This is a genomic window from Chromobacterium phragmitis, from assembly GCF_003325475.1.
Taxonomy (GTDB): domain Bacteria; phylum Pseudomonadota; class Gammaproteobacteria; order Burkholderiales; family Chromobacteriaceae; genus Chromobacterium; species Chromobacterium phragmitis.
Window position 1 is genome coordinate 2,304,825 of sequence record NZ_CP029495.1, and the last position, 56,418, is coordinate 2,361,242.

The window sequence follows — 56,418 nt, forward strand, 5'->3', positions numbered from 1 at the left end:
GTTCAAGTTGGGCGATGAATTCCCTGAGATCGGCATATTTCATGACTTTTTCATGATCTGACGCAAAGTGTGAGAAGAAGGGCTTGGATAATCTGCCTGCGGACGTCGCACGCTACTGCCGGCGCGACGGGCTGTCAACGCCGGCATGGCCAGGGCGGTATTTTTCGTTTCATTGGAGAACAGAACATGAAGAAGCTTGCGCTTGCCGCGATGATAGGCATGCTTTCCGCCGGCGCTTTCGCCGCCCAAGGCGATATTCTGGCACGTTTCCGCGTGATCGACGTGGATCCCTCGTCCAGCTGGAACAATTCCGCGGTGGCCGGCTTGAATGTTGAGGGCAAGTCTGCGGTTGCGCCTGAGCTCGATTTTACTTACATGATCACCAACAACATCGGCGCCGAGCTGATCCTGGGCACCTCCCGCCACAAGGTCACCACCAATGCCTTCGGCGACGTGGGCAAGGTTTCCGTGCTGCCGCCGACCGTGACATTGCAATACCATTTCATGCCGGAAGCCACCTTCCGCCCGTATGTGGGCGCCGGCGTCAACTATACCCGTTTTTACAGCAATGGCCTGCAACTGCCGACCGGCGCCAAGCTGGATGTGAAGAACAACAGCTTCGGGCCGGCGCTGCAGATCGGTGCAGACTACGCGATCAACAAGAGCTGGTTCGTCAACGTCGACGTGAAAAAGCTGTGGGTGGAAACCGACGTCAGCACCGGCGGCGCCAAGCTGGGCACGCTGAAGCTGGATCCGTGGGTGTTCGGCATCGGCGTCGGCACCAAGTTCTGATTTCGCCGCATTCGATGTTGAAGGGCGCCTTTCGGCGCCCTTTTTGCATTGTTTGGAAATGTAAACAATTGATGATATTGACATTGCGGGGGAAGTCGCCAATGCTGGCCGATGCCGCGAACGGATTCGGGAGGCGAGATGAGGCGTAGCGCCTGGAGGCGCGTGCCGCCTGTCTTTCTCGCGACGCGAAAAACATGGTTTGGCGACATGTGACGCTTGTTTTAGACAAGTTTGTTGTCAAAATGCATCATTTTCATGTGAACAATCCTGATTTTCCCCCGTTTTTTTGTAGCGGCGGGCCGCAAGTTTTTTTCAGTGAAAAGAGCAACTTATCCCGGCGCATTTTCTTCAGGCGCGCGCAGGGCGGGATGATGCGCTGAGGTCTTGAATTTACAAGGGATTTTCGCGGCCCCGAAAATTGTTTTTTTGTTAAAATGGCGCCCTTTTTCGTGGCGGGGAAGATCATGGCTCTCCTGGAAATCAAAAATGTGGTCAAACGCTTCGGCGACTACACGGCTGTCAACGACGTCAGCCTGTCGGTCGAGGCGGGCGAGTTCTTCACCCTGCTGGGACCCTCCGGCTGCGGCAAGACCACCTTGCTGCGCATGCTGGCCGGTTTCGAACAGCCGGACGCGGGCCGGATTCTGCTGGATGGCCAGGACATGTCGCAGGTGGCGCCGGAAAAGCGCCCGGTGCACACCGTGTTCCAGAGCTACGCGCTGTTCCCGCACATGACCGTGCGCGAAAACATCGCCTTCCCGCTGAAAATGGCCAAGTGGGACAAGCGCAAGATCTCCGCCCAGGTGGATGAATTGCTGGAAGACGTGCGCCTGACCCAGTTCGGCGACCGCTACCCGCACGAGATGTCCGGCGGCCAGCGCCAGCGCGTGGCCATCGCCCGCGCGCTGGTGGACCGTCCGCGCCTGTTGCTGCTGGACGAGCCGTTGTCCGCGCTCGACGCCAAGCTGCGCGAGGAAATGCAGATCGAGCTGATCAATCTGCAGAAAGAGGTGGGCATCACCTTCGTCTACGTCACCCACGACCAGGGCGAGGCGCTGGCGCTGTCGCACCGCATCGCGGTGATGAGCCACGGCAAGGTGGAGCAGCTGGATGCGCCGGAGAAGCTGTACAGCTATCCGAAAAACCGTTTCGTCGCCGACTTCCTCGGCCAGTGCAATGTGCTGGAAGGCGTGGTCAAGGCTTTGCACGGCGACGCCATGACTGTGGCGCTGAAGGGCTGCGGCGACGTCAAGTGCCAGGCGGTGCCGGGTGTGAAGGAAGGCCAGCAGGGCTGGCTGGCGCTGCGGCCGGAGAAGGTGAAGCTGGACAAGGAATTGCCGGACTTGCCGGACGAGGCCTATTTCAAAGGTCGCGTCCACGACTGCCTGTATCTGGGCGACGTCACCCTCTACGTGGTGGAGGTGGCCGACGGCGTGTTGGTGGAGGCGATGCAGCCCAACAATATCCCGGGCGTCGCCAAGTTCTTCGACGACGGCGACGTGGTCGAGATCGCCTGGCGTTTCGACGCCGGCAGCTTCCTGACGGAGTAAGCGATGGCGATGCGTGATCGTTTCGGCAAGTGGGCGCTGTCCTGGCCTCCCTTGCTGTATTTGGTGTTGTTCTTCCTGATTCCGTCTCTGATCATGCTGGTGGCCGCGTTCCGCCAGCCCGGCGACTACGGCGGCCTGGCCCCGATGTACTACATCGAGGAAGGCAAGATGGTCTGGGATTTGACCCTCGACAACTTCCACCGGCTGGTGGAAGAGCCGTTGTACATCGAGCTGTTCATCAAGTCGGCCGGCTACGCGTTGACCACCACTGTGGTGTGTCTGCTGATGGCGTACCCGCTGGCCTGGCTGATCGCCCGCTCCGGCAAGAAGTACCGCGACTTGCTGTTGCTGCTGGTGATCCTGCCGTTCTGGTCCAATTTCCTGATCCGCATCTACGCGTGGATGATCATCCTGGGCCCGCAATCGGCGTTCACCAAGGCGCTGAACCTGGTGCTGACTTCGCTGGGCTTCGAACCGGTGCGTTTGCTGTTCACCACCTTCGCGGTGATCGTCGGCCTGGTGTACGTTCATTTGCCGTTCATGGTGTTGCCGCTGTACGCCAATCTGGAAAAGCATGACATGGCCCTGCTCGACGCCGCGCAGGATCTGGGCGCCAACGCCTGGCAGCGCTTCTGGCGCGTGACCTGGCCGCTGAGCCTGCCCGGGGTGTTCGCCGGCTCGGCCTTGGTGTTCATTCCGGCGCTGGGCATGTTCGCCATCCCGGACATTTTGGGCGGCACCGAATCCATCATGATAGGCAACCTGATCAAGCAGCAAATCCTGGATACCCGCGACTGGCCGTTCGGCTCCGTGTTGTCCATCATGCTGACCGGCGGGGTGCTGATGATCGCCGTGCTGGGGGCCGTGGTGGCCAGAAAGGGGAAAGCGCGTGGCTAAGAAACCATCGAAGTGGCTGTGGGCTTCGGCCGGTCTGACCTATCTGTTCCTCTACCTGCCGCTGGTCATCGTGGTGCTGTACTCGTTCAACGATTCGCGCCTGAATGCGGAATGGGTGGGTTTCACGCTGAAGTGGTACCAGAAGCTGTTCCACAACGAGAAGATGCTGACCGCGGCCGGCAATTCGCTGTTGATCGGCATCATCGCCAGCTTCTTCGCCACCATCCTGGGCACGCTGGCCGGCATCGCGATGCATAAGTACAAGCTCAGGCTGCTGCCTTTCCTGGTGCTGACGCCGATCGCCATCCCCGAACTGCTGATGGGGGTGTCGCTGGTGATCTTCTTCGTCATCGTCAACCAGTTGATCGGCATTCTGGAGCTGGGCTTCGTCACCATCCTGCTGTCGCACATCGCCTTCTGCATCGGCTTCGTCGCCATCGTGGTGCGGGCGCGGATGCAGGGCATGGACGACAGCCTGGTGGAAGCGGCGCGGGATCTGGGCGCCACGCCGTTCCAGGCTTTCCGCCTGATCACGCTGCCGGTGATCAAGCCCGGCATCATCGCCGGTGCGCTGATGGCGTTCACCTTGTCGATCGACGACTTCGTGATCACCTTCTTCACCGCCGGCGCCGGCGCCAGCATGCTGCCGCTGGAGATCTATTCGATGATCAAGATCGCGGTGACGCCGGAAGTGAACGCGGTGTCTTCTTTATTGATGCTGCTGACGCTAGCGCTGATCGTGATCGCCACCAAGGTTTCGCCGAGCGCGCTGCGCGCCAACAGTTGAAACGGGCGGGTTTGCCCGCCAGGCCGAAAGGCCGACCCGGCGGCAAGGCGTTTTGCGTTGCAGCATAATACCTTGCCGTCGCCGCCTCACCCGGGCGACGCGAGGGGGTGTCTCCCGGTTAACTCGTAGTACCACCAAGCTGTGCAATACAAAGGAAACGAAATGAAGAAGATCCTCGCGCTGCTGGCGCTGGCGGCCTCCACCCAGGCGTTCGCCGCCGAAGAGCTGCATCTGTACAACTGGAACAACTACCTGTCCGAGAGCGCGGCCAAGAGTTTCGAGGCCTATTGCAAGTGCAAGCTGGTGCAGGATTATTACGGCGACAACGAAGAGCTGCTGGCCAAGCTGGCCGCCGGCGCCAAGGGCTACGACATCGTGGTGCCGACCGGCTTCGCCGTCGACGCGCTGATCAAGCAAGGCAAAGCCCAGCCGCTGGACAAGGCGCAGCTGCCTAACTTCAAGAACCTGAATCCGGGCTATTTGAACAGCTTCTTCGACAAGGGCAACAAGTATTCCGCGCCGTACGCGTTCACCACCACGCTGATCGGCTACAACGAGACCAAGCTGAAGCAGCTGGGGCTGGAAGGCAAGGTCAATACTTGGGCGCTGATCTTCGATCCGGCGCTGCTGTCCAAGATCAAGGGCAAGGTCACTGTGCTGGATTCCCAGCGCGAGTTGATCGCCGCCGCGCTGATGTATCTGGGCAAGCCGGCCAACTCCACCAATCCGGCCGACTGGAAAGCCGCGCGCGATGTGATTCTGAAGGCCAAGCCGTACTGGGCCGCCTTCAACAACCAGTCCTATATCAAGGAACTGACCGTCGGCAACATCTATGTCGCCTTCGGCTACTCCAACGATATGTTCCAGGCGCAGCAGGACGCCAAGAAGGCCAAGCGCGCTTTCGCGCTGAACTTCAGCCTGCAGAAAGAAGGCAACACGCTGTCGCTGGACAATTTCGTGGTGCTGAAGGACGCGCCGCGCAAGGACCTAGCCTACAAGTTCATTAACTTCATGCTGGACGGCAAGAACGCCGCCGGCCTGACCAACGAGATGGGCAACGGCAACCCCAATGCCGCCGCGGGCAAGTTCGTCAAGACCGAACTGACCAAGATTCCGGCGATCTTCCCGACGACTACCGACTTGCCGCGTCTCCAGCAACTGCACGATCTGAACGCCAAGGACCGTCGCGAGCTGAACAAGGTGTGGTCCGAGATCAAGTTGAAGTAAGCGGATTCGCGTTATCCAGAAAAAGGCCGGGAAGCTACCCGGCCTTTTTCTATATATGTGCGCTGGCCTAATCCAGATGCAGGCGCAGCAACTGGCTGATCTTCTCGACGCGGTGGTCGACGTGCGCCGGTTTGCGCGGCTCGCGGCTGACCCAGATCGTGGTCATGCCCAGTTCCTTGGCGGTCAGCAGATTGGGCAGGGAGTCTTCCACCATGATGCAGCGCTCAGGCCGCAGGCCTTCTTTGGCCAGCACGGTATGGAAGGCATCCAGATGGGGCTTGGGCACATAGTTGAGCTGCTCCACGCCATATACCGACTCGAAATGATGCTGTATCCGCATTCGCTGCAAAATGCCCTCGACGTAATGCCGAGGTCCGTTGGATAAGATGATCTTGCGGCCGGGGAGCGCGCTCAGGCTTTCCGCCAATCTGTCTTCGAACTGCAGCCACTGTTCCAGCACTTCCACCGGATGGGTTTCGATCAGGAACTGCTGCGGGTCGATGCCGTGATGGGTGGACAGGCCATGCATGGTGGCGCCGTATTGCGCCCAGTAACGCGAGCGCAGCACGCAGGCTTCTGCCTCCTCCACGCCGAGATGCCGCATCATGTATTCGGTCATCAACTTGTTGATATGGTCGAAGATGCCGCCGCTGGCGTGGTGGAGCGTGTCGTCGAGGTCGAAGATCCAGGTCTTGTGGTTCACGTGTGATGCTGCAAAAGAAGAGGGAGCGCCGATTATCCATGCGCGAAGTCGCGCAGGCTAGAGCTAACGGCCAGTCTGTCCGAGCAGGCCGCTTCTATTGTTATCAACCGGTTACCCTATTATGACCAGATTTTTTCAATTATTTTGCAGATAGGTGTTGACGGGTTCGGGGGGCGGGCGTATAGTTCGCCTCCTCAGCTGACGCAGCGAACGAAACAGCGGAAACGAAACGGTTCTCCGGTGTGACGAAAGCAGCGAAGGCACTGCTCTTTAACAGAACGAATAACCGATAGGTGTAAGTGCTTGGCGAAAGCCGACACTTGCACTGCAAGAGACAAGAGATACTTGTTTATTTCTTTGAACTTGCGTGCCAGAAAATTTGCTTGAGATTGAACTGAAGAGTTTGATCCTGGCTCAGATTGAACGCTGGCGGCATGCTTTACACATGCAAGTCGAACGGCAGCACGGGAGCTTGCTCCTGGTGGCGAGTGGCGAACGGGTGAGTAATGCATCGGAATGTACCGTGTAATGGGGGATAGCTCGGCGAAAGCCGGATTAATACCGCATACGCCCTGAGGGGGAAAGCGGGGGATCGAAAGACCTCGCGTTATACGAGCAGCCGATGTCTGATTAGCTAGTTGGTGGGGTAAGAGCCCACCAAGGCGACGATCAGTAGCGGGTCTGAGAGGATGATCCGCCACACTGGGACTGAGACACGGCCCAGACTCCTACGGGAGGCAGCAGTGGGGAATTTTGGACAATGGGCGCAAGCCTGATCCAGCCATGCCGCGTGTCTGAAGAAGGCCTTCGGGTTGTAAAGGACTTTTGTCAGGGAGGAAATCCCGCTGGTTAATACCTGGCGGGGATGACAGTACCTGAAGAATAAGCACCGGCTAACTACGTGCCAGCAGCCGCGGTAATACGTAGGGTGCAAGCGTTAATCGGAATTACTGGGCGTAAAGCGTGCGCAGGCGGTTGTGCAAGTCTGATGTGAAAGCCCCGGGCTCAACCTGGGAACGGCATTGGAGACTGCACGACTAGAGTGCGTCAGAGGGGGGTAGAATTCCACGTGTAGCAGTGAAATGCGTAGAGATGTGGAGGAATACCGATGGCGAAGGCAGCCCCCTGGGATGACACTGACGCTCATGCACGAAAGCGTGGGGAGCAAACAGGATTAGATACCCTGGTAGTCCACGCCCTAAACGATGTCAACTAGCTGTTGGGGGTTTGAATCCTTGGTAGCGTAGCTAACGCGTGAAGTTGACCGCCTGGGGAGTACGGCCGCAAGGTTAAAACTCAAAGGAATTGACGGGGACCCGCACAAGCGGTGGATGATGTGGATTAATTCGATGCAACGCGAAAAACCTTACCTGCTCTTGACATGTACGGAACTTGGTAGAGATATCTTGGTGCCCGAAAGGGAGCCGTAACACAGGTGCTGCATGGCTGTCGTCAGCTCGTGTCGTGAGATGTTGGGTTAAGTCCCGCAACGAGCGCAACCCTTGTCATTAGTTGCCATCATTAAGTTGGGCACTCTAATGAGACTGCCGGTGACAAACCGGAGGAAGGTGGGGATGACGTCAAGTCCTCATGGCCCTTATGAGCAGGGCTTCACACGTCATACAATGGTCGGTACAGAGGGTTGCCAAGCCGCGAGGTGGAGCTAATCTCAGAAAACCGATCGTAGTCCGGATCGCACTCTGCAACTCGAGTGCGTGAAGTCGGAATCGCTAGTAATCGCAGATCAGCATGCTGCGGTGAATACGTTCCCGGGTCTTGTACACACCGCCCGTCACACCATGGGAGTGAGTTTCACCAGAAGTGGGTAGGCTAACCGTAAGGAGGCCGCTTACCACGGTGGGATTCATGACTGGGGTGAAGTCGTAACAAGGTAGCCGTAGGGGAACCTGCGGCTGGATCACCTCCTTTCTAGAGAATGGCGATTGCCAAGTACTTACAGCCTATCGGTTATTCAAGTTAAGGGCATTTTCGATGAAAATCGGCGCAGCTCTGCGTTGAAAGCTTCCTCGTGTACTCGATGTACACGTCGTCAGCTTTCGCCTGGATCTGCTGGATTTTGATCGAAAAGGATGTGGTATCAAACGACTACTGGGTTTGTAGCTCAGCTGGTTAGAGCACTGTGTTGATAACGCAGGGGTCGTAGGTTCGAGTCCTACCAGACCCACCAGTATTTTTTGGGTCAGGCAAGGCGCGAAGGAGCGGCATGTGCTTATGCACATGAGCGACTGAGCAACGCAGCATCACCCAAAAAGAGGGGGATTAGCTCAGTTGGGAGAGCACCTGCTTTGCAAGCAGGGGGTCGTCGGTTCGATCCCGTCATCCTCCACCATCGCAAACAAAATCGAATTCGGAAGAGTTGGATTCTGTTTGCGTTGTATAAACGCCCGATCTTTAACAAACTGAAGAAGCCGAATATATAAAGACGGCGAGACAAACGACATGGAGTTAATTCTGCATGTTGAATGAATCGTCATCTTGGGTATTTGATTGTATCTAAGGCTGCGTCGCCATATCAAAAGGGGCGGTGCAGTCGTCGCACAAACACTCTCTGTTGTTGCGGTAATTTAGGTTACTGAAATGATAGGGTCAAGCGACTAAGTGCATCTGGTGGATGCCTTGGCGATCATAGGCGATGAAGGACGTGTAAGCCTGCGAAAAGCGCGGGGGAGCTGGCAATAGAGCTTTGATCCCGCGATGTCCGAATGGGGAAACCCCTCCGCAAGGAGATCCCTGACTGAATCCATAGGTCAGAGGAGGCGAACTCAGCGAACTGAAACATCTAAGTAGCTGAAGGAAAAGAAATCAACCGAGATTCCGTAAGTAGTGGCGAGCGAACGCGGAACAGCCTGACTGTGTTATGAGTTGCGTTAGTGGAAGGTTCATGGAAAGGACCGCCATAGTGGGTGATAGCCCCGTACACGAAAACGCATCGCAAGAACTAGGCAGTCGACAAGTAGGGCGGGACACGAGAAATCCTGTCTGAAGATGGGGGGACCATCCTCCAAGGCTAAATACTCATGATCGACCGATAGTGAACCAGTACCGTGAGGGAAAGGCGAAAAGAACCCCGGGAGGGGAGTGAAATAGAACCTGAAACCGGATGCATACAAACAGTGGGAGCGGACTTGTTCCGTGACTGCGTACCTTTTGTATAATGGGTCAGCGACTTACGTTCAGTAGCAAGCTTAACCGAATAGGGGAGGCGTAGGGAAACCGAGTCCGAATAGGGCGTCTTAGTTGCTGGGCGTAGACCCGAAACCGAGTGATCTATCCATGGCCAGGATGAAGGTGCGGTAACACGCACTGGAGGTCCGAACCCACTAGTGTTGCAAAACTAGGGGATGAGCTGTGGATAGGGGTGAAAGGCTAAACAAACTCGGAGATAGCTGGTTCTCCCCGAAAACTATTTAGGTAGTGCGTCAAGTATCACTTCCGGGGGTAAAGCACTGTTATGGCTAGGGGGTCATTGCGATTTACCAAACCATGGCAAACTCTGAATACCGGAAAGTGCGAGCTTGGCAGACAGACAGTGGGTGCTAACGTCCATTGTCAAGAGGGAAACAACCCAGACCGCCAGCTAAGGTCCCAAATGATCAGTTAAGTGGTAAACGAAGTGGGAAGGCCTAGACAGCCAGGATGTTGGCTTAGAAGCAGCCATCATTTAAAGAAAGCGTAATAGCTCACTGGTCGAGTCGTCCTGCGCGGAAGATGTAACGGGGCTCAAACTGATAACCGAAGCTGCGGATGCACAGTTTACTGTGCGTGGTAGGGGAGCGTTCTGTAGGTCTGTGAAGGTGTCTCGTAAGGGATGCTGGAGATATCAGAAGTGCGAATGCTGACATGAGTAGCGATAAAGCGGGTGAAAAGCCCGCTCGCCGAAAGCCCAAGGTTTCCTACGCAACGTTCATCGGCGTAGGGTGAGTCGGCCCCTAAGGCGAGGCTGAAAAGCGTAGTCGATGGGAAACGGGTTAAAATTCCCGTACTTTTGTGTAGTGCGATGTGGGGACGGAGAAGGTTAGGTCATCAGACTGTTGGAATAGTCTGTTTAAGCCGGTAGGCGTGAAGGGTAGGCAAATCCGCTCTTCTTTAACGCCGAGAAGTGATGACGAGGGTCTACGGACCTGAAGTGACTGATACCACGCTTCCAGGAAAAGCCACTAAGCTTCAGCTACACAAGAACCGTACCGCAAACCGACACAGGTGGGCAGGATGAGAATTCTAAGGCGCTTGAGAGAACTCAGGAGAAGGAACTCGGCAAATTGATACCGTAACTTCGGGAGAAGGTATGCCTGTTGAGGTGTAGTCCCTTGCGGATGAAGCTTTGACAGGTCGCAGAGAATCGGTGGCTGCGACTGTTTAACAAAAACACAGCACTGTGCCAACACGAAAGTGGACGTATACGGTGTGACGCCTGCCCGGTGCCGGAAGGTTAAGTGATGGGGTGCAAGCTCTTGATCGAAGCCCCGGTAAACGGCGGCCGTAACTATAACGGTCCTAAGGTAGCGAAATTCCTTGTCGGGTAAGTTCCGACCCGCACGAATGGCGTAACGATGGCCACACTGTCTCCTCCTGAGACTCAGCGAAGTTGAAGTGTTTGTGAAGATGCAATCTCCCCGCTGCTAGACGGAAAGACCCCGTGAACCTTTACTGTAGCTTTGCATTGGACTTTGAACAGACTTGTGTAGGATAGGTGGGAGGCTTTGAAGCCAGGACGCTAGTTCTGGTGGAGCCGTCCTTGAAATACCACCCTGGTGTGTTTGAGGTTCTAACCTTGGTCCGTGATCCGGATTGGGGACAGTGCATGGTAGGCAGTTTGACTGGGGCGGTCTCCTCCCAAAGTGTAACGGAGGAGTTCGAAGGTTACCTAGGTACGGTCGGAAATCGTGCTGATAGTGCAATGGCAAAAGGTAGCTTAACTGCGAGACCGACAAGTCGAGCAGGTGCGAAAGCAGGACATAGTGATCCGGTGGTTCTGAATGGAAGGGCCATCGCTCAACGGATAAAAGGTACTCCGGGGATAACAGGCTGATACCGCCCAAGAGTTCACATCGACGGCGGTGTTTGGCACCTCGATGTCGGCTCATCACATCCTGGGGCTGTAGCCGGTCCCAAGGGTATGGCTGTTCGCCATTTAAAGTGGTACGTGAGCTGGGTTCAAAACGTCGTGAGACAGTTTGGTCCCTATCTGCAGTGGGCGTTGGAAGTTTGACGGGGGCTGCTCCTAGTACGAGAGGACCGGAGTGGACGAACCTCTGGTGTACCGGTTGTGACGCCAGTCGCATTGCCGGGTAGCTAAGTTCGGAAGAGATAACCGCTGAAAGCATCTAAGCGGGAAACTTGCCTGAAGATGAGACTTCCCTGGAGGCTTGACCTCCCTGAAGAGTCGTTCGAGACCAGGACGTTGATAGGTCGGGTGTGGAAGCGCTGTGAGGCGTGAAGCTAACCGATACTAATTGCTCGTGAGGCTTGATCCTATCATTTGAGTGACTTAGAGAACTAAGTGACGAAGATAGAGTGTGTGCGACACGATCAGATACCGAATATTCAGGATCAGAGACAAGCTCTGATTCAGGCTTCTTTCAGTTTGTGCCAGTTTATGTCTGGTGGCCATAGCGAGATGGTCCCACGCCTTCCCATCCCGAACAGGACCGTGAAACATCTTAGCGCCGATGATAGTGTGGCATTCGCCATGTGAAAGTAGGACACCGCCAGACGCCTCATACACAAGCCCAGCTCTATCGAGCTGGGCTTTGTGCTTTGCGGCCCCGGCTCATTGAGCCGGGGCCGCTTCGTTCTCGTTCGGGGAGTGAACGTTTCATCCCCTCGACGGCGTGCGGCGCGGTCAAGGGCGCGATAGATCAGATCGAAATGGGAAATCTGACCGGCCTGTTGGCGCGGATACGGTCGGCGGTAGGTCTGACTCGCTACGAAGGCGAGCGCCGCAGCAAGAATCCGGACTGTGTCGACGCAGTGGCGCGCAGCAATGTGCTGGCCAAGCTGGAGGGGGAAGGGCGCATCAAGATTGTGGGCACTATGTACCACTTGAACGGCGGCCGGCTGGAGTTCCTGACTGCGTAACGCGGGTCTACCCGCCGCCGCGCGATTAGCGCGGCGGCGTTTCCATCGCTTGCAGCAGCGATGCGATTTCTTCTTCATTCCACACCTGGATGCCATGCTGTCGCAGCAGACTGGCGGCGACGCCGTCGCCTTCGCGCAAGGTGGAGGTGAAGTTTCCGTCGTAAATGCGGCGATTGCCGCAGGACGGGCTGTTGGCTTTCAGCAGAGCATGCTCGCAGCCATGGCGCTGCGCGGTTTGCCGCATGATTTGCGCGCCGGCGGCAAAGGCGGCGCTGACATCCTCTCCTGCTTCGGTTTTCACCATGGCCTCGCCCCGCAGCACGCTGCCGCCATCGCCGCCCGCAATCTCGGCGGGCGCGCGCGGCGTGGGCAGGCCGCCCAGGCATTCCGGGCAGGCTGGCAACAGTTCGAAGCGCTCGCGTAGCGCTTGCCAGTGGGGGCTGTCGACCGGTTTGGCGCGGCCATCGTAACGGACCGGTTGCCCAAGCAGGCAGGCGCTGACCAGCAGAGTCGGTTTCTTCATTTCAGCCTCGTTTCCAGCAGACCGGCCAATTGTCTCACGGCTGGGGCGATGGCGTGGTCGGCGATGCCGGCATAGCCCAATACCAGGCCGTTGCCGGATGGTTGCCCGAGATAGTGCCTGGCCAGTGGGCGCAGCCATAGCTGCCGCTCGGCGGCGGCGGCCTGCAATGCCCATTCGTCGAAGCCTTCGGGCAGCGTCGCCAGCAGGTGCATGCCGGCGTCTCCGCCGCGCAGCGGCAGCGAGTCGCCTAGAGTCTGCGCGCAGGCATGCCGCAGCAGTTGTTGGCGGCGGCGGTACAATGTCCGCATCTGGCGGATGTGGCGAGCGAAGTGGCCTTGCTCGATGAAGTCGGCGACGGCGGCTTGCACGGCGTAGTGGCCTTCGCCCTGCAGCCTGGCTTGGCAGCGCCGGTAGGGATCGACCAGCTCCGGCGGTAATACCAGATACGCCAGCTTCAGCGCGGGATACATCACTTTGCTGAAGGTTCCGACATAGATCACGCGCCGTTCCTGATCCAGGCTTTGCAGGGCGGCGAGCGGGGCCGACGCGTAGCAGAACTCGCCGTCGTAATCGTCTTCAATGATCCAGCTGTCGTGGCGGCGGGCGTGTTCCAGCAACGCTAGCCGGCGCGGCAGGCTCATGACTGCGCCGGTTGGGTACTGGTGGGCCGGCGTGACGTAGATGAGGCGGGGCGGATCGGCTTCGGCATCGACTCTGAGTCCGTCCTGATCGACGGCGATGCCGACGCAACGCAGGCCGGAGGCTTGCATCGCCGCTTGCGCGCCGACATAGCCGGGCTCCTCCAGCCAGGCGACGTCGCCTGGCTCGGCCAGCAATTGCGCCAGCAATGAGAGGGCCTGTTGCGCGCCGGAGGCGATCACGATCTGTTCCGGCTCGCATTGCACGGATCGACTGAGCCGCAGGTATTGGCTTAATGTCCAGCGCAATTCGGGCAGCCCGCCCTGTTGCTGGTAGCGCAGCCACTCCAGCGGCGGATGCCGCTGCCGCTTGGCCAGGCAGTGTTGCCATTGCCGATATGGAAATTGTTCTAGTTCGGGCAGGCCGGGGACGAAGGCGCCTAGCTTGCCGGCCGGCAGGCGGCTGGCTTGGGCCAAAGCCTGTCCCCGCCGCGACAGCCCGCGCGGGAGAGCGCTGACGGGTTCGCTTGGGCTGGCTTGCCGGGAGAAGGCGTCGCTGACATAGGTGCCGGAGCCATGGCGGCTTTCGACATAGCCTTCCGCCGTCAACTGATCATAGGCGGCAAGCACCGTGTTGCGGCCCAGGCGAAGCGTTAGGGCCAGCGCGCGGCTAGCGGGCAAGGGGGTGCCGCCGTTCAGGCGGCGCTGGCTGATCAACTCCCGCAACTGGCGATAGAGCTGGCGTGACAGCGGCTCGCCTGGCGCTCGGCGCAGCCGGGCGGAGAGGTAGTCCGCAATCCAGTCGTGGCTCAAAGTGGTTCCATTCGAATTGCCGAAGTGGCGCTATTTTCATGATGACTTTGTGCCTAGCATAGCAGTATTCGAGTAGAGCAAAGGAGGATGGGAATGATCAGCCAACAGGAATTTTACGAGGCCAAGCTAGCCTATGAGATCGATGCGGCCGATGTCGCGAAGGCTTTGGCTGACGGCGGACGGTCCTTGCTGCTGGTCGATACCCGCAGCGAGGAGGCGTTCGATCATGAAACCATTCCCGGCGCGCTGAATCGGCCGCACCGGTTGATGACGGAGGAGAGTTGCGCCGATCTGCCGCGCGATGCGATTCTGGTGGCATTTTGCGACGGCATCGGCTGCAACGGCTCGACCAAGGGCGCGTTGAAGCTGGCGCGGCTGGGTTTCCAGGTAAAAGAACTGCAGGGCGGCCTGGATTGGTGGAAGCGGGATGGCTATGCGACTACCCGCACGGGCGGCTGCGGCAAGGAGGCGTGCGATGCGTGCTGATTGGTCGGAACTCGCGCAGGCGGCCGAACGCAACGAGAACGGCCAGATGGTGGGCGTCCGGGTGGAGTGGGCGGGCGCATGCCAGCCGCCCCGGGTCGAGCTGGAGGGGCGCTATTGCCGAGTGGAGCCGCTCAACGACGCGAAGCACGCCGCGCAATTGTTCGACGCTTTGCACCGGATGCCCGGCGGAGCCAACTGGACGTATCTCGGCCATGGTCCTTTCTCGGTGCTGGAGGACTGGGGGCGCTGGGTAGAGGAGAGCGCGGCGCTCGACGATCCGCAGTTCTACGCCATAGTGGATCGAACTGACGGCGAAGCGATCGGCCTGTGCAGCTATCTGCGCATCGCGCCGGCGGATGGCAGCATTGAAGTGGGGTTTCTCAACTTCTCGCCGCGGCTGCAGCGCAGCCGCTTGGCGACCGAGGCGATGTATCTGATGATGCGCCACGCCTTCGCGCTGGGCTATCGCCGCTACGAGTGGAAATGTGACGCGCAGAACGAACCCTCGGTGCGGGCCGCGCAGCGGTTGGGCTTCACTTTTGAGGGCTTGTTCCGCCAGGCGCGGGTCAACAAGGGACGCAACCGGGACACCGCCTGGTTTTCCATTCTGGACCATGAGTGGCCGGCGCGGCGACGCGCGCTGGAGGCGTGGTTGGATGCGGATAATTTCGATAGCGACGGACGGCAGCGGACTTCTTTGTCGCAGATTGTTGCGGCGCGGCCGTAAATTGCGCGGCAGGCTTCAAGGCGGGCGGCTGCGGCGCTACAATGGATGCTTGTAAACGTAGATAGTGCCGCCTGATGAAATCCCTGCCGCGCAATGCCCGTATTCGGGGCGAACCCTTTCTGCCCAATCGCTTCATCTTCGGCGACGCTGTCGACGAGCAGGGGCTGGAGGGCACCGAGTATCTGGTGCATACCGAATCTCCCGCCTTTGTCTGCCGCCTGGTGGGCAATGACGATACCGACTTCCCGGGCCGCGAACGCGACGGCTTGGCGAGCGCGGTCTTGTTCGATGACGAGGAGAATCTCACGGTCTATGTCTGCAATCTGCGGCTCAGGCTGTTCGATTTCAATTTTTACGATGAGATCGAGCCCAGCGTCGGAGAGTTGCAGGAAATCTGCGACGAGGCGATGCGCGTCTATCAGCAGTTGCACAAGGCTTACGCTGATCGAGACGCGGCGGGGCCGGAGCCGCGCGAAATGCGCACCGGGCCGACCAAGCCATTGCCGCCGGCCGAGCGCCAGCTGGCCGTAGGCCGTCTGGCGGAGCAGGCCCGGCAGGCGGTGGGCAAGCCGATGGAGGCCGCGCAGCTGGCGGCGGCGGTGCAGATGGCGCTGTTGGCGGGCGATCAGGCGGTATTCACCGAGGCGCAGCTGTCGTTGGGCGGCGAGACGGCGGCGCGCCAGTTGCTGGTGAACAGCGCGCGGGACGCGGTGGCCTTCCCAGAAGTGATGCGCAAGGACGGCCATGTGGTGTCCTTCGAGCTGTGGGCGCTGCCGTTCGCTTTTTCTCGTAGCCAGGGGGGCGTCTGGTGGCACTTCCCGCGGTTGGAGTCGCTGGAAGTGGCGCTGGCCGACGCGCTGGAGGTGCCGGAGAAATCCATTCTGTGGATATCTCCGACGCTGTTCACCGTGGACATGCTGAACGAGCGCGCCTGCCAGGATCTGGTGCAGTTGGCGCCGGTGATGGATGCCGGCTGCGATTTCGCGCCGTTGGATCCGGACTCCTCGCGCGCCACCTACGAGGCCGCGCGCAAGACCAGCGAACCTCAGTTGGTGATGAGCTGGATTCCTTTCCTGGTGGAGCGGGGAGCTTTGCCGCCGGACCGGGCGCGCCGGCTGGCGCGGCGCGCGCTGGATGCGGCGATGCCGCTGGTGCAGCAGGCGATCGCCGCCGAAATGGAGTATGGCGAGGCGGAGTTGTTCGCGCCGCTGCCGTGGTGGGAGGCTTTGTCCAGCGGCATGCGCGCCTGGAACCGCAAGCGCTTGGGGGTATCGGTGGCCTTGTTGGCCACTAGCCAGGGCGGCATTGAGAAACTGGAGGCGGTGGCCGAGTATCAGCCGGAAATCCAGGGCTACGAGGTGGGCTTGAGGCTGAAGGGCGGCGAGGAGATCGCAGCCAGAGTGCCGTGGCTGGTGGTGCCGGACGTGGCGCCGGACCGCGACGCGAGCTGGCGGGATCTCTCGGACTGCTTGCGCGAGGCCGGCATTCCGCTGTCGCAGAGCGTGGCGCGGCTGCATTGAGCGCTGAATGAACATAGAGAAAGGGGCCATTGGCCCCTTTTTTTATCGCTGGCTATTTTTGCCAGTAGGTTTTGACGTTGACGAATTCATACAGACCGAACTCGGATAATTCCCGTCCATAGCCGGATGCCTTGACCCCGCCGAAGGGCAAGCGCAGGTCGGAACTGGTATGCCGATTGATGAATACGCTGCCGGCCTCGATTTGGCGCGCCAATTCCCAGGCGCGCGCGTTGTCGGCGCTGTAAATGCTGGCGCCGAGGCCGAACGGCGTATCGTTGGCCAGCCGTATCGCGTCGGCCTCGTCCGCGGCGCGCAGAATGCTGGCTACTGGGCCGAAGACTTCTTCATGGTAGACGCGGCAGGCTGGCGTGACGCGGTCCAGCACGGTGGCCGGGTAATAGAAGCCCGGCGTATGCGGCATCTGGCCGCCAAGCCTCAATTCCGCCCCATGGTGGCAGGCATCGAGCACTTGCGCGTGCAATGCTTCGCGTAGATCGGCGCGGGTCAGCGGCGACAGGGTGGTGGCTGGATCGCGAGGGTCGCCGGCGCGAAGCTTGGAGGCCTCCGCGCAGAAGGCGTCGACGAAGGCGTCGGCAATCTGGGGAACCACGATCATCCGCTTGGCGGCGTTGCAGCTTTGGCCGGCATCGCGAAAACGCGAGTTGGCGGCGTCCCGCGCGGCAGCCTCGATGTCGGCATCCGCCAGCACGATGAAGGGATTGCTGCCGCCCAGCTCCAGCACGGTCTTCTTCAGGTGCCGGCCTGCCAGCGAGGCGATCGCGCGGCCGGTCTGGGTGGAGCCGGTGAAGGCGACGGCGTCGCAACGGCGCACCGCGTCGTCCACCAGCTCGGTTTCTATCCAGGCCATGTCCAGCACATGGAGTCCAGCCTGGCGGACGATTTCCAGCAGCAGTTGACTGCATTGCGGCACCGATGGCGCGGGTTTTACCAGGCAGGCGTTGCCGGACATCAGAGCGGGAACGGCGAAGCGAATCACTTGCCAGATCGGGTAGTTCCACGGCATGACCGCCAATACCAGCCCCAGTGGCTCGAAAGCTACGCCGCTGCGGCTGGCCTGGGTGGGAATGCTGAGCGGCTGCAGCAATTCAGGCGCCAGCTCCGCGTAGTAGCGTATCAATTGCGCGGATTTATCTATTTCGGCCAAACACTCGGGTGTGCGCTTGCCGACCTCCAAGGTCACTAGGTCCGCCAGTGCTTCGCGCTGTTGCGTCAGTTGATCGGCTAGACGCAGCAAGCCTGCGGCGCGCTGTTCAACTTCCAGTGAGGCCCAGGCCCGCTGGGCTTGCCGCAGATGATCCAGGCTTTGATTCAGGGCGTCGATGGTCCAAGAGGCTCGTGTGTAGCAGACCTCGCCGGACGCCGGGTTGCAGCTGGTGAAGGCGATCATGGCTGGATGAAGAGGTAAAACCATAAATGTAACAAAGAATCGCCCAGAATATGGCGAGTCCAGGACTTTGGTACTGTTGTTTTTTTACCCTGCATTTCAGGGGCTAGATTCGGCGATGTACTGGCAGATTTGCCAGATTCCATCGCTTCACAACGTTTTTCTGTTTCAACTTTCTGTACGAACTCACAATAGGAAGTTGAAATGAAAGTTTTTTTCCCGTTTTCGCAGGGCGGTCTGGAGCTGGCATGGGTGGACGATGATCGAATGAGGGAGGGGTTGTGGGCGTTTCGGCACAAGATATTCCGCGAGCAGCTGTGCTGGGTGCCGTTGTGTGAAGATGGTTTTGACCGCGATGAATACGATGGCTTTTCCGATAACTTGGTCTTGCTTCGGGATGGCCGGGTGGTGGGGGCGATCAGGCTGACTATCGGAGAGCATCCCTTCATGCTGGAGTCTGAGTTTGCGCGCTTGCTGGCTTCTGGAGAGCGCATCTGCAAGGGAAAGGAATACTCCGAGATCACGCGCTTGGCGGTGGATCGGGAGGTGTTGGGCGCGCGGGACTCAATCAAGGCTGCACGCTTGCTGTATTTGGGCGCCTGGGTGTGGTCTCAAATGCGCAACGTGCGCTGGATGTACTTTGTCGTCGAGCCGGTATTTTATCGTCGTCTGGTCATGATGGGCTTTCCCATCGTGCCGGTGGGCGTTCCGAGGCCGCTGGATGGAGGAGTGATGTCTATGACCGGCCTGCTGGACTGGCAGCAGGCTCGGATGGAGCTTATTCGTTCACTAGCTCACGGGGTGTCAGCGCCAAGTGCATGCCAAGCACTATGGCATGAGTACGATTATTCGCATTGAGTTTGCGAATCACATTGGCGACGTGGAATTTTACCGTTCGCTCGCTGATGTTGAGGATGGTGGCGATTTCCCAGTTGGTTTTGCCTCGGCTCATCCAGTGGAAAATATCGTATTCGCGCTGAGATAGCGGCATGTTGCTGGGAGAGGCGGGAGGGAGGTTGGCGATGCGTACCGCTGCCTGGTGCAGATGCGGCGTCAGGCAGTTGAGCATGGCCACTAGAGCCGCGTTGCGGCTTGGCTCTTTCCCGCCGATGGAAAGAAGACTACCCACGTTGTTGCGGTCGGATGCGGCGCTGAATGTGATTCCGTTACCCATGCCGTTGCTGCTGGCCTCGGCGATGAAGCGCTTTTCCTCTGCTCCTTTGGCGCGGCTGAAGCGTTCTTCCCAGATCACGGGCCCCTGCCCCAGGTGAATGCGCATGATGGGGTCGTGCTGGGCGAAATTTTCCTGAGAATATTGATCCAGCCAGTCGGACGGGTAGCTGACATTAAGCACTTTTTCCATGCGCTGGATCTGGTTCTGATTGTTCAGACGACCCAGCACCAGAATGATGCGGTCAGATGGCGCCTGGCTGAGGATGGTATCCAGAAAGGCCTTCAGCTCATTCTCGGTTTCGATGTGACCGGCCATGTGAATCCATTCCAGCAATGTCCATTGCTGCGACGCGGTGAGTCCGGCCGGGAGCGGTCTTGCATTGATGGGCTTCGAAGTCACCATGAGCGGGTCTTCCTTGTTCTTGGTTCGATGTGCCGCAGATAGTACCTCACATGCTTGTTGCATGTAAGACCCTGCGGATTTGAATTCATATGAATTGTTGCTTTTTCGTCATTGAGTATACCAAATTTACAAGGGCAGGAATCCTAGGAAAATTACTGATAATTCATCATCTTGTTTGTCATAATGACATTCTTTACAAATGGAAACATGCTGAGAGGGATAAAGTGTTTGACTTTTTTGTAATTTTAAAAATAGAGCAATTATACGATGCGCATGTTAAGGGGGGCGTGGCTTGGATTGATGATTAGCATATCCTGATTTTTGTTTTTCTTTGTTTGCCGGAACCGTTTTTCGCTGGCAGTGTGGCAACTTTGCTTCAGGCCAATGTCATATATTGTAAGTGGGAGCTAATAAATTCTGGCAAGTAAACGCTTAAAAGCGCATAATTGGAACGCATAAAATAATGGATAAGCCAAGCCGGCACGCGGATGAAGACTGGCTGGCGAACATTGGGGATGTAGGATTGGCAGTCGGTGCGGCCATAGTGGTGATGGTACATGAGATTAAACTATATTCTTTAATATCGTGCAGAGTTGATGTAAGCTGTTTTAAATAAAACAGTCTCAATTCTGTGAACGATCCTGCTTGGAACGCGCTCAAACCATTTGTGCAGACAAGCGCTGGATCGCTTCAGGAATCGCCCCGCTTATGGACACCTTGAAAGCATTAATGGTCTTTATGACCACCGCTGAGAACGGCAGTTTTTCAGATGCCGCCCGCAAACTCGGCGTATCGCCCGCTGCGATCAGTCAGAGCATCGCCAGACTGGAGCAGGAACTGGAAGTGCGCCTGTTCAACCGCACTACTCGGCAGTTGACGCTGACCGAGGATGGCCGGCGTTTCTATGCGCAATGCCGCGGACCGGTCAATAATCTGGACTCCGCCATCAATCAACTGAAAGCAAGCCGCGACGAGCCGGCTGGCCATTTGCGCGTCAGCATGCCAAATTCCTTTGGGCGCCGATTCATCTTGCCCATCATGGGCGAGTTCTGCGAGCGCTATCCCAAGGTGAGGGTATTTTTCGGCCTCGATGACCATTTCAGCGATCTGATCGAGGACGGCTACGATGTCGGCGTGCGCACCGGCATGATGCCGGACAGCCGCATGGTCGCGCGAAACTTGTCGCAGATGCCGCTGTACGTGGTGGCTTCACCCGAGTATTGGGACAAGAACGGCCGTCCTTCCTCGCCGGAGGAGCTGGGCAGCCACGACTGCATCAATTTCCAGTTCCCGACTTCGGGCCGGCTGTTCAAATGGGAGTTCGACCGCAAGGGCGAGCGCATTCCGCTGGAGGTGAATGGCACCTACACGCTGAACGACATGGAGGCGGTGGCCGAGCTGGCGCGTCTCGGCATGGGCGTCGCCCAGTTGCCCGGCCACGAGGTGGTGCATCTGATCCGCAGCGGCGAGCTGGAGCCGGTGCTGACCGATATGGTGTCGCTGGAGCGCTCCATTTACATCTGCTTCCCCCATCGCGACCATATCGCGCCGCGCACGCGCGTGTTCGTCGATTTCGTGGTGGAAAAGCTGGCGGATCATCCGGACATCATGGCGGATCTGCCGGGTCTCGACCTGTCGGCCAAACGCAGCGCGTTCCAGCAAAGCGTGGGCGCGCTCTAAGCTGCGGCTGTCCGCATGACATGAGAAGTGAAAGCCGGCGCTTAGACGCCGGTTTTTTCATGCCTGAGGCGGCTCGCTCGGGCCTTCTCCGATCACCCGGTCGCGGCCGGCTTGTTTGGCGGCGTACAGATGCATGTCGGCGCGATGGACCAGGCTGTCTGGCGTATCGTCGTCGGCCAGGGTGGCGACGCCTATGCTGGCGGTGACAGACTGAACCGGGGAGAAATCGGTCTCGCGCAACAATTTGGCGATGTTCTCGGCCAGGACCCGCGCGCCTTCCTGTTCGGTTTCCGGGCAAATGATGATGAATTCTTCCCCGCCCCAGCGCGCGACGGTGTCGAGTTGGCGCGAGCGCTGGCGCAAGGCCAGGCCGAAGCGTTGCAGCACCATGTCGCCGACAAGATGGCCATGGCTGTCGTTGATGTGCTTGAAATGATCGAGATCCAGCAGCAAGACCGAATAGCGGCGGCCGGAACGGCCGCTGCGCTCGCTTTCTCGCAGCAGCGCCTGGTTGGCGTGGCGGCGGTTGGCCAGGCCGGTGATGTCGTCGCGTTCTGCCTGGCGGCGCAACGCCTTGAGCAAGTGCCGGGCCTCGCGCAGGCGGCGGATGGCGAACCAGGTCATGGACAGCGCCAGCGTGAAGCTGACCAACAGAACTTCATCCAGCTGCGAGCTCGGGTGCTGATGCAGCCAGAGGTCCAATTTCTCGAACAGATCCAGCCGGCTGAACAATAGATAGCAAATCAGATTGAGCAGCAGGATCAGGATCAGTTCTTTGCGTATGCGGCGAGCGCTGAACGGCCAGGGATTCATGATGCCCCTGCGAGGAAGGCGGACTACCTTCTTGCTAGCCCATCGCGCAGGCAGGGGCAAGCGGCGGGCTTCAGGCCGCCATCATCCGCGCCAGCGGGGTCTGGCTCCAATCCACGCTGTCCAGCAGGTTTTTGATGATCAGCCCCAACTCGGTATCGCCCTCTATGCTCAACTTGCGTTGGAAGAACAGGGTGTCCGGGTCCTCCTCGCGCAGCATCATGCGGGCGAAGTCGCAGCAGTTGGCCGCGAGCCGCAGATCGGGCTCGCCGCGGCTGGCGGCGAAGGTGTCGCCCTGCGCGGCGACGCGCAGCCGCAAGCCGGCGTCCTTGACATGGACTTCGAAGCGCTTGCCTTCCAGCAGCGCCATGTCCACCGGCAGCACGCCGCGCTTCTTCAGCAGATTGAGCATGGAGGCCAGCAGCCAGCTGGGCGGCGCGGCGGGCAAGCGGGACAGCAGGCTGGCGCCTGCCGGGGGAAGGATCAGTTCAGGAATGCGCATGTCGGGTCTCCAGGGCTTGAATGCCGGCTTGGCCGCGCCAGTAGCCGTCGACGAGTTCGCCGGGCGCATGCGGGCGCAGCTCGGCGAGCTGCGCGCCGGCGTCGCCCTGGCCATCCAGCTGTTGGCGGAAGGCGCGCACCACGGCGGCGGTGCCGTGAGCTTGCGGGCTGATCCGGACGCGGCCAGCCCCGGCTTCGCGCAGTTCGGCCAGATGCGGCAGCAGCGCGTGGCAGCCGTCGGACATGGTCTGGATGCCGTTGATGGCCAGAAAGTGCTGGCCTTCGCGGGTATCCAGCCGCAGTCCGTCCGGATGCTCCAGGCAGCGGAACTGGCAGTCGTCCTTGTTCAGGTTGTAATGGCGGGCGGTGAAGCAGCGCGAGGACAGCGCCAGCGGCAGCCGGCCCCAGGCGAACACCTCGGTATCGATTTCCAATTGCTGGCGGCCCGCCTCGGCCAGCAGCGCGGCCAGCGTGCCGCGGCCCATTTCCACCGGCGGCAGCCAGCGGTAGGCGCCAAGCCGGCGCATCAGCGCCAGGGTGTCGGCGTTGTAGACGTTGAGATGGGCGCCGGCGACGAAGGGCAGCTTCTTTTCGCTGGCCAGCCTCACCGCGCCGAGGTCGTTGGCCTCGATGGCCAGCTGGCCGTTGTCGACCATCTTGCGCAGCCGCTTGAGATCGGACTCGCTCTCGATCAGCGCCTGGCAGGACAGCACCACTTCGCGGCCTGTCGCGGCGAGGTCCGCGGCCAGCGCGATCCAGTCCTGGCCGCGCAGTTGCTGGCGGCGGCCGCAGACCACTTCGCCTAGGTACAGGGTATCCAGCGGCCATTCGGCGGCTTCGGCGTAAAAGCGGAGAATGTCGTCGCGGCTCCAGAAGAACAACACCGGGCCGAGCGACAGCTTCAGGGGAATGGGGGTCATGCGGATATCCATGCGGGCGGGTTCATTTCCAGGGGCGGTCATAGGCGCCCAGCGTCTGCTGGCGCCCCTCCGCCACCTTGCTCAGCGCCTGCTGCCAGGCCGGCTGCACCATGAAGCGGTGCCGCTCCCGGCCAGCGGCGTCCAGCGCCTCTCGCAGCGCGCGGGTCACCTGGGCGACGTAGGCCGGGCTGCGCTGACGGCCTTCTATCTTGATCGCGGCCACGCCCATGTCCAGCAACTGCGGCAGCACCGTCAGCACATTGAGGCTGGTGGGCTCTTCCAGCGCGTAGTAGGTGTCGCCCTGGACCTCGAAGCGGCCTTTGCACAGCGTCGGGTAGCCGGCTGGCTGGTCCAGGCCGTATTGATCAATCAGGATGCCGGACAGCCGGGCGTCCAGGCTGGATGGCGTGTTCTGCCATTGCACGTATTTGGCTGGCGAACAAACGCCGTGGCTGTTCGGCGATTCGCCGGTGGCGTAGCTGGACAACAGGCAGCGGCCCTCCACCATCACGCACAGGCTGCCGAAGCCGAATACTTCGATTTCCACTGGGCTGTGCTCGATCACTTTCTGCACCTGATCCAGCGTCAGCACGCGCGGCAGCACCGCGCGCTGGATGCCGAACAGCTCGTGGGCGAGCTTCAGCGCTTCGTGGTTGGTGGCCGATCCCTGCACCGACAGATGCAGGCGCAGCTCGGGATGACGGCGGCTGGCGTAATCGAGCAGGCCCAGATCGGCCAGGATCACGGCGTCTACGCCGAGATCGGCGGCCTGGTCCACCGCCCGGCGCCAGCGGCTGATATCGCCGCCCTGGGCGTAGGTGTTGATCGCCATCAGCACCTGGCGGCCGCGGTCATGCGCGTAGCGGATGCCGATGCGGGCGGTGTGTTCGTCGAAATTGAGGCCGGCGAAGTTGCGGGCGTTGGTGTCGTTTTTCAGGCCGAAGTAGACGGTATCGGCGCCATGGTCGACGGCGGCCTTGAGCGCGGGCAGGCTGCCCGCCGGACACACCAGTTCCGGCAGTTTCTGACTGGCTGGCATGGGAAAGTCACAGATAGGGAAATGCGGGGACAGTAGCAGATGCGCCGTCGGCCGCCCTTGTTTTGGGTCAAGGAGCGCCGGGCGCGCGGCGGGGGGCCCGCAGGCTAAGGGAGAGGCGTTCGCCCTGGCTGTCGGTCCAACTGACCTCCACCCGGCTGCTGTCGCCGTCGTCGAGTCCGCGGCAGCGGAAGCGCGCCAGCGTGCCGCTGGCGGCTGCCGGCGCGAAGCTGGCTTGGCCGCAATCGACGGGTTTGCCGATCTGGCGCTGTTCCAGCGCCGCCTGGGCCAGATTGGTGGCGGCGTTGTAGTCGTTGGCGGCGAACTGGCTGTGCAGCAGCTGGGTTTCCAGCCGCAGCAGGCCCAGCGCGCCCACCGCGAGCACCAAGAGGCTGATCATCATTTCCAGCAGCGTGAAGCCGCGCGCGCGGGGGGCTGTCATGATCCGCTATCCATCCAGCTGTAGCGCAGCGGGATCAGCCGCGACCGGCCGCCGCTGTCGCCGTCGGGAGCGCGGTCTGGCCGGAACGAATCCGGCAGGCCGCGCAGATCTATCGTGGTGCTGGCGCTCCACTGGTGGGGGCGCGCGCCCTGAGCGCCGGCCTGGGCCAGCGCGCTGATGTAGCCGTGTATCGTGGTGCTGCCGCCGGAGAACAGCATATTGCCGGCCCAGACGTTGCCGAAGACCTGGGTGGCGGCGCCCAGCGTGATGTCGCCGCCGCGAAAATGGCCATTGACATAGCCCCCGGCCAGCAATGCCGCATTGCCCACCGGCCTGCCTTGGAAGAGGTCGTCGCGGCAATCATCGTCAGGATGCAGGTCGGGAAAGTCGCTGTTGCGGCAGATGCCGGCCGCGCCGGCGTAGTTGACCGCGTAGCTGACATGCTGGCCGCGGGTGGCGATGTTGCCGCTGGCGATGAAGGTGTTGCGGTAGGCGCCGCTCCCGGCCTCCAGATCGCCGTCGAACCACAGCACGCCCGGCGCGAAGGTGACGCCGTCCAGTTTCCATAGGCCGGGGCGACTGCCGGATAGACAGTCGTTCTGCGGCGAGTGTCCTTTGCAGATTAGCGTCGCCGGGGGGAGACAGACGCCGCCGGCGTCGGTGGCTCGACACAGGTAGTTGGGCAGCCTGCTGTCCGGGTGCAAGCCTAGACGATATTCGCCGTCGGCCAGACCGTGGATCTTGCGCACCGCCACCCGAACGCCGCCATCGGCGGCATGGGTGAATACGTAGTGAGCCTGGCCGCGGTAGTCGTAAGCGTCCAGCCGCGGCCGCTTCACTTCCAGCCTGGGCACCGGCTGCAGGTTGAGTTTCAGGCCCGGCTGGACGGCGACGCGAATATCGGGGTTGCCGGCGTTGTAGCTGGCGGCGTTGGCGACGGTGGCGGAAATGGGCGCTCCCCAGCCCTGCACGCTCAGATGTCCCTCTGCGCGCAGCGCGCCCAGGGCCCCGACCTGGCGGATGTCCACCTTGCCCTCTGTATCCAGTTTGCCGAAGCGCGCGCCCCCCATCGCGATGTCCACATCGCCCTTCACTTCTGCCTGGGCCACGGCCGGATCGATCCCGGGGCTGCTGAAAAAGCCGGCTTTGCCGTTGATCCGCGCCAGTCCGTCGATCGCCGCGTCACCGCGCAGGGTCAGATTGCCCTGCGCCTTCACGGTTCGATAGCGGCCGTTGCCCAGCTCGATATCGCCGTTGGCGTACAAGGCGTCTATGGTTTGCGGGCCATTGATGACGATGTCGCCGGTGCTTTGCAGCGTGGCGATGCCGTCCACCGATCCGCCCAGCGTCACCGAGCCGTCCACGGTCATGTCCACCGGCCGTTCGCTGATCAGTCGGATCGCGCCGCTCAGGTCCAGGTTGCCGACCAGGGTCAGCGCGTCGCGCGATTCGCCGCCGCCGGCTGGGCGGAAATCCTGCCGCACGGTGACGTTGTGGCCGTCGTAATGGCCGGTGCTGAGCAGCCGCAATCGCTGGCCGGGCAGGTCCTGCCGTCGAAGCGTGAAGCGAGCGTCGATGGGCAGGGGAAGACCGTTCTCCAGCGCCTGCCTGCCCGACAGCAGGCCTTGTTCGGCATAATCCAGCGCCTGGTGGTAGCGGTGCTGGTTCTGGGCGTTGGCGTGCGCCAGCACCAGTTGGCGGGAGGCGGCCAGCAAGACCAGGCTGGCGATGGCCAGCAGGGTCAGCACCGCGAACAGCGTGGCCAGCCCGTGCGCCCGTCGCGCGCCGCTCATGGCCCCGCCACCTGCGGACGGTTGCGCAACGTGACGCTGGTGTGGATGGACAGTCGCTCTTGCTCTTGGCCGCGGGCGGCGCTCGCGCGCACGGCGATGCCGATGGCGGCGCCGCCCGCCTCGCGGCTGAAGGTCAGCGACTCCACCGCACCGATGTCGCTCTTGCTCAGGTCGTCCCAGCCAGCGGCGGCGTCGCAGCGCCAGCCAGCGGCATCGCTGACCCGTCGCTGGATGCGTTGCTCGTGCAGGCGGAAGACGAAGTAGCGGGGGCCGGGAAGGGATTTTCCGGCAGGATCGTCGTAGGCGTAGCGCAGGCAGCGGCCGCCCTGTTCGATGTAGAGCCCGCGGTAGGGGTTGTCGGACTCGGGACCGGCGCCGTTCCAGAAGCCGGCGCGGCGCAGTTCCATCGCCATCAGGGACAGAGAGGCGTCAATCATCGCGCCCAACTGGGCCTGGCGGCGCTCCCGGCTCTGCTCGCCCAGCAGGCCGACCAGCAGGCCGGACACGGCGAGCAACAGCAGCAGGCCTATGGTCATGCCGATCAGCAACTCCAGCAGGGTGAGGCCGCGCTCGCGTCTCATGGGCAGCGTACCTCGCCATTGACCACCAGGCCGGTGGCCAGCAGCCTCAATTCCGTCGGCTGGCATCCGGCGCGCCGCAGCCGCAGCGCCAGCTCGTTGAACGGACTGCCGTCCTCGTTTTCCGGCATGCCGCGCAGCGGCGTGAATGCCAGCCGCAGCGGCAGGGCACGGCCTGGCGCGTCCAGCGCCACGCCGGCGTGATCGGCGTGGCTGACGCAGAGCAGGTCGGCGCCGGCGACGCAATCGGCGCCGATCTCGCTTTCCGATACCCGCAGCCGCCAGTCCAGACCGTTGCCGCTGATCGCCACCCAGATCGTCTTCTGGCGGGTGACGGCGCTCTTGCGGGCGAGCAACAGGCCGCGGTGAAGATCGTCCTGCGCGCCTTGCAGCTGTTGATGGACGACCCAGCGGCCTAGCGCCGGCAGGCCTTGGGTCAGCAGGACCAGCGCCAGCGCCAGAACCACCATCAGCTCGATCAGGGTGACCCCCCGTTGCGCGCGCCGCATCAGCGCCCCCAGCAGGCTGGCGGCGCCAAGCTGACGGTTTGTTGCCGCTGGACGAGCGTCAGCGTCTGGCAATCGCGGTCTCCGGCTTGGATGCCGCCGGGTTTGGCTTGCGCCCGGACGTAGAAGTCGGACGCGGGATCGTCACCCGCGCCGGTTGCCAGCTGGTAATGCCCTTGGGCGCTGGCGCCGTTGGCGTAAGGCGTTTTCAGATCGGCCAGCGTAGAGGCGTAAGTCGAGTGGAAGCCGCGGTAGCGCAGCTGGGCTTGTTGCAGCCGGTACAAGGCCTCCAGCGCGTCGCTGCGGCGGCTGCGCTGCATATGGCCTTGGTAGGCGGGAACCGCGATGCCGGCCAGCGCGGCCGCCACCGCGAGCGCGATCAACAGCTCCAGCAGAGAAAAGCCGGCGAAGCGGCTCGGTATGGCGTGACGGGGGCGGGTCATCTGGCGGCGGGCTCCGGGAACTGGGTCGGGACAAGGCTGCATCGCGCGCCCCTACTGTGTCCTAGAAGCCGCGGCCGGCGCCGTCAAGCCGCCGGCCGGGGTCAGAGCAAGGGCAGCGCCAGCTTGGTTTTGGCCACCAGCACGATATAGAGCACAGTCAGCAGGGCGGCGGCGAAGGCCGCCATCCGGCGGCGCGGCGTGGCGCCGCGCAGCGCGATGCTGCCGAGGATCACGTAGGCGACCAGGCCGGCGATCTTGGCCAGCAGCCAGGGGCTTTGCAGAATGGGCCAGCCGCCCATCGCCACCAGCGCGATGGCGCAGCCCAGCAGCAGGGTGTCGATCACGTGCGGCAAGATGCGCAGCGGTTTGTTTTGCAGCAAGTGGCCGCGGCCGCCCAACACCAGCGCGCCGCGGGCGGCGAACAAGAGAATGGACAGATAGGCGAAGCCCATGTGGGCGTGCTTGACGATCAGATAGGGATACATGGCGGACCGGTGGTTGAGGCGCGGCGGGCGCCGATGCCGGCCATGGTACACGGCGCGGCGGGCGTTTTGTAGCCGGCGAGCGCGACCCGACGGGGGAGGGTAATTGAAATGCCATTATCATGTTTTGTATTGAATGCTGTCCGGGCAAAGCCCGCTTTGACCGGAGTCAAGCCGCGCCGGTTTGCCCGGCGGCGGCCAGCCGTGGCCGGCGATGCTACAATCCGGCCATATCCGCATCCAGGCGCGCGCACAACTCCATGCTGTTCCTCTATCAATCCAACCGACTCGAGCAACTGGGCGAATTGTTCCGCGGCATGACCCAGGCGATGCCGCTGGCCGACCCCTTCGTCGCCGAGGCCGTCATCGTGCAGAGCCGGGGCATGGGGCGCTGGATCACGCTGGACCTGGCGCGCAAGGCGGGCGTGGCGGCCAATATCGACTTCGCGCTGCCGGCCGCCTTCGCCTGGCGGCTGATGCAGAAAGTGATGCCGGACCTGCCGAAGAAGTCCGCTTTCGTGCCCGAAGTGCTGGCCTGGCGGCTGCTCGCCCTCCTGCCGCGGCTGGAGGGCGAGCCTTTCGAGCCGGTCATCCATTATCTGCGGGGCGGCGAGGCGGCGGCCTTCGAGCTGGCCGGCAAGATCGCCGACATCTTCGACCAATACCTGGTGTTCCGCCCCGACTGGATACGCGCCTGGGAGGCCGGCGAGCTGCTGGGCCTGGGCGAGGACGAAGCCTGGCAGGCGGCGCTGTGGCGGGCGCTGGCCGACAGCGATCCCGGCCGCCACCGCGTGCGCATGCTGGACCAGTTCTTCTCCGCGCTGAAAACAGAACACCTGCCGCAGCGGGTGACGCTGTTCGGCATCGCCAGCCTGGCGCCGATGTACCTGGCCCTGGTCAAGCGCCTGGCCGAGCTGACCGACGTCTGCCTGTTCACGCTGAATCCATGCGAAGCCTACTGGGGCGACATCGTCGACGCGCGCCGCATGCTCAAGCTCAGGCAGGCCGGCGACCTGTTCGCCACCCAGGGCCATCCGCTGCTGGCGTCCCTGGGCAAGCAGGGGCGGGATTTTTTCGAGCTGATCGCCGAAGACGCCGAGCTGGACGCCCGGCCGCTGTTCGCCGCGCCCAAGGGCGACAGCCTGCTGGCACGGCTGCAGCGCGACATCCTGCAGCTCAATGATCCGGCGCAGCTGCCGCGTGCGTACGATCCGGCCGACGACTCGGTCGAGGTGCACGCCTGCCACGGCGCGATGCGCGAGCTGGAAACGCTGAAGGACCGGCTGCTGGCGATGTTCGCGACCGACCCCAGGCTCAGCCCGGCCGACGTGGCGGTGCTGACGCCGGACATCAACGCCTACGCGCCCTACATCGACGCGGTGTTCGGCCGCCGCGACGACGCGCCCAACATCCCCTACGGCATCGCCGACCGCCGGGTCGAGCGCGAGCAGCCGCTGCTGTCCACCTTCGCCGCCGTGCTGAAGCTGGCCGACTCCCGCTTCGCCGCCGACGAGGTGCTGGCGCTGCTGGACTGTCCGGCGCTGCTGGCGCGCTTCGGCCTGGCCGACGCCGATCTCGGCTTCATCCAGGACTGGGTGCGCGGCGCCGGCATCCGCTGGGGCCGCGACGCCGCGCACAAGGCGGCGCTGGGCCTGCCGGCCGAGCCCGCTTACACCTGGCGCTGGGGGCTGGACCGGCTGCTGCTGGGCACCGTGTTGCCGCCGGCGCTGGCTGGCGACGAGGCCGGCCTGTTCGCCGGCCTGCTGCCGCACACCGCCGCTCAAGGCCAGCTGGGCGAGACGCTGGCGCGCTTCGCCGATTTTTACGACGCGCTGGACGCCTTGGCGCGCGAATGGGCGCGGCCGGCGGCGCCGGCAGTTTGGGCGCAGCGCTTCCACTGGGCCTGCGACGCGCTGTTCCTGGCCGAAGGCGACGACGAAGCCGCGCTGGAGCTGCTGCGCGAGGCCTTCGGCGAACTGGCCGGAGACGCCGAGCTGGCGGGGTTCGAACAAGAGGCGGGCCTGGCGGTGGCGCGCGACTGGCTGCTGCGCAAGCTGTCGCTGTCGTCCAGCCAGGGTTTCCTGTCCGGGGGCGTGACCTTCTGCGCCATGGTGCCGATGCGCTCGATACCGTTCCAGGCGCTGTGCCTGATCGGCATGAACGACGGCGCCTACCCGCGCGACGAGCGGCCGGTCAGCTTCGACCTGGTGGCCCGCAATCCGCGCCGCGGCGACCGCTCGCGCCGCTTCGACGACCGCTATTTGTTTCTGGAGGCCATCCTGTCGGCGCGCGGCAAACTGTATCTGTCCTATGTCGGCCAGTCGGCGCGCAGCGGCGAGCCGCTGCCGCCATCGCCGCTGGTGTCCGAGCTATTGGACACGCTGTCGGCGATGTGCGGCGAGGACATGGCGGCGCGGTTGACGCTGCGCCACCCGCTGCAGCCGTTCTCGCCCAGGGCCTTCGATGGCGGCGATGCGCGGCTGGCCAGCTTCGAGCCGGCCTTCGCCGCCGCGCTGGCCGCGCCGCCGGCAGAACCCGCGCCCTTCATCGCGCCGCTGCCGGACGAGGCGGCGGCGACGGTGGTCAATCTGCACGATTTCATCCGCTTCTGGCAGAACCCGGCGCGGGCCTGGCTGGCGGACCGGCTGGCGCTGCGCGTCGCCTACCAGGGCGAGGCGCAGCCGGCGCGTGAGCCGTTCGCGATGGAGCGAGACGCCAGCCATGCGCTGCGCCGCCAACTGGTGGAGGCCATGCTGCACGGCAAACCGCCGATGCCGGTGCGCCAGAGGGTGGCCGCCGCCGGCCTGTTGCCCACCGGCGAGCTGGGCCAGGCCTGGCTGCAGGAGGAGGGGCGCGCCAGCCTGCGCCTGGCAGGCAGGCTGCCGGGCGCGTTGCGGGAAGAGCCGCTGCCGCCGCAGCCGGTGCATCTGCAGATATCCGGCCTCACTCTGGTGGGCGAGCTGTACGGCCTGCGGCCGGAGGGGCGGCTGGATTTCATCGTCGGCAAGATGAATGCCGCCCAGCGCGTCGCGTTGTGGCTGAGCCATTTGATCCTGTGCGCGGCGCGGCCGCCCGGCATCGCCTGCCACAGCGCCTGTTATGACGACGCCGGCAATACCGTGCTGCGCGACGAGATCGACGCCGCCGGCCTGCTGGCGCCGTGGCTCGTCCGCTGGCAACAGGGCCAGGCCCAGCCCTTGCCCTTCTTCGGCCGCACCAGCTGGGCCTATGCCGAGGCGCTGGCCAAAGCGCCGGAAAACCGCGAAAAAGCATTGGCCGCCGCCTGGCAGAAGTGGGAGCCCAATTTCATCCAGGGCGACGGCATCGCGCAGAAGGACGAGCCGCCGATCGCGCTGGCCTTCCGTCATCAAGACCCGCTGGAGGATCCGCTGTTCGCCCAGTTGGCGGAAACACTGCTGCTGCCGTTGGCGGAACGGCTGCTGGGAGACGGGGCATGAGCGCGATGCAGGCGCTGGACGCGCTGAACTGCCCGCTGGCGGGCGTCAACCTGATCGAGGCCTCGGCCGGCACCGGCAAGACCTGGACCATCGCCGCGCTGTTTGTCCGGCTGTTGCTGGAAGAGCGCGATGGCGCGCCGCCGCCGCTGATCGACCAGGTGCTGGTGGTGACCTACACCAAGGCCGCCACCGCCGAGCTGCGCGAGCGGCTGCGCAAGCGGCTGGCTGAAATGCTGGCGCTGCTGGACGGCAAGGCCGATGGCGACGATTTTCTGCGGACGCTGGCCGCGCGCTTTCCGGAGGGCCCGGCGCGAGACGTGGCCCGCCAGCGGCTGACTGCCGCGGTCAACGGCTTCGACGCCGCCGCCATCTACACCATCCACGGCTTCTGCCAGCGGGTGCTGACCGACGCGGCGTTCGAGAGCGGCCAGACCTTTCAGGCCGAGTTGGTGGACGACGACGCGGCCCGGCTGGCTGAGATCGTCGACGATTTCTGGCGCCGCCGCATCGTCGCCGCGCCCTTGCTGGCCCAGGTGCTGGTGGAGCGCGGGGAAACGCCGGACGCCTGGCTGGCCGAGATCCGCCCGTATCTGTCCAAACCTCATCTGAAGCTGCGCGCGCCGGATGCGGCGGGGCTGGAGACGGCGAGACGGGCGGCGAGCGAGCGATGGCAGAGGCTGGCAGCCGCGCCGGAGCGGGTGGAGGAGGGGCTGGCGCGGTTCCTCGACCACCCCGGTTTCAAGGCCAATATCTACCGGCCGGACACCATGGCGCGCGCCGCCGACGCGCTGCGCGGCTGGCTGGCGCAGCCGGACGACTTGCCGGAGCTGGACAGCGACAGCCGCAAACTGATGGAAAAACTGCTGCCGGAAGCCTTGGCCAAAGGCATGAAGAAAGGCTGCGAGCCGCCGGCTCATCCCTTGTTCGAACTGGTGGAGGCCTGGCTCGACGCCTGGGGCGCGTATCTGGAGCAGGTGGCCAAGTCTTTGGCCGGGCTGAAGCTGGAGCTGATCGCTTGGGCCAACGAAGAGCTGGCGCGGCGGCGCGGCGTGGAGCGCAGCCGCAGCTTCGACGACCTGCTGACCGACCTGGGCGCGGCGCTGGCGCACCCGGAAACCGGCCCATTGCTGGCGGCGCAGGTGGCGGACAGCTTCGCCGTGGCCTTGATCGATGAATTCCAGGACACCGACCCCACCCAGTACCGGATCTTCCGCCGCTGCTTCGTCGAGGAAGCGCGGCCGGTGTTCCTGGTGGGCGATCCCAAGCAGGCGATCTACAGCTTCCGCGGCGCGGACATCTTCGCCTACCTGGCGGCGCGCCACGACGCCGAGCGTCAGTACACGCTGGCCACCAACCGCCGCTCCGACGCGCCGCTGGTGGCCACCGTCAACGCGCTGTTCGGCCGCGAGCTGCCGTTCCTGCTCGACGGCATCGCTTACCAGCCGGTGGCGGCCAGTCCCTCGTCCGGAGGCCTGCTGGAGGTAGATGACGACCGCGCGCCGTTCAACGCGCAATGGATACAGGCTGGCGAAAAAGAATTGAGCAAGGAGGCGGCCGAGCGCGCGGCGGCCGAAGCCTGCGCCAACGAGATCGCCCGCTTGCTGACGCTGGCGGGCGAGGGCCGCGCCGCCATCGTCCGGGGCGAGGCGCGGCGGCCGCTGGCCGGCGGCGACATCGCGGTGCTGGTGGCCACCCACAGCCAGGGCGACCGGGTGCGCGGCGAATTGCGCGCGCGCGGCGTGGCCAGCGTGGCGCTGACTCAGGAGAGCGTGTTCGCCAGCCGCGAGGCCGGCGAGTTGCTGGCCGTACTGCACGCCTGGGCCGAGCCGGCCAACGAGGGCCGGCTGCGCCGCGCGCTGGCCACCGAGCTGGCGGGCTTGAACGCCGCGGAGATCAAGGCCGAGCTGGAGGATGAGACGCGCTGGGAAGCCCAGCTGCTGAAGAACGCCGACGACCACCAGCGCTGGCGCGAGCGCGGCTTCATGGCCGCCTGGCGGCACTGGTTCGCCCGCGAGCGCGCGGCGGAGCGCTTGCTGCCGCTGCCGGACGGCGAGCGGCGGCTGACCAATCTGGGCCACCTGGCCGAACTGATCCAGCAAGAGAGCGAAAGCCGGCAGGGCATGGCGCCGCTGCTGGCCTGGTTCGCCGCCCGCGTCGCCGATCCGCCGCGCGGCGAGGAGGCGGCGCTCAGGCTGGAGAGCGACGCGGCGCTGGTGAAGATCGTCACCGTCCACACCGCCAAGGGCCTGCAGTACCCGGTGGTGTTCTGCCCGTTCTTGTGGAACGGCGCGCTGGAGCGGCGCGGCGCTAGCTTCTGGAGCTATCACGACGGCGACGAGCCCTGGCTCGCGCCGGAGGCGGCCGCCGACGACGCGGTGAAGCAGGCGGCGCGCAGCGAGCTGCTGGCGGAGAAGCTGCGCCTGCTGTACGTGGCGCTGACCCGCGCCCAGTACCGGCAGTACATCGCCTGGGGCTGGGTGAGGGAACTGAAGACCGCCGCGCTGTCCTGGCTGCTGCACGCGCCGGGCGCGCGCGATCTGGCGGCGCTGGAGGCGCTGGAGCTGGACGGCGGCATGGTGGAGGCGCAGCTGCGCGACTTCCTGGCCGGCCGCGGCGAGGCGGCGAGCTGGCTGGCGGAGCCGGAGCCGTGCGCGCTGGCGGGCAGTCATGAAGGCGGCCGCGTCTACGCCGCGCGGCCGTTCGAGCGCAAGCTGTACACGCCTTGGCGCATCGCCAGCTTCACCTCGCTGACCCATGACGCCGGCAGCCATCTGGCCGAAGCGCCGGATTACGACCGCGCGGCGCGGCAGGAGGCTGCAGAGCCGGCGGCGGAACCGGCGCGGGACCGCTTCCGTTTCCCGCGCGGGGCCAAGGCCGGCGTCTGCCTGCATGAAATCTTCGAGAACATAGGCTTCGGCGCGGACGAGGTCGAGATCCGCGCGGCGGTGGCCCGCGCGCTGGCGCGGCATGGTTTTGGGGAGGAATGGCTGGACGCCGGCTGCGACCTGATATTGTCCACGCTGAACGCCGAAATCGCGCCCGGCGCGCGGCTGCGCGAGGTGGCGGACGGCAAGCGGCTGATCGAGCTGGAGTTCACGCTGCCGGTGAAGCAACTGGACGTCAAAGCGCTGATCGGCGCGCTGCAAAAGCCGGAGCACGGCCTGGCCGAACCGTTCCGCCAGGCCGCGGCGGCTTTGGATTTCGCCAGCGTGCAGGGCTTTCTGAAGGGCTTCATCGACCTGGTGTGCGAGGCGGGCGGCCGCTACTACCTGATCGACTACAAGTCCAACCACCTGGGCGACGACTACGGCCGCTACCGCGAGGATAGCCTGGTCCAGGCGGTGGCGCGCGAGCATTATTACCTGCAATACCTGATTTACCTGGTGGCGCTGCGCCGCTACTTCGCCGCGCGCGGCGCGGATTGGGACGGCCGCTTCGGCGGCGTGCGCTACCTGTTTCTGCGCGGCATGGGCGAGCCCGGCTGCGGCGTGTGGGCGGACCAACCGTCCAACTCGTTGCTGGACGCGCTGGACGCGCTGCTGGATGGCGCCCGAACAAGAGAACCCCGTAGTTCTACGCAGTGATCGAAACCGGGGATGGCAACTAAGCTAAGCAAGTGGACAAGGATGTGAAACATGTTTGAATCCGCCGAGATCGGCCACCGCATAGATAAAGACACTTTCCGCAAGATGATGCCGGCGTTGCGCGAGGCCTTGCTGGACGTGCAATACGATTTGAAGGAGCAGGCGGATTTCCCGGTGCTGATCCTGATCCATGGCTTCGACGGCGCCGGGCGCGGCGAAACGATGAACCTGATCAACGAGTGGCTGGACCCGCGCCTGATCGACACTGTCGCCTTCGACAAACCCAACGACGAGGCGTGCGCCCGGCCCTGGATGTGGCGCTACTGGAAGGAGCTGCCCGCCAACGGCCGCATCGGCATGTTTTTCGGCTCTTATTACTCCGATACCTTGTTCGACCGCGTGTTCAATCGCAGCGATCGCGATGCCTTCGATCGTCAAATCTTCGACATTCTGCGCTTCGAGCGGATGCTGACCCTGGACGGCGCGGTAGTGCTGAAGTTCTGGTTCCATCTGAGTCGGGACAAGCAGAAACAGCGGCTGAAGCTGCTGGAGCAGGATCCGGCCACCAGCTGGCGGGTGACCAAGAGCGACTGGGAGCACTACGAGCGCTACGACAAGATACGCAAGTACGGCGAGCACATGCTCAGGCTGACCAATACCGCGGACGCGCCATGGATCGTCATCGACGGCGAAGACGCCAATTACCGCGGCCTGACAGTGGCCAACACCATACTGGAAGCGGTGCGCAACCGCATCGGCCAGCCGGTGCTGCGCACCGACAGGGTGGAGGCGCCGCCGCTGCTGGCGCCGATAGACAACAAGCTGGTGCTGGACACGCTGGAATTGGACCAGAAGCTGGACAAGGCCAGCTACCAGAAAAAGCTGGACCAACTGCAGGGCCGGCTCAGCAAGCTGACCCGAGACCCGCGCTTCGGCGCCCATTCGCTGGTGCTGGCTTTCGAAGGCAACGACGCGGCCGGCAAGGGCGGCAGCATCCGCCGCATCACCCAGGCGCTGGACGCGCGCCGCTACCGGGTGGTGCCGGTAGCGGCGCCGACGCAGGAGGAAAAGGCCAAGCCTTGGTTGTGGCGCTTCTGGCGCAATGTGCCGGGCAAGGGCGGCATCACCATCTTCGACCGCAGCTGGTATGGCCGGGTGCTGGTGGAGCGGGTGGAAGGCTTCGCGTCCGAGGCGGACTGGATGCGCGCCTATTACGAGATCAACGATTTCGAGCACCAACTGACGGAAAACGGCGCCATCGTGCTGAAGTTCTGGCTGGCCATCAGCAAGGAAGAGCAACTGGCGCGTTTCAAGGGGCGCGAGGACACCGGCTTCAAGCGTTTCAAGATCACCGACGAGGATTGGCGCAATCGCGACAAGTGGGATCTTTACCGCCAGGCGGTCAGTGACATGGTGGACCGCACCAGCACCAGCAAGGTGCCGTGGACGCTGGTGGAGGCCAACAACAAATACTTTGCGCGCATCAAGATACTGTCCACTATTTGCGACGCGCTGGAGGCCAGGTTGGGTGAATAAATTGGGATGGGGGCTGCTGCTGCTGCTGGGCTTGCCGGCGCAGGCCGAAACCACGCTGCGGGCCGGCGTGGCCAACGATAGCGGCGAGGCGTTGCGCGCGGCCGGCGATGGCGGATTGGCGCAGGCGTATCGCGATGCGCTGGGTTTGATCGCCCAGCAAAGCGGCATTCGCTTCCAGCTCGATTACTACCCTTCCCAACGGCTGGAACAGCTGTTCCAGGTGGGCAAGCTGGATGTGGAGGCGGGGGTCAATCCCGGCTGGCGGGCGCTGTCACCTGTGGCCGGCTTCTACACACTGTCAATCGGCGAGATGGATTTCGTGCTGTGCCTGCCGCCAGTCAAGGGCAGGCGGCAGGCCGCGCTGGCCGGGCTCAAGAGCGGCACCATAGGGACGTTGCTGGGTCAGCGCTACCCCAGCCTGGAGCCGTCTTTCCGCAGCCGCAAGCTGCTGCGCGACTGGTCCGCCAACGAAGATGAAATGCTGGATAAATTGCGCCAGGGCTTGGTACAGGCGGTCGTACTGGAACGGCGCCGCGCGCAATACTGGAGCCAGCGCGACGAGGGCGGCCGCTGCCAGCCTGGCGAGTCGGTCGGCAGCCAGCCGGTTGCGTTGCGGCTGCATCCGCAATACCGCGAATTGTTGCCCAGGCTGAATCAGGCCATCCAGCAGCTGAACGAGCAGGGCCGGCTGCGGCCGCTGTTCGCCCGCCATTGAAAACCGCGCGCATTTCCCTGGAGGCTGCACCGATGAGAACCGATGCCCCCTTGCTGCCGGCCCAATTGGCGAGTCTGTTCCAGCGCCTGTCGCCCGAGGTGGAGGACAGGGTGCTGGCGCTGATTGGCGAGCTTGGCAACGCTAATCTGGCCGGCCATGTCTGTCTGCCGCTGGCGCACCGGGCAGAGTCCGCGTCATTGCGGAACAGCCCCTTGGTCGGCCGCCCCGGCGACTATGCACCGTTGATTCTGGATGAGGCCGGCAGGCTGTACTTCGCCCGCCACTGGCATGACGAGGACAGGCTGGCGCAGGGGCTGACGCGCCTGGCGCAGCCAGTTCCGCCGCCGGACGAGGCGAGGCTGGCGGATTTGCTGAGCCGCCTGTTCCCCGGCGACGGCGGGCAGGACCGGCAGAAACTGGCGGCGGCGCTGGCGGCGCGGCAGCGGCTGATGGTGATTTCCGGCGGCCCCGGCACTGGCAAGACCACGACTGTGGTGCGTTTGCTGGCTTTGCTGGCGGCGATGTCGCCGCGGCCGCTGGTGATGGCGATGGCCGCGCCGACAGGCAAGGCGGCGGCGCGGTTGTCGGAGTCGGTGCGCGCCGCGCGCGACCGGCTGGACGTGGACGATGCGGTGCGCCGTCAGTTGCCGGCCCTGGCGGAAACGCTGCACCGGCTGCTGGGGCTGCGCCCCGGCGCGGAAGCGCCGCGCCACCATGCCGGCAATCCGTTGCCGCTGGACGTGCTGGTGGTGGACGAGGCGTCGATGATAGACCTGTCGCTGATGGCGCGGATGGTGGCGGCGCTGCCGTCGCAGGCCCGGCTGATCCTGCTGGGCGACCGCGACCAGCTGTCGTCGGTGGAGGCCGGCGCGGTGCTGGGCGAATTGTGCGGCCGCATCGCCTACCGCGCGGACACCGTAGACTGGCTGCGGCGGGTGGCTGGCGGCAGTTTGGATGGCGATGCCGCGCCGGGCGGCGCGTTGACCGATTGCGTGGCGCTGCTGACGCGCAGCCACCGGTTCGGCGCCGATTCGGGCATCGGCGAGCTGGCGCGGCGCGTCAACGCCGGGGAGGGCCTGGCATCGCTGCTGACGCTGGACGATGCGAACTGGCCCGACGTGTGGCGGCAGGAGGCCGCTTGCGACGCCGATTTGCTGGCGCGGCGGCGCGGCTATCTGGACGCGGTGGCGGCCGGAGCGGATGCCGACGAGGTGCAGCGCGCTTTTTCCGCCTTCATGCTGCTGGCCGCCGAGCGGCGCCAGGTGGCCGACTGCAATCGCCGCGTCGAGCGCGAACTGGAAGCCGCAGGGATCAAGCAACCGGGCAGGGACTGGTATCCGGGACGGCCGGTGATGATAGGCGAGAACGACTACGGTTTGAGCTTGTTCAACGGCGACATCGGCTTCGCCTTGCAGCGGCCGTCCGGCCTGCGGGTCCTGTTCCCATCCGCGGACGGCGGCTGGCGCGAATTCTCCCCCGGCCGGCTGCCGGCGCACGAGACCGTGTTCGCGATGACGGTTCACAAGAGCCAGGGCTCGGAGTACGACGAAGTGTGGCTGCAGTTGCCGCAGCAAGCCGGCGCGCTGCTCAACCGCGCGCTGTTGTACACCGCCATCACCCGCGCCCGCCTGCGTTTCGCGGCGGTGGGCGACGCCGATGTCTGGCTGCGGGGGGCGGAACTGGCGCCGCGCCGGGATTCCGGCCTGGGCGACCGATTGCGTTGAAATCGCTATAAATACAACAGTCTGCGGCTTTGTGCGACGAAGGATAGTCAAGCGTTGGCAGACATCCTAATATGCAGCCTTCCCGGAATAACGCAGGGGGAGTCGCCATGCAGGTAGATGCCGTGCTCGGCTATCTGGACAAGGTCACCCGCTTCGACGCGCGGCAGTTCACGCCGCTGTTCATCGGCAAGGAGAGGATGGGCTGCGTCAACGCTCAGTGGAAGGAGCGCTTGCTGCAGCACGAGCCGCAATGGTTCGAGGAAACCTTCCAGGGCCTGCAATGCAAGGTGACCGGCAGCTACCGCAGCATCAGCCACACATTGGCCCAGGCCGCCAGGCGTTGGCAGCAGGCCGGCTGGCTGAACGGCTGGCGCAACGAGAACTTCACCGCCTTCCGCCAGGACGGCAGCCCCTATTTCGAATTGGAGCGCGCGGCTTTCCGCCCGCTGGGCCTGACCAGCCGCGCAGTGCACGTGAATGGCCTATGCAGAACGGATGATGGCGAAGTCCGGATGTGGGTGGGCCGGCGCAGTCCGCACAAGGCAGTCGATCCTAACCGGATGGACAATCTGGTGGGCGGCGGCGTGGCCGCCGGCGAGACGCTGGAACTGGCGCTGGAGCGGGAATCCTGGGAGGAGGCCGGCGTCGCGCGGGAGCGGGTGGTTGACCTGCAGCCTTCCTCGCTGTTGTTGGCGCAGCGCCCGGTGGCGCGTGGCTTGCACCGCGAATGGCTTTACGCCTACGACCTGTGGTTGGCGCCGGGACAGTCGCCAGCCTGTCAGGACGGCGAGGTGGCCGAGCATCTGCTGTTGCCGTTTTTCGAAGTGGAGCAGCTTCTGGTTGCGGAGCGATTCATGATAGACGCGGCTCTGGTCTGCACGGACTGCCTGTGCCGGCATGGCTACTGGGGGGCGCACAACCAGAAAATGGCCGACGCGCTGGCTCGCGTCCGGCATGGCATGGCGCGGAAGCAGGGCGCGATCGTTTGAGCGCTGTCCCGATTCCCGGGGCCTTTCCGGCCCTGATCACTTGATTTTTTCAGCCCGGCGATGCCGGGCTTTTTGCCGCTTTCTGCTCGCATGTAATTTTCTCATTCTCTTGTCCATTTCTCTGGGCGGGACGATCCGTATCTATTAGTTATCTTGCATTGATTTGTAAACAAAATCCGGTTTTTCCTTACATGGGGATCTGGCGGTCTGCAGTCAGGTAAACTCATGTACAATCGTATCCTGAAAATGCATTCAGTATAAAAATTATCAATTCAGCCATTTTCAAGAGAAAATAATCATGTATCGGTTGAAACTGATTTCACCGGACTTCGGCATCGACGACAATGGTCCTCTGCATCCAACCCAGGAACAGGCTCGCCGGGCGGCCGAGCTGATGCTGCTCGTTCACAAGGGGCGATTGCGGGCCGAAGTGCACAAGGTGGATCTGAAAACGAGAACCACCGAGAAGCTGGAGGAGGTGTACGTCAAACTGGAGCCTCAGGACTGAAGGGGCGGGCAAGATTCACCTGCGATTCGGCTGGATGGCAGCGGTAGATGGCGGACGACGCATCGGTGCGGGCGTAATGTCGCGCCGCTATCGCAGGAGAGGGCTTTAAAATGGCCGAAGACAAACTTTCTCGTTGCAGACCTGCTGAAGATACGCTACCGTCATCGTTCCACTAAACCCCTTGTCCGGCGGCCGCCCTGGTTGTCGGGAATGGAGCGATCTTTATGTTTTCCTGGTTTGAACGCCGGATATCCCCCTATCCGGACATGCCTGCCGCCCAGCCTCCGCGCGGTTTCTTCTCCTTCATCTGGTTCTGTACCCGCGGCATGCGCGGCCTGATCCTGTGCATGACCCTGCTCACAGCGTTGATCGGCGCCTTCGAGGCCTTGCTGTTCTCGATGCTGGGCTCGGTGGTGGACTGGCTGGCCAAGGTGCCGGCCAATCAGTTGTGGCAACGCGAGAGCGGCCATCTGTTGCTATTGGCGGGCATTCTGTTGGCCAGCGTGCTGCTGGTGTCGCTGCAGGCGATGAGCAAGTATCAGGGCCTGTTTTCCAATTTTCCGATGCGCTTGCGCTGGAATTTCCACCGCCACCTGCTGGGACAGAGCCTGAGCTTCTATCAGGACGAGTTCGCCGGCCGGGTGTCGGCCAAGGTGATGCAGACTGCTTTGGCAGTGCGCGATACCGTGCTGATCATTACCGACATCCTGGTGTTCGTCGTCATCTACTTCGTCACCATGATCGCGGTGCTCGGCCATTTCGATGTCATGCTGCTGCTGCCTTTCCTAGCCTGGCTGGCGTTTTACGTCGCGACGCTGTGGTTCTTCGTGCCCAAGCTGGGCAAGGCGGCCACCCTGCAGGCCGACGCGCGCAGCCTGATGACCGGCCGCATCACCGACGCCTATACCAATATCGCCACGGTAAAACTGTTCTCGCACGGCCAGCGCGAGGCGCGCTTCGCCAAGGGCGCGATGCAGGAGTTCCTGTCCACCGCCTATCGCCAGATGCGGCTGGTCAGCGGTTTCGAGGTCGTCAACCAGCTGACCAGCATGCTGCTGATCGGCATCACCACCGGTTCCGCGCTGTGGCTGTGGAGCCAGGGCCAGGTCAGCATCGGCGCGGTGGCGGCGTCCACCGCGATGGCGCTGAGGCTGAACGGCATCTCGCACTGGATCATGTGGGAGATGTCCAGCCTGTTCGAGAACATCGGCACGGTGCAGGACGGCATCACCACGCTGTCGCGCACGGTGGCGGTGGTGGACAAGCCGGACGCGGCCAAGCTGGAAGTGCCGCGCGGCGAGATCCGCTTCGATAATGTCGATTTCGCCTACGGCGGCGCCAAGAAGGTGATTTCCGGCTTGGACCTGACGATACGCCCGGGCGAGAAGATCGGCCTGGTCGGCCGCTCCGGCGCCGGCAAGTCCACCATCGTCAACCTGCTGCTGCGCTTCTACGACCTGGATGGCGGCCGCATTCTGATCGACGGGCAGGACATCGCCGGCGTGACTCAGGACAGCCTGCGCGCGAGGGTGGGCATGGTGACCCAGGATACGTCGCTGTTGCATCGCTCGGTGCGCGACAACCTGCTGTACGGCAGGCCGGACGCCAATGACGAGCAAATGATTGAAGCGGCGCGCAAGGCTGAAGCCGATGATTTCATCCGCTCGCTGACCGATCCCAAGGGGCGCATCGGCTATGAGGCGCATGTCGGCGAGCGCGGCGTCAAGCTGTCCGGCGGACAGCGGCAGCGGATCGCCATCGCGCGGGTGATGTTGAAGGACGCGCCCATCCTGCTGCTGGACGAGGCGACCAGCGCGCTGGATTCGGAAGTGGAAGCGGCGATCCAGAGCAGCCTGTACCGACTGATGGAGGGCAAGACCGTGGTCGCCATCGCCCATCGCCTGTCCACCATCGCGGCGATGGACCGGCTGATCGTGCTGGACCAGGGCCAGGTGGTCGAGGAGGGTACGCATCAACAGCTGCTGGCGCAGGGCGGACTCTATGCCCGGCTGTGGGCGCATCAAAGCGGCGGCTTCCTCGGCGATGAGGATGGAGACGAAGAAGAGCGCCTGTCGCTGATGGGTTGATCGATAAGCAGCCCTCCGGTCCGCCGGAGGGTTTTTTCATGGGAGGTGGCGATGTCGGAGCATGGGTGGGAGCGTCTGGGCGGCGAAGTGGCGCACGATAACGGCTGGTTTCAGGTGTGGAAGCACCGGGTCAGGCAGCCGGATGGTCTGGCGTTCGATTATTTCGCCGCGCACCATGAGCGTCCGGCTGCCGGCATCCTGGCGCTGAAAGACGGCAAAGCTTTGTTGATTCGGCAATATAGGGTGCTGATCGGGCGCGAGACTTGGGCGATTCCCGCCGGCGGAGTGGATGCGGGAGAGGCCCCGATGGCAGCTGCCGCGCGCGAGCTGCGAGAGGAAAGCGGTTATGCTGCGCGGATGCTGGAGCCGTTTGTCTCTTTTCATCCCAGTTGCGGCAGCAGCGATCAGCGCTTCGAAATCTTTCTGGCTCGCGATAGTGAACTGACCGGAGAGGATTTCGACCGCAACGAAGTGTTGGAGCGAGGCTGGTTTAGCCGGGAGCAGATTCTGGACTTGATCGACGCCGGGAAAATGAGCGATGGCTTGTCATTGACGCCAATCTTGTTGGCTATCGCGCGAGGATTGTTGTAATCGCGGTCTGTTTGCGCGGGCGATGGCATCGCGCAATGTGAGAAAATACGGAAACAACCGATACTGGAAAATAAAGGGATAAATTAAAGGGAAGGGGGCGTTTTGAAATGGACGCTCAATATAAGCGCTTGTTTTGATTGGCGCACCCGACAGGGATCGAACCTGTGACCTTCAGCTTCGGAAACTGACACTCTATCCAACTGAGCTACGGGTGCGCTGACACTTGAGATCAAGTGAAGGCATCATACCGCAAACATCTATTCCGAGTCCAGAGTATGGTTTTTTGCCTTGCGAACTTGCATACCGTATAATTAACCAGTTTTAATTGTCATTTTTTTCAGGCGAGGCTTGGGATGAGTAATGAGAACGGAATGGCCCCTGGCCAGATCGTGAAGGTTCTGGTCAGCATCGTTGTCTTTCTTGTCGTGGCGATCTGGCTGCTGGCCAAGCTGGCCACCAGCGGTTTCAGTGTGGATGCCGAGGTGATGACCAAGGAGGCCGTGGCCGCTCGCCTGAAGCCGGTCGGCGAATCCAAGGCCAGCGACGCGCCCCCGGGCATGCGCACCGGCGAGCAAGTCTACAAGGGCATCTGCATGTCCTGTCATGCCACCGGCCTGGCGGGCTCTCCCAAGTTCGGCGACGCCGGCGCTTGGGCGCCGCATATCGCCAAGGGGTGGGATATGCTGGTCGATCATGCTTTGCATGGCTTCAACGCCATGCCGGCCAAGGGCGGGGCGACGGACCTGAGCGATGACGAAGTGAAGCGCGCGGTCGCCTATATGGGCAATGCCGCCGGCGCCAAGTTCACCGAGCCGCCGGTAGGCGGCGCTGCGGGCGCGGCGGCAGCGGCGGACCCGGCGGTGGTGGGCAAGAAGATTTACGATAGCGTATGCATGGCTTGCCATGCGGCGGGCATCGCCGGGGCGCCGAAGTTCGGCGACAAGGCGGCTTGGGCCGCCCGTCTGAAGCCTGGCATGGATGAGGTGGTGAAGATCGCCACCAAGGGCCTGAATGCGATGCCGCCTAAAGGCGGCTATACCGGCAGCGACGCGGAATTCCGCGCAGCCATCGAGTACATGGTTAATAATTCAAAATAAGCATGGTTTGATATAAATGAAGCACCCAATGTCAGTTGGGTGCTTTTTTAATGCCTATTGAATTTGTAAAAATGTCAATATATGTGACTTGATAAAAAGGACAGGTGGCATCCTGGCCGATTTCGGGCACTATTCCATCCATCTGATTGACCGATGGGCTTGCCAAAGCTCTTCAGTCAGGTGAGGTTCCCCAGCCTCGCTTCACCCAGAGATGTTCCTCATTCTTCTTATATGGCGTCTTTTCAAGGCGCCATTTTCTTGCCCGCTCAGTTTTGAGGCGGCTCGCCGGACTTGTCCTTGCTGGCCAGCATGGCCGTCAGATTGGCCAGCCGCGATTTGCCCTCGCTCTTGCTGACCAGAGGCTCTGCGCCAGGCTTGCCGAAATGGCGCAGGTCTTCGCCGTTGATCTCACCAATGAAGCGCGACGGCTCGATGAATTGCCACTCGCCGGCGCGGCGGCGCTTGACGCAGTAGCTCAGCGTCAGGCTGCGTTGGGCGCGGGTGATGCCGACGTACATCAGCCGCCGCTCCTCCTCCACCATGCCGTTGTCCACGGATTCGCTGTGGGGCAGGATGCCTTCCTCGCAGCCAACCAGAAACACGTGCGGGTATTCCAGGCCTTTGGACGCATGGAGTGTGGACATTTTCACTGCGTCCACTTCGCCCTCGTCGCGGCCTTCCAGCATGGTGATCAGCGCGATGGTCTGGGTCAGCTCGATCAGGTTCTTGCCGTCGGCCTCGCCCTTTTTCGCCAGCCAGGCCACCATTTCCAGCATGTTCTTCCACTTGGTTTCGGCGATCTTGGGGCTGTCCTCGCTGTCATACAGCCAAGCTTCATAACCTATGGCCTGCAGCAGCTCCAGCGCCAGCTTGCCTGCGGGTTCCCTTGGAGCGCGGTATTGCAGCTGGCTGATGAATTCGCAAAAGTGCTCCAGCGGCGCCAGTTGCGCCTGCTGGACTTGCACGCGCAGCCCTGCATCGTGAGCGGCGGCGAACAGGCTCTTGCCGTACTGGCCGGCCCAGGCGCCCAGCTTCTCCAGCGTGCCGGCGCCGACGCCGCGCTTGGGCGTGGTCAGCGCGCGGATGAAGGCCGGGTCGTCGTCCGGGTTGGTGACCAGCCGCATATAAGCCAGCAGGTCCTTGATCTCCGGCTTGTCGAAGAAGCTCTGGCCGCCGGCCATCTGGTAGGGGATGCGCTGGTTGCGCAGCGCTTGCTCGAAGATGCGCGCCTGATAGTTGCCGCGGTAGAGAATGGCGTAGTCCTTGAATTCGGTCCGATACTCGAACTTGTGCGCCAGCAGCCGCTGCACCACGGTTTCCGCCTCGTGCTCTTCGTCCTTGCACTGCACCACGTGGATCGGTTCGCCCAGGCCCAGCTCGCTCCACAGCTGTTTCTCGAACAGCTTGGGATTGTTGGAGATCACGCTGTTGGCTGCGCGCAGGATGCGGGCAGTGGAGCGATAGTTCTGCTCCAGCTTGATGACTTTCAGCGCGGGAAAATCCTGCTGCAGCAGGCGCAGGTTTTCCATATTGGCGCCGCGCCAGGCGTAGATGGACTGGTCGTCGTCGCCCACTGCGGTGAACAAGCCGCGCACGCCGGTCAACAGTTTCACCAACTGGTATTGGCAGGTGTTGGTGTCCTGGTATTCGTCTATCAGCAGGTAGCGCAGCTTGCCTTGCCACTTGAGCAGCACTTCCGGGTGCTCGCGGAACAGTTGCACCGGGAGGCGGATCAGATCGTCGAAATCCATCGCCTGATAGGCGGTCAGCGTGTCCTGGTAGGCCAGATATGTGCGGGCGCAAACGCTTTCCCATTGGCCGTCCGCGGTCTGCATCATTTCATCCGCGGTCTTGAGGTCGTTTTTCCACAGCGAGATCTGGCTTTGCACCTTGCGGATCTCGTCCTTGGAGGTGGTGTTCAGGATGTCGGCGATGATCTTGCCGGCGTCGTAGGCATCCAGTATGGAGAACTGCGGCTTGTAACCCAGGTGCGGCGCTTCCTGCCTGAGGATGTGCATCCCTAGCGAGTGGAAGGTGGATACGGTGATGCCGCGGATCTCGGACGAGGTCATCAGCTTGCCCACCCGCTCCAGCATCTCGCGCGCCGCCTTATTGGTGAAGGTGATGGCGGCGATGTGCCTGGCGGGGATGCCGCCTTCGCGCACAAGGTGGGCGATTTTGTAGGTAATGACCCGGGTCTTGCCCGAGCCGGCGCCCGCCAGCACCAGCAAGGGGCCGTCTAGATAATGGATGGCCGCGCGTTGCGGCGGATTGAGCAGGGGAGCGGACATGGCGATGAGACCCGGGCGGGCGTAGCAAATCGGTAATCGAGGCCGTGCATTGTAGCATGGGGTATCATGGCTTATCGCGGATGGAATCCCAAGCCCGATCCGCATCACGAGGAAACCATATGGCCATCTACGCAATCGGCGATATCCAAGGCTGTTTCGACCCCTTCCAGCAGTTGCTGCGCCTGATCGACTTCAATCCCGGCAAGGATACCTTGTGGCTGACCGGAGATCTGGTCAACCGGGGGCCGCAGTCGCTGGATGTGCTGCGTTGGGTGTTCCGCCATCAGGACCAGGTGGAAATGGTGTTGGGCAATCACGATCTGCACTTGCTGGCGGTGTCGGAAGGCTTCGGCAAGCTGCACCGCGACGACACGATAGACGACATCCTCAATGCCGCCGACGGCAAGGTATTGCTGGACTGGCTGCGTTGCCAGCCCTTGATGTTGGAGGGCCATGGCTATGCGATGGTGCATGCCGGCTTGCTGCCGGAGTGGACGATATCGAAAGCGTTGCGCCTGGCGGAAGAAGTGGAGTTCGGCCTGTCCGGCAACCGCCACCGCGAGTTCCTGGGGCGGTTGTACGGCAACAAGCCCGCGCGCTGGAGCGATGATCTGAAGGGCGCGGACCGGTTGCGCCTGATCGTCAACGCGATGACGCGCATGCGCTTCCTCACGCGCGACGGCGAGTTGGATCTCAGTTACAAGGGCGAGCTGGAAGGCGCGCCGGACAATCTGGTGCCGTGGTTCGAGGCGCCGAATCGCCGTCATGGCGGCACGCCCATCATTTGCGGCCATTGGTCGGCGCTGGGGGTGCATCTGGACGAGGATGTGCTGGCGATAGACTCCGGCTGTCTGTGGGGCGGAAGCCTGTCGGCGTTGCGTTTGGATGACAAGCAGCTTTTTTCTCTGCCTTGCCAGGCATACCGTGAAATCGCGCTTGCAACAGGCAGATAAATAAATCTTTAGCAAAGCTGGCATGTGGCAGGGCTTATTGTCATAATTGCCGCCTCCGCCAGCTTGTTACCTTAGCATGAGCTATTTGTCCATTGAGTTCGCCCTGGCTTTCGTCGGTTTTTTTGCCGTCTACTGGGGCTGCCGCCGCATGCCCAGCATGCAGAATCTTCTGCTCCTGCTGGCCAGCTATCTTTTTTACGCCAAGCTGGATTGGCGCTTCGCCTCCATTCTCGCCGCCTACACGCTGGCGCAGCATGCACTGAGCCGGCGGATGACGCAGTCCGGCCGACCCAAGCGCTGGCTGCAGGCCTCCTTGCTGCTGGCAGTGGGGAATCTGGCATTGTTCAAGTATTTCGACTTCTTTCGGGAAAGCGCGCAGGCCGGGCTCAACGCCCTGGGGGTGACGGCGCTGCTGCCGGCGCTGGACATCCTGATGCCGGTCGGCATTTCCTTCTATACCTTTCAGTCGGTCAGCTATTTCGTATCGGTATACCGCAAGGAGATCAAATCTGCGCCGTTGCCGCAGTTCGCGCTGTTCCTGGCATTCTTCCCCACCTTGCTGGCGGGGCCTATCTGCCGCGCCAATGACTTGCTGGAGCAGTTGCGGCGCCCGGCGCTGCGCCAAGTCGCGCATCTGGACCGCGCGCTGGGCCTGATCGCGCTGGCGTTGCTGAAGAAACTGTGGCTGGCAGGCTGGCTGGCCAGCGCCTGGGTGGACCCGGTATTCGCCGCGCCGGACACGTTCCATGCAATGGAAGTATGGGCGGCATTCTATGCCTACGCGCTGCAGATCTATCTGGATTTCTCCGGCTACACGGATCTGGTCACCGCGCTGGCGCTGCTGCTGGGCATCCAGCTGCCGCGCAATTTCGACGCGCCCTATCTGGCACTGAACCTGCGCGATTTCTGGCGGCGTTGGCATATCTCGCTATCCAGCTGGATTCGCGACTACGTGTATATCCCGCTGGGCGGCAACCGCAATGGCTTCGCTCGCGCCCAGGTCAACCTGCTGGCGGCGATGCTGCTGTCCGGCCTATGGCACGGCGCCAGCCTGAAATACCTGGTTTGGGGCGGGATGCATGGCGTGGGCGTGGTGGCGCTGAACATCGGCGACAAGCTATGGAAGCGCGACGCCGTCAGCCGCGCGTCGCCGTGGCTGTCCCGCTTGATCACGTTCCACTACGTCTGTCTGGCCTGGGTGTTTTTCCGAGCGCAGTCGCTGGACGAGGCGGTGGATTTCCTGAGGGCGATGTTCGATCCATCCGGCCAGGAGTTGACGCTGAACGCGCCGGGCCTGCTGCTGTTGCTGGCGGCGTGGCTGATGGCGTTGCCTTGGCTGTCCCGGCTGCCGGAGCGCTGCTTTGGCCGGTTGGCGGCACTGCCGTGGTGGGGCAAGCCGCTGCTGCTGAGCGTGGTGGCGCTGCTGGTGATCTCGCTGGCGCCGTCAGGCATTCCCGGCTTCATTTATTATCAATTCTGACGCAACGACTCTGAAAATGCTCGCCGCTTACCCGCACCGCCGCATACTCGTCATCTTGCTGAGCTGCATGCTGCTGCTGTTCTGGCTGGAACAGGCCGCCATCAATGCTTACTGGCGGCAGACCTTCCACACGCCCAGCTTGTTGGAGCGGCTGGACGTACTGTCCCCGTGGCGAGAGGGAGGCTCGCTCGGCGGCGGCTTGCGTCGGCATAGCGAGGCGTTGCAGCAGCATGTGGGCGGCTGGGATCGCCGGATGATAGACAGCCTCAACGCCTGCTGCCTGAGGCCGCGCCAGGCATCGTCCGCGGTCGTCGCCAGGCCGGCCGCGCCGAAGCCGCAAGCGTCGGCGGCTGCGGCCGTCAAAGCGGTGGATCCCCGGCTGCTTCTGGATGAGGGGTTGCCGGTTCTGCTGGCCGGCGATTCGATGATGCAGGGCGTGGCGCTGCATCTGCTGCCGCCGCTGTTCCGACAGCATCAGGTCAAGGCGATCGACATCAGCAAGCAAAGCACCGGGCTGACCTATCCGGACTTTTTCAACTGGCCGGCGACGGTGGAGCGGCAACTGGCCGCCAACCCCAAAGCCCAGTTGCTGGTGATGTTCGTCGGCGCCAACGATACCTGGGACATGGTCAATGGCGCGCATTACATTCGTTTCGCGTCGCCAGACTGGGAGCAGCGCTACCGCGAGCGGATCAGAAGCATTCTGGCCAGCGCCAACAAGCGCAAGGTCAAGGTATTGTGGCTGGGCCTGCCCAATATGAGCCGGGACAAGCTGAACGAAGGCGTCCATTACCTGAATCGGCTGTATCGCGAGGAGGTGACCGCAGCCGGCGGCCGCTTCATTTCCACCCGGGAGGCGCTGGGCAGCCAGGACGACAGCTTCAACAAATTCATGACATTGCCCGACCAGGGCGAGGTGGCGGTCCGCACTGCCGACGGCGTGCATTTCACTCGCCAGGGCCAGTTGCTGCTGGCGCGCCGCGTGCTGGCGGAATTGAGGTTCGAATGACATTACAGGCAATCTCGCGGGTTTCGCTCTGGCTCGCCGCCGCCGTGCTGGGCGTTCAGGCGCAGGCGGCGCCGGTGCAGGATTTCGGCGACCCCAATGTGGCGCGCCTCGCCGCCCGTTTCAGCCTGCAGGGCGACGCCCAGCCGCCGGTACGGATCATACAGTTTGGCGACTCCCACACCGCGGCCGACTATTTCAGCGGCGAGCTGCGCGCCCGGTTGCAGGCGCGCTACGGCGATGCGGGCATCGGTTGGCTGCCGCCGCTCAATGTGCCGGGGCAGCGCAACGCGCTGGCCTATGTCCGCAGCGATGGATGGGCTTTGCGCAATAGTCGCCGCGACATCGATCCCGACTTTCCCTTGGGCGGCTTCGTTGCAGTCGCCCAGCGGCCCGGCGCCAGCATCACCGTGAAGCCGCGGACGGAGGATAACGGCTTGTGGCGAGTGAGGGTCTGGCTGAGGCAGAGCGCGGATAACCAGATGTTGACTGTCGATGACGGCAACGGTTTGCGGCGGGCCCAGGTGAGCGCTGGCGGCGGGTGGCAGCGAGTGGAGGCCAAGCTTAAGCTGCCGTTCACCCTGCGGGCGGAAAGCCTGCCCGCTCCCGACATCGGCGGCTATGAACTGGAAAAGCTGGCACCCGGCGTGGTGGTGGACACGGTGGGCAGCAATGGCGCGCAACTGAGCCTGTGGCGCAGCTGGGGCGCGGCGTGGGGGCGGCAGCTGGCCGCGCGCGACGCCGATCTGGTGATTCTGGCTTACGGCACCAACGAAGCTTTCGACGCCAAGCTGGATCTGGATGAATACAAGGCCACGCTGCAGGGGGCGATCAGCTTGGTGCGCAGCCAGTTGCCGCAGGCGGCCATCCTGATGCTGGGCGCGCCGGATTCCGCGAGGCGCAAGGGAGGGGCGGTCAGCCGCGAGTGCGCGGGGCCGCAGCGGCCGCTCTTGCTGAGCGCCGTGCAGCAGACGCAGCGCCAGCTGGCGCGCGACAACCATTTGCTGTACTGGGACTGGCAGCAGGCGATGGGCGGGCCGTGCAGCATGAGGATCTGGCTGCAGCAACAGCTGGGCCGGCCTGACATGGTCCATTTCACCGCGCCCGGCTATACCCGGCTGGGGGATGATCTCTACGAGGGGCTGAGCCAGCGCCTGGCGCGCTGAGGGCTCAGGCGTTGGTCGCCGCCGCCGGGGCGTCAGCCGCTTGCTGCGTGTCTTCCAGCGTCAGCCCCAGGCCGAGCGCCACTTCGCTCCTGGACTGCTCGGCCAGCAGGAAGCGGTTGTCCAGGCCGGGCTCGCCGGCCTTCAGCGCTTGGCCGTAGCTGATCTCCACCTCGATTTGCGGCACGCTCAGCACCTTGCGGATGCTTTGCAGCAAGGAGATGTCGTCGATGTAGGCCGCTTCCCGCAGCAGGCTGCCGTCCGGGCGCTGGTAGCGCAGCGATACCGGCTGCACGGTGCCGCGGGCCAGCAGCGCCGCCTCGAACAGGGATGCCTTGAATGGCAAGAGTCCGCTGCCGTCCGAGGTGGTGGACTCGGGGAACACCGCCATGCAGCCGCCGTTTTGCATCGCCTCGGCCAGTATCTGGTTGACCCGGCTGGCGTCGCGGCGGTTGCCGCGGTCGATGAACAGCGTGCCGGCTACATAGGCCAGCCAGCCAATCAGCGGCCACTGGCGGATTTCTCGCTTGGCGACGAAGCGGGACACGGTGCAGCTGTTGAGCGCCACGATGTCCAGCCAGGACACGTGGTTGGCCACCAGCAAGGTATTGGGGGGGTAAAAGCCGGGATTGACGCCCCGCACCTTGATGCTGACGCCGAGTATTTTCAACGCATGCTGAGCCCAGCGGCGGGTGACCACCGCGCGTTCGGCCTGGGCCAGGCGGGAATAGCGGGTGGCGACGATGAACACCCCCACGGCCAGATGGCCGAGCAGGCGCGTCACGCGGCCGCAGCGGGTGGCGAAGGAAGTGGTGTCGTGTGACTTCAAGATAGTTACGATTTCAAGTCTGCGGGATTACAGGCCGCCACTCTATCACGGCTGGCATAGCGGGCAATAGTAAGTGCTGCGCTGTCCCTGGCGAATGTGGCGTATCGGCGAGCCGCAACGGCGGCAGGGTTCTTCTTGGCGGTTGTACACCATATAGCTTTGCTGGAAGTAGCCGGGCTTGCCCTCGCTGTCGACGAAGTCGCGCAGCGTGCTGCCGCCGGCCTCGATCGCGCGCTTGAGCACGGCCTTGATTTCCGACGCCAGGCGGTCGCAGTCGCCGCGCGTCAGCGCGTTGGCGGCGCGGGTGGGGGCGATGCCGGCGTGGAACAGCGCCTCGTTGGCATAGATGTTGCCGACGCCGACCACCACGTGGTTGTCCATGATGGCGAGCTTGACCGCGCTGCCGCGGCGGCGGATGGCCTGGAACAGCGTTTCGCCGCCGAAGGCGTCGGACAGGGGTTCCGGCCCCAGCGCCTGCAGCAGCGGATGCAGCTCGATCGGACCGATGTGCCACAGCACCGCGCCGAAGCGGCGCGGGTCGCGGTAGCGCAGCAGCTGGCCGTCCAGCAGCAGATCCAGGTGGTCGTGTTTCTGGGGCGGCGCGCCGGCGGGCATCACCCTCAGGCTGCCGGACATGCCCAGGTGGATCAGCAGGGTGCCGCTCTCGCATTCCAGCAGCAGGTATTTGGCGCGGCGGCGCACGGCGAGCACCTTCTCGCCGGCGACGCGTTCCGCCAGGTCGGGCGGAACCGGCCAGCGCAGGCTGGGGTTGCGGACGACGGCGCCGCGCAGGGTACGTCCTTCCAGGTGCGGCTCGACGCCGCGGCGGGTGGTTTCGACTTCGGGCAGTTCAGGCATGGTCGGGCGGCGATTCGGTAAATGGTGCAAAGATGAAAAGCGGACATGCTATTCTACGCGTTCAACAGGCTTTGAGCAGGCAACTTAATCCATGCGAATGAAACCGCTGAAACGATCCCTACCGTTGCTGCTGGCGCTGCTGCTGGCGGCCTGCGCCGGCGTCAAGCCGCCTGCGGCCGCGCTGGCTCTGCCTGAGGCCAAGCCGGCGGCGGAATCCGGTCCGGACGAGGCCAAGTTGCCCAAGGTGGAACTGACGCCGGAAATCCTGTATGGCGTGCTGGCAGGCGAAATCGCCGCCCGCCGCGGCGCGGCTGGGTCGGCCGGCCTGACCTATCTCGACTTGGCGCGTGAAACCCGCGATCCGCGGATGGCGCAACGCGCCGCCGAGTTCTGTCTTCTGACCGGCCAGTTGAAGCCGGCGACCGAGGCGCTGCGACTGTGGATCGAGCTGGACCCCGATTCGTTGCCGGCGCGCGAGCAGCTGTTCATCACCCTGATGCGCGGCGGCAAGCTGGCTGAAAGCAAACCCCTGCTGGAGGAGCTGCTGCGGCTGGAACCGCAGCGGGCGCCGGCGATTTTCGTGCAATTGGCGCGGCTGAGCTCTCGCCCGGATGGCGGAGGCGGCCAATCCTATCAACTGGTGCGCGAACTGGCTGGCCGTTATCCCGATTTGCCGGAGGCCCGCTTCGCGGTGCTGGCTGCGGCGGCGGACAGCAACGACCAGGCGGCGGTGGATCGCGAGTTCGATCATTTGGCCAGAATCGCGCCCAAGTGGGACCTGCCGGTGGCCTGGCAAGTGGACCGGTTGCGGCGCAAGGACATGAACGCCGCCGCGGGCTTCCTGCAGCGCGAGCTGGCGCGGCGTCCGGACGCGGGGCTGGAGCTGCAGATCGCCTACCCGCGCCTGCTGGTGGGGGCCAAGCGCTTCCCCGAGGCGCGCGCGGCGTTCGAGTCCTTGCTCAAGACCCATCCCGACAACCCGGATTTGCTGTACGCGACCGGCCTGCTGGCCTACCAGATGCGCGATCTGAAAACCGCCGCGGCCAGGCTGCAGGGCGCGCTGGAGCAGCACTATCCGGAACAGGATTTCGTTCGCTACACGCTGGGCCAGATCGCCGAGGACGAGCGTGACGACGAGCGCGCCGAAAACTGGTATCGACAGGTCGGTTCCGGCCAGCAATACCTGCCGGCGCAATCGAGGCTGGCGATGCTGGAGGCGGCGGACGGCAAGCTGGACGAGGCGCTGGGCCGATTGAGCGGGCTGGGCAACACCGATCAGGAAAAGATTTCGTTGGCGCTGCTGCAGTCGCAGCTGGCGCGCGAAGCCAAGCAGCCGCGGCGCGCCTATGATCTGCTGACCCAGGCATTGCAGCGTCAGCCCAAGGCCAGCGAGTTGTTGTACGAGCGTTCGCTGGTGTCCGACATGCTGGGCAACGCAGGCAACGCCGAGCGCGATTTGAAGCAGATTCTGAAAGACAAGCCGGGCGACGCCCAGGCTTTGAACGCGCTGGGCTACACGCTGGCCAACCGCACCACCCGCTACCAGGAAGCCTATGGCTACATTGAAAAGGCGCTGAAGGCCGAGCCGGACAATCCCGTGATCCTGGACAGCATGGGTTGGGCGCAATATAAGCTCGGCCGGCTCGAGGCGGCGCGCAAGACGCTGGAGAAGGCCTATGCCGCGATGCCGGATCCGGAAGTGGGGGCTCACTTGGGCGAGGTGCTGTGGAAGTTGGGCCGTCGCGATGAGGCGCTGGCCGTGTGGCGCAAGGAGCTCATCCAGCATCCCGGCCATGATGTGATCAGCGAGGCGATGCAGCGGCTGGGGGCAAAGCCGTGATCCGGCGTGCTTTGCCGCTGGCCTTGGCGTTGCTGCTGGCGGGCTGCGCCAACGAGGCGCTGTTCCGTCCCAAGCCCGTGCTGGAGTCTGCCGTCGACGCGCCGTTCAGCGTCAGCGGACGTCTGTCTGCCAACCTGGACGGCAAGGGCCATGTCGCCAATTTCGACTGGAAGCATCAGCCGCCGCGCGATGAGGTGGCGATCAATTCGCCGCTGGGCAATACCGTGGCCAAAGTGTTGCGGGATCCGGCCGGCGTGACTCTGCTGGCCGACGGCAAACGCTGGGAGGCGGACGATGTGGAAAGCCTGACCCGGCAGGTGATGGGCTGGCCGTTGCCCTTGTCCAATCTGGTATGGTGGATACGCGGCCTGCCTGCGCCAGGCGCGGAGAGCCGTTTCGACGCGGACGGCAGCCTGGAGCAACAGGGTTGGCGCATTCGCTTCATTCGCGACGCCGACGTAGACAGCGATCATCCCAAGCGGGTGGAAATGCAGCGCGAAGGCCTGACCGTCAAAGTGGTGGTGCAGCGCTGGCAGTGAGCCGCCGCGCCCTCGCACTGATTTTTAGAGTGAGACATGCAGCATACCTTCCATTCCTTTCCCGCCCCGGCCAAGCTCAACCTGCTGCTGCATGTGGTGGGCAAGCGGCCAGATGGCTATCATCTGCTGGAAACCGTGTTTCGTTTCATCGATTTCGGCGACACGCTGCAACTGGCGGTGCGCGATGACGGCAGGATAGAACTGCTGACGCCGACCGAGGGCGTGTCGGCTGAACA

48 protein-coding genes, 3 tRNA genes and 3 rRNA genes (2 of these 54 running past the window's edge) are annotated in these 56,418 nt (G+C 63.2%); 33 read left to right on the forward strand and 21 right to left on the reverse strand.

Features of this window, described 5'->3' with window-relative positions:
• On the reverse strand, nucleotides 1-43 hold the start of the coding sequence (ubiD, locus tag DK842_RS11020; protein ID WP_114061485.1) for a 4-hydroxy-3-polyprenylbenzoate decarboxylase. Its footprint begins 1,433 nt before the window's first position; 43 of the gene's 1,476 nt are visible here — the first part of the coding sequence; the start codon lies at nucleotides 41-43; the stop codon falls past the left edge of the window.
• 143 nt (nucleotides 44-186) lie between these two features.
• Here ubiD and DK842_RS11025 point away from each other — a divergent pair, with 143 nt between their 5' ends.
• On the forward strand, nucleotides 187-792 hold the full coding sequence (locus DK842_RS11025; protein ID WP_114061486.1) for an OmpW/AlkL family protein: 606 nt from the start codon (nucleotides 187-189) through the stop codon (nucleotides 790-792).
• A gap of 253 nt (nucleotides 793-1,045) precedes the next feature.
• Here DK842_RS11025 and DK842_RS23005 read toward each other — a convergent pair whose 3' ends face one another.
• Complete coding sequence (locus tag DK842_RS23005) at nucleotides 1,046-1,258, reverse strand: hypothetical protein (protein ID WP_145964022.1); 213 nt, start codon at nucleotides 1,256-1,258, stop codon at nucleotides 1,046-1,048.
• Here DK842_RS23005 and DK842_RS11030 point away from each other — a divergent pair.
• From DK842_RS11030 to DK842_RS11045, 4 genes are all read left to right on the forward strand, one after another.
• A complete protein-coding gene (locus DK842_RS11030) occupies nucleotides 1,257-2,342 on the forward strand; it encodes an ABC transporter ATP-binding protein (protein ID WP_114063704.1) in 1,086 nt (361 codons plus the stop codon). The genes DK842_RS23005 and DK842_RS11030 overlap by 2 nt on opposite strands.
• 3 nt (nucleotides 2,343-2,345) lie before the next feature.
• Nucleotides 2,346-3,239, forward strand: coding sequence for an ABC transporter permease (locus DK842_RS11035; protein WP_232538649.1), 894 nt, complete (start codon nucleotides 2,346-2,348; stop codon nucleotides 3,237-3,239).
• Nucleotides 3,232-4,026, forward strand: a complete 795-nt coding sequence (locus tag DK842_RS11040) for an ABC transporter permease (protein WP_168191877.1) — start codon at nucleotides 3,232-3,234, stop codon at nucleotides 4,024-4,026. Before DK842_RS11035 ends, DK842_RS11040 begins: the two co-directional genes overlap by 8 nt.
• A 162-nt stretch (nucleotides 4,027-4,188) precedes the next feature.
• Entirely contained in the window at nucleotides 4,189-5,253 is a 1,065-nt protein-coding gene (locus tag DK842_RS11045; RefSeq protein WP_114061487.1) for an ABC transporter substrate-binding protein, read from the forward strand.
• Between the two features lie 67 nt (nucleotides 5,254-5,320).
• Here DK842_RS11045 and DK842_RS11050 read toward each other — a convergent pair whose 3' ends face one another.
• Complete coding sequence (locus DK842_RS11050) at nucleotides 5,321-5,956, reverse strand: pyrimidine 5'-nucleotidase (RefSeq protein WP_114061488.1); 636 nt, start codon at nucleotides 5,954-5,956, stop codon at nucleotides 5,321-5,323.
• A gap of 391 nt (nucleotides 5,957-6,347) precedes the next feature.
• On the opposite strand from DK842_RS11050, the gene DK842_RS11055 reads away from it, so the two are divergent.
• The 6 genes from DK842_RS11055 (at nucleotide 6,348) to DK842_RS11080 (ending at nucleotide 12,055) form a co-directional block, all read left to right on the forward strand.
• Nucleotides 6,348-7,885 (forward strand): 16S ribosomal RNA (locus DK842_RS11055).
• Between the two features lie 182 nt (nucleotides 7,886-8,067).
• Nucleotides 8,068-8,144 (forward strand) — tRNA-Ile (locus tag DK842_RS11060).
• A gap of 86 nt (nucleotides 8,145-8,230) precedes the next feature.
• Nucleotides 8,231-8,306: transfer RNA gene (locus DK842_RS11065), tRNA-Ala, on the forward strand.
• 255 nt (nucleotides 8,307-8,561) lie between these two features.
• A 23S ribosomal RNA gene (locus DK842_RS11070) occupies nucleotides 8,562-11,451 on the forward strand.
• Nucleotides 11,452-11,576: 125 nt separating this feature from the next.
• Nucleotides 11,577-11,691 (forward strand): 5S ribosomal RNA (rrf, locus tag DK842_RS11075).
• Together the 16S, 23S and 5S rRNA genes with 2 tRNA genes alongside form the textbook arrangement of a ribosomal RNA operon.
• A 154-nt stretch (nucleotides 11,692-11,845) precedes the next feature.
• Nucleotides 11,846-12,055 carry a carbonic anhydrase gene (locus DK842_RS11080; RefSeq protein ID WP_114061489.1) on the forward strand — a complete coding sequence of 70 codons (210 nt, stop codon included), beginning with the start codon at nucleotides 11,846-11,848 and terminating at the stop codon, nucleotides 12,053-12,055.
• 25 nt (nucleotides 12,056-12,080) lie between these two features.
• Here the strand turns inward: DK842_RS11080 and DK842_RS11085 are convergent, their stop codons facing one another.
• Both DK842_RS11085 and pdxR read right to left on the reverse strand, forming a co-directional pair.
• A complete protein-coding gene (locus DK842_RS11085) occupies nucleotides 12,081-12,578 on the reverse strand; it encodes a DUF523 domain-containing protein (protein ID WP_114061490.1) in 498 nt (165 codons plus the stop codon).
• Nucleotides 12,575-14,029 carry a MocR-like pyridoxine biosynthesis transcription factor PdxR gene (gene pdxR, locus DK842_RS11090; protein WP_114061491.1) on the reverse strand — a complete coding sequence of 485 codons (1,455 nt, stop codon included), beginning with the start codon at nucleotides 14,027-14,029 and terminating at the stop codon, nucleotides 12,575-12,577. The genes DK842_RS11085 and pdxR overlap by 4 nt, the downstream gene beginning before the upstream one ends.
• A 93-nt stretch (nucleotides 14,030-14,122) precedes the next feature.
• Here pdxR and DK842_RS11095 point away from each other — a divergent pair, with 93 nt between their 5' ends.
• The 3 genes from DK842_RS11095 to DK842_RS11105 all read left to right on the forward strand — a co-directional run bounded on the left by DK842_RS11095 (nucleotide 14,123) and on the right by DK842_RS11105 (nucleotide 16,762).
• Nucleotides 14,123-14,515 (forward strand): rhodanese-like domain-containing protein, encoded by a 393-nt coding sequence (locus DK842_RS11095; RefSeq protein ID WP_114061492.1) that lies wholly within the window; start codon nucleotides 14,123-14,125, stop codon nucleotides 14,513-14,515.
• Nucleotides 14,505-15,242 (forward strand): GNAT family N-acetyltransferase, encoded by a 738-nt coding sequence (locus tag DK842_RS11100; RefSeq protein ID WP_114061493.1) that lies wholly within the window; start codon nucleotides 14,505-14,507, stop codon nucleotides 15,240-15,242. The genes DK842_RS11095 and DK842_RS11100 overlap by 11 nt, the downstream gene beginning before the upstream one ends.
• A 74-nt stretch (nucleotides 15,243-15,316) precedes the next feature.
• Nucleotides 15,317-16,762, forward strand: a complete 1,446-nt coding sequence (locus DK842_RS11105; RefSeq protein WP_114061494.1) for a hypothetical protein — start codon at nucleotides 15,317-15,319, stop codon at nucleotides 16,760-16,762.
• 52 nt (nucleotides 16,763-16,814) lie between these two features.
• On the opposite strand, the gene DK842_RS11110 is transcribed toward DK842_RS11105, so the two are convergent.
• On the reverse strand, nucleotides 16,815-18,170 hold the full coding sequence (locus DK842_RS11110) for an NAD-dependent succinate-semialdehyde dehydrogenase (RefSeq protein WP_114061495.1): 1,356 nt from the start codon (nucleotides 18,168-18,170) through the stop codon (nucleotides 16,815-16,817).
• A 201-nt stretch (nucleotides 18,171-18,371) separates the two neighbouring features.
• Here DK842_RS11110 and DK842_RS11115 point away from each other — a divergent pair, with 201 nt between their 5' ends.
• A complete protein-coding gene (locus tag DK842_RS11115; protein WP_114061496.1) occupies nucleotides 18,372-19,025 on the forward strand; it encodes an acyl-homoserine-lactone synthase in 654 nt (217 codons plus the stop codon).
• Here the strand turns inward: DK842_RS11115 and DK842_RS11120 are convergent.
• Nucleotides 18,946-19,743, reverse strand: a complete 798-nt coding sequence (locus DK842_RS11120) for a LuxR family transcriptional regulator (RefSeq protein ID WP_168191878.1) — start codon at nucleotides 19,741-19,743, stop codon at nucleotides 18,946-18,948. The two genes, DK842_RS11115 and DK842_RS11120, sit on opposite strands and share 80 nt — an antisense overlap.
• Before the next feature lie 708 nt (nucleotides 19,744-20,451).
• On the opposite strand from DK842_RS11120, the gene DK842_RS11125 reads away from it, so the two are divergent.
• Nucleotides 20,452-21,423 (forward strand): LysR family transcriptional regulator, encoded by a 972-nt coding sequence (locus tag DK842_RS11125; protein WP_114061498.1) that lies wholly within the window; start codon nucleotides 20,452-20,454, stop codon nucleotides 21,421-21,423.
• A gap of 57 nt (nucleotides 21,424-21,480) precedes the next feature.
• Here DK842_RS11125 and DK842_RS11130 read toward each other — a convergent pair whose 3' ends face one another.
• The 10 genes from DK842_RS11130 to DK842_RS11175 form a co-directional block, all read right to left on the reverse strand.
• Nucleotides 21,481-22,236 carry a GGDEF domain-containing protein gene (locus DK842_RS11130; protein ID WP_114061499.1) on the reverse strand — a complete coding sequence of 252 codons (756 nt, stop codon included), beginning with the start codon at nucleotides 22,234-22,236 and terminating at the stop codon, nucleotides 21,481-21,483.
• A gap of 70 nt (nucleotides 22,237-22,306) precedes the next feature.
• Complete coding sequence (gene ubiT / locus DK842_RS11135; RefSeq protein ID WP_114061500.1) at nucleotides 22,307-22,735, reverse strand: ubiquinone anaerobic biosynthesis accessory factor UbiT; 429 nt, start codon at nucleotides 22,733-22,735, stop codon at nucleotides 22,307-22,309.
• Nucleotides 22,722-23,654 (reverse strand): U32 family peptidase, encoded by a 933-nt coding sequence (locus DK842_RS11140; protein WP_114063707.1) that lies wholly within the window; start codon nucleotides 23,652-23,654, stop codon nucleotides 22,722-22,724. Before DK842_RS11140 ends, ubiT begins: the two co-directional genes overlap by 14 nt.
• Before the next feature lie 22 nt (nucleotides 23,655-23,676).
• The gene (gene ubiU / locus DK842_RS11145; protein ID WP_114061501.1) at nucleotides 23,677-24,693 is read right to left on the reverse strand and encodes a ubiquinone anaerobic biosynthesis protein UbiU; all 1,017 of its coding nucleotides are present in this window, start codon (nucleotides 24,691-24,693) and stop codon (nucleotides 23,677-23,679) included.
• Nucleotides 24,694-24,760: 67 nt separating this feature from the next.
• Nucleotides 24,761-25,132, reverse strand: a complete 372-nt coding sequence (locus DK842_RS11150; protein WP_114061502.1) for a type IV pilus modification PilV family protein — start codon at nucleotides 25,130-25,132, stop codon at nucleotides 24,761-24,763.
• Complete coding sequence (locus DK842_RS11155) at nucleotides 25,129-26,925, reverse strand: translocation/assembly module TamB domain-containing protein (RefSeq protein ID WP_114061503.1); 1,797 nt, start codon at nucleotides 26,923-26,925, stop codon at nucleotides 25,129-25,131. The genes DK842_RS11150 and DK842_RS11155 overlap by 4 nt, the downstream gene beginning before the upstream one ends.
• Nucleotides 26,922-27,506, reverse strand: coding sequence for a PulJ/GspJ family protein (locus tag DK842_RS11160; RefSeq protein WP_168194868.1), 585 nt, complete (start codon nucleotides 27,504-27,506; stop codon nucleotides 26,922-26,924). The genes DK842_RS11155 and DK842_RS11160 overlap by 4 nt, the downstream gene beginning before the upstream one ends.
• A complete protein-coding gene (locus DK842_RS11165; RefSeq protein WP_114061505.1) occupies nucleotides 27,503-28,012 on the reverse strand; it encodes a GspH/FimT family pseudopilin in 510 nt (169 codons plus the stop codon). The genes DK842_RS11160 and DK842_RS11165 overlap by 4 nt, the downstream gene beginning before the upstream one ends.
• Nucleotides 28,012-28,452 (reverse strand): type IV pilin protein, encoded by a 441-nt coding sequence (locus DK842_RS11170; RefSeq protein WP_114061506.1) that lies wholly within the window; start codon nucleotides 28,450-28,452, stop codon nucleotides 28,012-28,014. Before DK842_RS11170 ends, DK842_RS11165 begins: the two co-directional genes overlap by 1 nt.
• Before the next feature lie 101 nt (nucleotides 28,453-28,553).
• Nucleotides 28,554-28,937 (reverse strand): SirB2 family protein, encoded by a 384-nt coding sequence (locus DK842_RS11175; protein ID WP_114061507.1) that lies wholly within the window; start codon nucleotides 28,935-28,937, stop codon nucleotides 28,554-28,556.
• A 257-nt stretch (nucleotides 28,938-29,194) separates the two neighbouring features.
• On the opposite strand from DK842_RS11175, the gene recC reads away from it, so the two are divergent.
• From recC to DK842_RS11220, 9 genes are all read left to right on the forward strand, one after another.
• The gene (recC, locus tag DK842_RS11180; RefSeq protein WP_114061508.1) at nucleotides 29,195-32,392 is read left to right on the forward strand and encodes an exodeoxyribonuclease V subunit gamma; all 3,198 of its coding nucleotides are present in this window, start codon (nucleotides 29,195-29,197) and stop codon (nucleotides 32,390-32,392) included.
• Nucleotides 32,389-35,976: an exodeoxyribonuclease V subunit beta gene (recB, locus tag DK842_RS11185; protein WP_114061509.1), complete on the forward strand. Its 3,588-nt coding sequence runs from the start codon at nucleotides 32,389-32,391 to the stop codon at nucleotides 35,974-35,976. Before recC ends, recB begins: the two co-directional genes overlap by 4 nt.
• A 51-nt stretch (nucleotides 35,977-36,027) precedes the next feature.
• Nucleotides 36,028-37,512 (forward strand): polyphosphate:AMP phosphotransferase, encoded by a 1,485-nt coding sequence (gene pap, locus DK842_RS11190; RefSeq protein ID WP_114061510.1) that lies wholly within the window; start codon nucleotides 36,028-36,030, stop codon nucleotides 37,510-37,512.
• Nucleotides 37,505-38,227, forward strand: a complete 723-nt coding sequence (locus tag DK842_RS11195) for a type 2 periplasmic-binding domain-containing protein (RefSeq protein ID WP_145964023.1) — start codon at nucleotides 37,505-37,507, stop codon at nucleotides 38,225-38,227. The genes pap and DK842_RS11195 overlap by 8 nt, the downstream gene beginning before the upstream one ends.
• A gap of 32 nt (nucleotides 38,228-38,259) precedes the next feature.
• Nucleotides 38,260-39,951, forward strand: a complete 1,692-nt coding sequence (gene recD / locus DK842_RS11200; RefSeq protein WP_114061512.1) for an exodeoxyribonuclease V subunit alpha — start codon at nucleotides 38,260-38,262, stop codon at nucleotides 39,949-39,951.
• Between the two features lie 107 nt (nucleotides 39,952-40,058).
• A complete protein-coding gene (locus DK842_RS11205) occupies nucleotides 40,059-40,940 on the forward strand; it encodes an NUDIX hydrolase (protein WP_114061513.1) in 882 nt (293 codons plus the stop codon).
• 298 nt (nucleotides 40,941-41,238) lie between these two features.
• Nucleotides 41,239-41,448, forward strand: coding sequence for a hypothetical protein (locus DK842_RS11210; RefSeq protein WP_114061514.1), 210 nt, complete (start codon nucleotides 41,239-41,241; stop codon nucleotides 41,446-41,448).
• 224 nt (nucleotides 41,449-41,672) lie between these two features.
• Nucleotides 41,673-43,535, forward strand: a complete 1,863-nt coding sequence (locus DK842_RS11215) for an ABC transporter ATP-binding protein (RefSeq protein ID WP_114061515.1) — start codon at nucleotides 41,673-41,675, stop codon at nucleotides 43,533-43,535.
• Nucleotides 43,536-43,586: 51 nt separating this feature from the next.
• Nucleotides 43,587-44,126, forward strand: a complete 540-nt coding sequence (locus DK842_RS11220; protein ID WP_114061516.1) for an NUDIX hydrolase — start codon at nucleotides 43,587-43,589, stop codon at nucleotides 44,124-44,126.
• A 138-nt stretch (nucleotides 44,127-44,264) separates the two neighbouring features.
• Here DK842_RS11220 and DK842_RS11225 read toward each other — a convergent pair.
• A tRNA-Arg gene (locus DK842_RS11225) sits at nucleotides 44,265-44,341 on the reverse strand.
• A gap of 156 nt (nucleotides 44,342-44,497) precedes the next feature.
• Here DK842_RS11225 and DK842_RS11230 point away from each other — a divergent pair.
• Entirely contained in the window at nucleotides 44,498-45,223 is a 726-nt protein-coding gene (locus DK842_RS11230) for a c-type cytochrome (protein ID WP_232538651.1), read from the forward strand.
• A gap of 266 nt (nucleotides 45,224-45,489) precedes the next feature.
• Here the strand turns inward: DK842_RS11230 and DK842_RS11235 are convergent, their stop codons facing one another.
• Nucleotides 45,490-47,514 carry a UvrD-helicase domain-containing protein gene (locus tag DK842_RS11235; RefSeq protein ID WP_114061518.1) on the reverse strand — a complete coding sequence of 675 codons (2,025 nt, stop codon included), beginning with the start codon at nucleotides 47,512-47,514 and terminating at the stop codon, nucleotides 45,490-45,492.
• Between the two features lie 119 nt (nucleotides 47,515-47,633).
• Between DK842_RS11235 and DK842_RS11240 the strand changes: the two genes are divergently transcribed.
• The 4 genes from DK842_RS11240 (at nucleotide 47,634) to DK842_RS11255 (ending at nucleotide 52,119) form a co-directional block, all read left to right on the forward strand.
• Nucleotides 47,634-48,467: a symmetrical bis(5'-nucleosyl)-tetraphosphatase gene (locus tag DK842_RS11240; protein ID WP_114061519.1), complete on the forward strand. Its 834-nt coding sequence runs from the start codon at nucleotides 47,634-47,636 to the stop codon at nucleotides 48,465-48,467.
• 76 nt (nucleotides 48,468-48,543) lie between these two features.
• Nucleotides 48,544-49,947 carry an MBOAT family O-acyltransferase gene (locus DK842_RS11245; RefSeq protein WP_114061520.1) on the forward strand — a complete coding sequence of 468 codons (1,404 nt, stop codon included), beginning with the start codon at nucleotides 48,544-48,546 and terminating at the stop codon, nucleotides 49,945-49,947.
• A gap of 16 nt (nucleotides 49,948-49,963) precedes the next feature.
• The gene (locus DK842_RS11250; RefSeq protein WP_114061521.1) at nucleotides 49,964-50,956 is read left to right on the forward strand and encodes an SGNH/GDSL hydrolase family protein; all 993 of its coding nucleotides are present in this window, start codon (nucleotides 49,964-49,966) and stop codon (nucleotides 50,954-50,956) included.
• A complete protein-coding gene (locus DK842_RS11255) occupies nucleotides 50,953-52,119 on the forward strand; it encodes an SGNH/GDSL hydrolase family protein (protein ID WP_114061522.1) in 1,167 nt (388 codons plus the stop codon). Before DK842_RS11250 ends, DK842_RS11255 begins: the two co-directional genes overlap by 4 nt.
• A 4-nt stretch (nucleotides 52,120-52,123) precedes the next feature.
• On the opposite strand, the gene DK842_RS11260 is transcribed toward DK842_RS11255, so the two are convergent.
• Nucleotides 52,124-52,945, reverse strand: a complete 822-nt coding sequence (locus DK842_RS11260; protein ID WP_114061523.1) for a lysophospholipid acyltransferase family protein — start codon at nucleotides 52,943-52,945, stop codon at nucleotides 52,124-52,126.
• A gap of 45 nt (nucleotides 52,946-52,990) precedes the next feature.
• Nucleotides 52,991-53,803, reverse strand: a complete 813-nt coding sequence (gene mutM, locus DK842_RS11265; RefSeq protein WP_114061524.1) for a bifunctional DNA-formamidopyrimidine glycosylase/DNA-(apurinic or apyrimidinic site) lyase — start codon at nucleotides 53,801-53,803, stop codon at nucleotides 52,991-52,993.
• Nucleotides 53,804-53,894: 91 nt separating this feature from the next.
• Between mutM and DK842_RS11270 the strand changes: the two genes are divergently transcribed.
• The 3 genes in view from DK842_RS11270 to ispE are tightly spaced (at most 36 nt apart) and all read left to right on the forward strand, a layout consistent with a single transcriptional unit that may run on beyond the window.
• Nucleotides 53,895-55,643, forward strand: a complete 1,749-nt coding sequence (locus DK842_RS11270; protein ID WP_114061525.1) for a tetratricopeptide repeat protein — start codon at nucleotides 53,895-53,897, stop codon at nucleotides 55,641-55,643.
• Nucleotides 55,640-56,182, forward strand: a complete 543-nt coding sequence (lolB, locus tag DK842_RS11275) for a lipoprotein insertase outer membrane protein LolB (RefSeq protein ID WP_114061526.1) — start codon at nucleotides 55,640-55,642, stop codon at nucleotides 56,180-56,182. Before DK842_RS11270 ends, lolB begins: the two co-directional genes overlap by 4 nt.
• Nucleotides 56,183-56,218: 36 nt before the next feature.
• Nucleotides 56,219-56,418 carry the beginning of a 4-(cytidine 5'-diphospho)-2-C-methyl-D-erythritol kinase gene (gene ispE / locus DK842_RS11280; RefSeq protein WP_114061527.1) on the forward strand. 655 nt of this gene lie beyond the right edge of the window, so only the first 200 of its 855 coding nucleotides appear in the window; its start codon is at nucleotides 56,219-56,221; the stop codon falls past the right edge of the window.

Bases quoted from the DNA above. Each gene is read 5' to 3' on its own strand.
- DK842_RS11025 (WP_114061486.1), top strand. From the start codon at position 187: ATGAAGAAGCTTGCGCTTGCCGCGATGATAGGCATGCTTTCCGCCGGC.
- DK842_RS11030 (WP_114063704.1), top strand. From the start codon at position 1,257: ATGGCTCTCCTGGAAATCAAAAATGTGGTCAAACGCTTCGGCGACTAC.
- DK842_RS23005 (WP_145964022.1), bottom strand. From the start codon at position 1,258: ATGATCTTCCCCGCCACGAAAAAGGGCGCCATTTTAACAAAAAAACAA.
- DK842_RS11035 (WP_232538649.1), top strand. From the start codon at position 2,346: ATGGCGATGCGTGATCGTTTCGGCAAGTGGGCGCTGTCCTGGCCTCCC.
- DK842_RS11045 (WP_114061487.1), top strand. From the start codon at position 4,189: ATGAAGAAGATCCTCGCGCTGCTGGCGCTGGCGGCCTCCACCCAGGCG.
- DK842_RS11080 (WP_114061489.1), top strand. From the start codon at position 11,846: ATGGGAAATCTGACCGGCCTGTTGGCGCGGATACGGTCGGCGGTAGGT.
- DK842_RS11085 (WP_114061490.1), bottom strand. From the start codon at position 12,578: ATGAAGAAACCGACTCTGCTGGTCAGCGCCTGCCTGCTTGGGCAACCG.
- DK842_RS11095 (WP_114061492.1), top strand. From the start codon at position 14,123: ATGATCAGCCAACAGGAATTTTACGAGGCCAAGCTAGCCTATGAGATC.
- DK842_RS11100 (WP_114061493.1), top strand. From the start codon at position 14,505: ATGCGTGCTGATTGGTCGGAACTCGCGCAGGCGGCCGAACGCAACGAG.
- DK842_RS11105 (WP_114061494.1), top strand. From the start codon at position 15,317: ATGAAATCCCTGCCGCGCAATGCCCGTATTCGGGGCGAACCCTTTCTG.
- DK842_RS11110 (WP_114061495.1), bottom strand. From the start codon at position 18,170: ATGATCGCCTTCACCAGCTGCAACCCGGCGTCCGGCGAGGTCTGCTAC.
- DK842_RS11115 (WP_114061496.1), top strand. From the start codon at position 18,372: ATGAAAGTTTTTTTCCCGTTTTCGCAGGGCGGTCTGGAGCTGGCATGG.
- DK842_RS11120 (WP_168191878.1), bottom strand. From the start codon at position 19,743: ATGGTGACTTCGAAGCCCATCAATGCAAGACCGCTCCCGGCCGGACTC.
- DK842_RS11125 (WP_114061498.1), top strand. From the start codon at position 20,452: ATGGACACCTTGAAAGCATTAATGGTCTTTATGACCACCGCTGAGAAC.
- DK842_RS11130 (WP_114061499.1), bottom strand. From the start codon at position 22,236: ATGAATCCCTGGCCGTTCAGCGCTCGCCGCATACGCAAAGAACTGATC.
- ubiT (WP_114061500.1), bottom strand. From the start codon at position 22,735: ATGCGCATTCCTGAACTGATCCTTCCCCCGGCAGGCGCCAGCCTGCTG.
- DK842_RS11140 (WP_114063707.1), bottom strand. From the start codon at position 23,654: ATGACCCCCATTCCCCTGAAGCTGTCGCTCGGCCCGGTGTTGTTCTTC.
- ubiU (WP_114061501.1), bottom strand. From the start codon at position 24,693: ATGCCAGCCAGTCAGAAACTGCCGGAACTGGTGTGTCCGGCGGGCAGC.
- DK842_RS11150 (WP_114061502.1), bottom strand. From the start codon at position 25,132: ATGACAGCCCCCCGCGCGCGCGGCTTCACGCTGCTGGAAATGATGATC.
- DK842_RS11155 (WP_114061503.1), bottom strand. From the start codon at position 26,925: ATGAGCGGCGCGCGACGGGCGCACGGGCTGGCCACGCTGTTCGCGGTG.
- DK842_RS11160 (WP_168194868.1), bottom strand. From the start codon at position 27,506: ATGAGACGCGAGCGCGGCCTCACCCTGCTGGAGTTGCTGATCGGCATG.
- DK842_RS11165 (WP_114061505.1), bottom strand. From the start codon at position 28,012: ATGCGGCGCGCGCAACGGGGGGTCACCCTGATCGAGCTGATGGTGGTT.
- DK842_RS11170 (WP_114061506.1), bottom strand. From the start codon at position 28,452: ATGACCCGCCCCCGTCACGCCATACCGAGCCGCTTCGCCGGCTTTTCT.
- DK842_RS11175 (WP_114061507.1), bottom strand. From the start codon at position 28,937: ATGTATCCCTATCTGATCGTCAAGCACGCCCACATGGGCTTCGCCTAT.
- recC (WP_114061508.1), top strand. From the start codon at position 29,195: ATGCTGTTCCTCTATCAATCCAACCGACTCGAGCAACTGGGCGAATTG.
- recB (WP_114061509.1), top strand. From the start codon at position 32,389: ATGAGCGCGATGCAGGCGCTGGACGCGCTGAACTGCCCGCTGGCGGGC.
- pap (WP_114061510.1), top strand. From the start codon at position 36,028: ATGTTTGAATCCGCCGAGATCGGCCACCGCATAGATAAAGACACTTTC.
- recD (WP_114061512.1), top strand. From the start codon at position 38,260: ATGAGAACCGATGCCCCCTTGCTGCCGGCCCAATTGGCGAGTCTGTTC.
- DK842_RS11205 (WP_114061513.1), top strand. From the start codon at position 40,059: ATGCAGGTAGATGCCGTGCTCGGCTATCTGGACAAGGTCACCCGCTTC.
- DK842_RS11210 (WP_114061514.1), top strand. From the start codon at position 41,239: ATGTATCGGTTGAAACTGATTTCACCGGACTTCGGCATCGACGACAAT.
- DK842_RS11215 (WP_114061515.1), top strand. From the start codon at position 41,673: ATGTTTTCCTGGTTTGAACGCCGGATATCCCCCTATCCGGACATGCCT.
- DK842_RS11220 (WP_114061516.1), top strand. From the start codon at position 43,587: ATGTCGGAGCATGGGTGGGAGCGTCTGGGCGGCGAAGTGGCGCACGAT.
- DK842_RS11230 (WP_232538651.1), top strand. From the start codon at position 44,498: ATGGCCCCTGGCCAGATCGTGAAGGTTCTGGTCAGCATCGTTGTCTTT.
- DK842_RS11235 (WP_114061518.1), bottom strand. From the start codon at position 47,514: ATGTCCGCTCCCCTGCTCAATCCGCCGCAACGCGCGGCCATCCATTAT.
- DK842_RS11240 (WP_114061519.1), top strand. From the start codon at position 47,634: ATGGCCATCTACGCAATCGGCGATATCCAAGGCTGTTTCGACCCCTTC.
- DK842_RS11245 (WP_114061520.1), top strand. From the start codon at position 48,544: ATGAGCTATTTGTCCATTGAGTTCGCCCTGGCTTTCGTCGGTTTTTTT.
- DK842_RS11250 (WP_114061521.1), top strand. From the start codon at position 49,964: ATGCTCGCCGCTTACCCGCACCGCCGCATACTCGTCATCTTGCTGAGC.
- DK842_RS11255 (WP_114061522.1), top strand. From the start codon at position 50,953: ATGACATTACAGGCAATCTCGCGGGTTTCGCTCTGGCTCGCCGCCGCC.
- mutM (WP_114061524.1), bottom strand. From the start codon at position 53,803: ATGCCTGAACTGCCCGAAGTCGAAACCACCCGCCGCGGCGTCGAGCCG.
- DK842_RS11270 (WP_114061525.1), top strand. From the start codon at position 53,895: ATGCGAATGAAACCGCTGAAACGATCCCTACCGTTGCTGCTGGCGCTG.